General features: G+C 71.0%; 57 protein-coding genes and 3 pseudogenes (2 of these 60 cut by a window edge). 33 read left to right on the forward strand and 27 right to left on the reverse strand.

What is annotated here, in order from left to right; genetic code table 11:
- A protein-coding gene (locus OOK07_RS40040) for a hypothetical protein (RefSeq protein ID WP_266801504.1) crosses the window boundary here: on the reverse strand, nt 1–865 show its 5' portion. Its footprint begins 164 nt before the window's first position; only the first 865 of its 1,029 coding nucleotides appear in the window; the start codon lies at nt 863–865; its stop codon lies off the left edge, out of view.
- A 69-nt stretch (nt 866–934) separates the two neighbouring features.
- A complete protein-coding gene (locus OOK07_RS40045) occupies nt 935–2,206 on the reverse strand; it encodes an FUSC family protein (RefSeq protein WP_266801505.1) in 1,272 nt (423 codons plus the stop codon).
- Nucleotides 2,207–2,326: 120 nt separating this feature from the next.
- Here OOK07_RS40045 and OOK07_RS40050 point away from each other — a divergent pair, with 120 nt between their 5' ends.
- Both OOK07_RS40050 and OOK07_RS40055 read left to right on the forward strand, forming a co-directional pair.
- Nucleotides 2,327–2,932, forward strand: a complete 606-nt coding sequence (locus tag OOK07_RS40050) for a TIGR03086 family metal-binding protein (RefSeq protein ID WP_266801506.1) — start codon at nt 2,327–2,329, stop codon at nt 2,930–2,932.
- 467 nt (nt 2,933–3,399) lie between these two features.
- Complete coding sequence (locus OOK07_RS40055) at nt 3,400–4,302, forward strand: DUF3626 domain-containing protein (RefSeq protein ID WP_266801507.1); 903 nt, start codon at nt 3,400–3,402, stop codon at nt 4,300–4,302.
- Here OOK07_RS40055 and OOK07_RS40060 read toward each other — a convergent pair.
- Both OOK07_RS40060 and OOK07_RS40065 read right to left on the reverse strand, forming a co-directional pair.
- Complete coding sequence (locus OOK07_RS40060) at nt 4,254–4,832, reverse strand: PAS domain-containing protein (RefSeq protein WP_266802269.1); 579 nt, start codon at nt 4,830–4,832, stop codon at nt 4,254–4,256. The genes OOK07_RS40055 and OOK07_RS40060 overlap by 49 nt on opposite strands.
- Before the next feature lie 198 nt (nt 4,833–5,030).
- A complete protein-coding gene (locus OOK07_RS40065) occupies nt 5,031–6,674 on the reverse strand; it encodes a glycoside hydrolase family 13 protein (RefSeq protein ID WP_266801508.1) in 1,644 nt (547 codons plus the stop codon).
- A 337-nt stretch (nt 6,675–7,011) separates the two neighbouring features.
- On the opposite strand from OOK07_RS40065, the gene OOK07_RS40070 reads away from it, so the two are divergent.
- From OOK07_RS40070 to OOK07_RS40095, 6 genes and pseudogenes are all read left to right on the forward strand, one after another.
- Nucleotides 7,012–8,037, forward strand: coding sequence for a LacI family DNA-binding transcriptional regulator (locus OOK07_RS40070; protein ID WP_266802271.1), 1,026 nt, complete (start codon nt 7,012–7,014; stop codon nt 8,035–8,037).
- Between the two features lie 264 nt (nt 8,038–8,301).
- Nucleotides 8,302–8,643 carry a hypothetical protein gene (locus OOK07_RS40075; RefSeq protein WP_266801509.1) on the forward strand — a complete coding sequence of 114 codons (342 nt, stop codon included), beginning with the start codon at nt 8,302–8,304 and terminating at the stop codon, nt 8,641–8,643.
- Nucleotides 8,603–8,974: pseudogene (locus OOK07_RS40080) on the forward strand (reductase); the annotation flags it as partial. The gene OOK07_RS40075 and the pseudogene OOK07_RS40080, both read left to right, overlap by 41 nt.
- Nucleotides 8,975–8,997: 23 nt before the next feature.
- Entirely contained in the window at nt 8,998–9,972 is a 975-nt protein-coding gene (locus OOK07_RS40085; RefSeq protein ID WP_266801510.1) for a phosphotransferase family protein, read from the forward strand.
- Nucleotides 9,973–10,078: 106 nt separating this feature from the next.
- Nucleotides 10,079–11,365, forward strand: a complete 1,287-nt coding sequence (locus OOK07_RS40090; protein ID WP_266801511.1) for an ROK family transcriptional regulator — start codon at nt 10,079–10,081, stop codon at nt 11,363–11,365.
- Between the two features lie 174 nt (nt 11,366–11,539).
- On the forward strand, nt 11,540–11,773 hold the full coding sequence (locus tag OOK07_RS40095) for a hypothetical protein (protein ID WP_266801512.1): 234 nt from the start codon (nt 11,540–11,542) through the stop codon (nt 11,771–11,773).
- A gap of 109 nt (nt 11,774–11,882) precedes the next feature.
- Here OOK07_RS40095 and OOK07_RS40100 read toward each other — a convergent pair whose 3' ends face one another.
- Nucleotides 11,883–12,911, reverse strand: coding sequence for an SDR family oxidoreductase (locus OOK07_RS40100; protein ID WP_266801513.1), 1,029 nt, complete (start codon nt 12,909–12,911; stop codon nt 11,883–11,885).
- Between the two features lie 195 nt (nt 12,912–13,106).
- Between OOK07_RS40100 and OOK07_RS40105 the strand changes: the two genes are divergently transcribed.
- Both OOK07_RS40105 and OOK07_RS40110 read left to right on the forward strand, forming a co-directional pair.
- Entirely contained in the window at nt 13,107–13,937 is an 831-nt protein-coding gene (locus OOK07_RS40105; RefSeq protein WP_266801515.1) for an alpha/beta fold hydrolase, read from the forward strand.
- Nucleotides 13,938–14,004: 67 nt separating this feature from the next.
- Nucleotides 14,005–14,661 (forward strand): M15 family metallopeptidase, encoded by a 657-nt coding sequence (locus OOK07_RS40110; protein WP_266801516.1) that lies wholly within the window; start codon nt 14,005–14,007, stop codon nt 14,659–14,661.
- Here the strand turns inward: OOK07_RS40110 and OOK07_RS40115 are convergent.
- From OOK07_RS40115 to OOK07_RS40125, 3 genes are all read right to left on the reverse strand, one after another.
- Nucleotides 14,658–15,617, reverse strand: a complete 960-nt coding sequence (locus OOK07_RS40115; protein WP_266801517.1) for an SDR family NAD(P)-dependent oxidoreductase — start codon at nt 15,615–15,617, stop codon at nt 14,658–14,660. The genes OOK07_RS40110 and OOK07_RS40115 overlap by 4 nt on opposite strands.
- 289 nt (nt 15,618–15,906) lie before the next feature.
- Nucleotides 15,907–16,569, reverse strand: coding sequence for an HAD family hydrolase (locus tag OOK07_RS40120; RefSeq protein ID WP_266801518.1), 663 nt, complete (start codon nt 16,567–16,569; stop codon nt 15,907–15,909).
- 37 nt (nt 16,570–16,606) lie between these two features.
- Nucleotides 16,607–17,644, reverse strand: coding sequence for a PHP domain-containing protein (locus OOK07_RS40125; RefSeq protein WP_266801519.1), 1,038 nt, complete (start codon nt 17,642–17,644; stop codon nt 16,607–16,609).
- A gap of 108 nt (nt 17,645–17,752) precedes the next feature.
- Here OOK07_RS40125 and OOK07_RS40130 point away from each other — a divergent pair, with 108 nt between their 5' ends.
- Nucleotides 17,753–17,989, forward strand: coding sequence for a hypothetical protein (locus OOK07_RS40130; protein ID WP_266801520.1), 237 nt, complete (start codon nt 17,753–17,755; stop codon nt 17,987–17,989).
- A 12-nt stretch (nt 17,990–18,001) separates the two neighbouring features.
- Here OOK07_RS40130 and OOK07_RS40135 read toward each other — a convergent pair whose 3' ends face one another.
- Nucleotides 18,002–19,231 (reverse strand): RICIN domain-containing protein, encoded by a 1,230-nt coding sequence (locus OOK07_RS40135; protein WP_266801521.1) that lies wholly within the window; start codon nt 19,229–19,231, stop codon nt 18,002–18,004.
- A 133-nt stretch (nt 19,232–19,364) separates the two neighbouring features.
- A complete protein-coding gene (locus OOK07_RS40140) occupies nt 19,365–20,051 on the reverse strand; it encodes a VanZ family protein (RefSeq protein ID WP_406313120.1) in 687 nt (228 codons plus the stop codon).
- Nucleotides 20,052–20,296: 245 nt separating this feature from the next.
- On the opposite strand from OOK07_RS40140, the gene OOK07_RS40145 reads away from it, so the two are divergent.
- The 3 genes from OOK07_RS40145 to OOK07_RS40155 are packed head-to-tail and all read left to right on the forward strand — an operon-like array spanning nt 20,297 to nt 21,235.
- Nucleotides 20,297–20,479, forward strand: coding sequence for a hypothetical protein (locus OOK07_RS40145; protein WP_266801522.1), 183 nt, complete (start codon nt 20,297–20,299; stop codon nt 20,477–20,479).
- A complete protein-coding gene (locus OOK07_RS40150) occupies nt 20,476–20,928 on the forward strand; it encodes an MrpF/PhaF family protein (RefSeq protein ID WP_266801523.1) in 453 nt (150 codons plus the stop codon). The genes OOK07_RS40145 and OOK07_RS40150 overlap by 4 nt, the downstream gene beginning before the upstream one ends.
- Complete coding sequence (locus tag OOK07_RS40155; RefSeq protein ID WP_266801524.1) at nt 20,921–21,235, forward strand: Na(+)/H(+) antiporter subunit B; 315 nt, start codon at nt 20,921–20,923, stop codon at nt 21,233–21,235. The genes OOK07_RS40150 and OOK07_RS40155 overlap by 8 nt, the downstream gene beginning before the upstream one ends.
- Here the strand turns inward: OOK07_RS40155 and OOK07_RS40160 are convergent.
- Nucleotides 21,168–22,394 (reverse strand): IS110 family RNA-guided transposase, encoded by a 1,227-nt coding sequence (locus OOK07_RS40160; protein WP_266801861.1) that lies wholly within the window; start codon nt 22,392–22,394, stop codon nt 21,168–21,170. The genes OOK07_RS40155 and OOK07_RS40160 overlap by 68 nt on opposite strands.
- 273 nt (nt 22,395–22,667) lie before the next feature.
- Between OOK07_RS40160 and OOK07_RS40165 the strand changes: the two genes are divergently transcribed.
- Genes OOK07_RS40165 through OOK07_RS40175 form a run of 3 tightly spaced genes read left to right on the forward strand, consistent with a single transcriptional unit; the run spans nt 22,668 to nt 25,524 of the window.
- The gene (locus OOK07_RS40165) at nt 22,668–23,408 is read left to right on the forward strand and encodes an MnhB domain-containing protein (protein WP_266801525.1); all 741 of its coding nucleotides are present in this window, start codon (nt 22,668–22,670) and stop codon (nt 23,406–23,408) included.
- Between the two features lie 8 nt (nt 23,409–23,416).
- On the forward strand, nt 23,417–23,764 hold the full coding sequence (locus tag OOK07_RS40170; RefSeq protein WP_266802275.1) for a sodium:proton antiporter: 348 nt from the start codon (nt 23,417–23,419) through the stop codon (nt 23,762–23,764).
- A complete protein-coding gene (locus tag OOK07_RS40175) occupies nt 23,764–25,524 on the forward strand; it encodes a complex I subunit 5 family protein (protein ID WP_266801526.1) in 1,761 nt (586 codons plus the stop codon). The genes OOK07_RS40170 and OOK07_RS40175 overlap by 1 nt, the downstream gene beginning before the upstream one ends.
- Here OOK07_RS40175 and OOK07_RS40180 read toward each other — a convergent pair whose 3' ends face one another.
- Complete coding sequence (locus tag OOK07_RS40180; protein ID WP_266801527.1) at nt 25,525–26,187, reverse strand: DUF4230 domain-containing protein; 663 nt, start codon at nt 26,185–26,187, stop codon at nt 25,525–25,527.
- 575 nt (nt 26,188–26,762) lie between these two features.
- Between OOK07_RS40180 and OOK07_RS40185 the strand changes: the two genes are divergently transcribed.
- The gene (locus tag OOK07_RS40185) at nt 26,763–27,716 is read left to right on the forward strand and encodes a ribose-phosphate diphosphokinase (RefSeq protein WP_266801528.1); all 954 of its coding nucleotides are present in this window, start codon (nt 26,763–26,765) and stop codon (nt 27,714–27,716) included.
- 34 nt (nt 27,717–27,750) lie between these two features.
- On the opposite strand, the gene OOK07_RS40190 is transcribed toward OOK07_RS40185, so the two are convergent.
- Both OOK07_RS40190 and OOK07_RS40195 read right to left on the reverse strand, forming a co-directional pair.
- On the reverse strand, nt 27,751–28,131 hold the full coding sequence (locus OOK07_RS40190) for an anti-sigma factor antagonist (protein ID WP_266802277.1): 381 nt from the start codon (nt 28,129–28,131) through the stop codon (nt 27,751–27,753).
- A gap of 242 nt (nt 28,132–28,373) precedes the next feature.
- Nucleotides 28,374–28,811 (reverse strand): MarR family winged helix-turn-helix transcriptional regulator, encoded by a 438-nt coding sequence (locus OOK07_RS40195; RefSeq protein ID WP_266801529.1) that lies wholly within the window; start codon nt 28,809–28,811, stop codon nt 28,374–28,376.
- A 103-nt stretch (nt 28,812–28,914) separates the two neighbouring features.
- Here OOK07_RS40195 and OOK07_RS40200 point away from each other — a divergent pair, with 103 nt between their 5' ends.
- Together OOK07_RS40200 and OOK07_RS40205 are read left to right on the forward strand one after the other, a co-directional pair.
- Nucleotides 28,915–30,369, forward strand: a complete 1,455-nt coding sequence (locus OOK07_RS40200) for an aldehyde dehydrogenase family protein (RefSeq protein ID WP_266801530.1) — start codon at nt 28,915–28,917, stop codon at nt 30,367–30,369.
- 54 nt (nt 30,370–30,423) lie between these two features.
- Complete coding sequence (locus OOK07_RS40205; protein ID WP_266801531.1) at nt 30,424–31,530, forward strand: NAD(P)-dependent alcohol dehydrogenase; 1,107 nt, start codon at nt 30,424–30,426, stop codon at nt 31,528–31,530.
- 7 nt (nt 31,531–31,537) lie between these two features.
- On the opposite strand, the gene OOK07_RS40210 is transcribed toward OOK07_RS40205, so the two are convergent.
- Nucleotides 31,538–32,488 carry an NADP-dependent oxidoreductase gene (locus tag OOK07_RS40210; protein ID WP_266801532.1) on the reverse strand — a complete coding sequence of 317 codons (951 nt, stop codon included), beginning with the start codon at nt 32,486–32,488 and terminating at the stop codon, nt 31,538–31,540.
- A gap of 71 nt (nt 32,489–32,559) precedes the next feature.
- Here OOK07_RS40210 and OOK07_RS40215 point away from each other — a divergent pair, with 71 nt between their 5' ends.
- Both OOK07_RS40215 and OOK07_RS40220 read left to right on the forward strand, forming a co-directional pair.
- A complete protein-coding gene (locus OOK07_RS40215; protein ID WP_266801533.1) occupies nt 32,560–33,519 on the forward strand; it encodes a GlxA family transcriptional regulator in 960 nt (319 codons plus the stop codon).
- Between the two features lie 72 nt (nt 33,520–33,591).
- Nucleotides 33,592–34,446, forward strand: a complete 855-nt coding sequence (locus OOK07_RS40220; protein ID WP_266801534.1) for a hypothetical protein — start codon at nt 33,592–33,594, stop codon at nt 34,444–34,446.
- A 4-nt stretch (nt 34,447–34,450) separates the two neighbouring features.
- Here OOK07_RS40220 and OOK07_RS40225 read toward each other — a convergent pair whose 3' ends face one another.
- Both OOK07_RS40225 and OOK07_RS40230 read right to left on the reverse strand, forming a co-directional pair.
- Complete coding sequence (locus tag OOK07_RS40225) at nt 34,451–35,014, reverse strand: TetR/AcrR family transcriptional regulator (protein WP_266801535.1); 564 nt, start codon at nt 35,012–35,014, stop codon at nt 34,451–34,453.
- A complete protein-coding gene (locus OOK07_RS40230) occupies nt 35,011–35,373 on the reverse strand; it encodes a DUF1304 domain-containing protein (protein ID WP_266802279.1) in 363 nt (120 codons plus the stop codon). The genes OOK07_RS40225 and OOK07_RS40230 overlap by 4 nt, the downstream gene beginning before the upstream one ends.
- A gap of 383 nt (nt 35,374–35,756) precedes the next feature.
- On the opposite strand from OOK07_RS40230, the gene OOK07_RS40235 reads away from it, so the two are divergent.
- The 5 genes from OOK07_RS40235 to OOK07_RS40255 are packed head-to-tail and all read left to right on the forward strand — an operon-like array spanning nt 35,757 to nt 40,092.
- Nucleotides 35,757–37,484, forward strand: coding sequence for a sensor histidine kinase (locus tag OOK07_RS40235; protein ID WP_266801536.1), 1,728 nt, complete (start codon nt 35,757–35,759; stop codon nt 37,482–37,484).
- A gap of 5 nt (nt 37,485–37,489) precedes the next feature.
- Nucleotides 37,490–37,900, forward strand: a complete 411-nt coding sequence (locus OOK07_RS40240) for a roadblock/LC7 domain-containing protein (RefSeq protein WP_266801537.1) — start codon at nt 37,490–37,492, stop codon at nt 37,898–37,900.
- Nucleotides 37,897–38,268 (forward strand): DUF742 domain-containing protein, encoded by a 372-nt coding sequence (locus OOK07_RS40245; protein ID WP_266801538.1) that lies wholly within the window; start codon nt 37,897–37,899, stop codon nt 38,266–38,268. The genes OOK07_RS40240 and OOK07_RS40245 overlap by 4 nt, the downstream gene beginning before the upstream one ends.
- Complete coding sequence (locus OOK07_RS40250; RefSeq protein ID WP_266801539.1) at nt 38,249–38,854, forward strand: GTP-binding protein; 606 nt, start codon at nt 38,249–38,251, stop codon at nt 38,852–38,854. Before OOK07_RS40245 ends, OOK07_RS40250 begins: the two co-directional genes overlap by 20 nt.
- On the forward strand, nt 38,851–40,092 hold the full coding sequence (locus OOK07_RS40255) for a cytochrome P450 (RefSeq protein ID WP_266801540.1): 1,242 nt from the start codon (nt 38,851–38,853) through the stop codon (nt 40,090–40,092). Before OOK07_RS40250 ends, OOK07_RS40255 begins: the two co-directional genes overlap by 4 nt.
- Before the next feature lie 75 nt (nt 40,093–40,167).
- Here the strand turns inward: OOK07_RS40255 and OOK07_RS40260 are convergent, their stop codons facing one another.
- From OOK07_RS40260 to OOK07_RS40270, 3 genes and pseudogenes are all read right to left on the reverse strand, one after another.
- The gene (locus OOK07_RS40260) at nt 40,168–41,901 is read right to left on the reverse strand and encodes a hypothetical protein (protein ID WP_266801541.1); all 1,734 of its coding nucleotides are present in this window, start codon (nt 41,899–41,901) and stop codon (nt 40,168–40,170) included.
- 249 nt (nt 41,902–42,150) lie between these two features.
- Nucleotides 42,151–42,273 carry a hypothetical protein gene (locus OOK07_RS40265; protein ID WP_266801542.1) on the reverse strand — a complete coding sequence of 41 codons (123 nt, stop codon included), beginning with the start codon at nt 42,271–42,273 and terminating at the stop codon, nt 42,151–42,153.
- Between the two features lie 207 nt (nt 42,274–42,480).
- Nucleotides 42,481–43,593: pseudogene (locus OOK07_RS40270) on the reverse strand (amidohydrolase); the annotation flags it as partial.
- A 115-nt stretch (nt 43,594–43,708) separates the two neighbouring features.
- On the opposite strand from OOK07_RS40270, the gene OOK07_RS40275 reads away from it, so the two are divergent.
- Nucleotides 43,709–44,428, forward strand: coding sequence for a TetR/AcrR family transcriptional regulator (locus OOK07_RS40275; protein WP_266801543.1), 720 nt, complete (start codon nt 43,709–43,711; stop codon nt 44,426–44,428).
- Nucleotides 44,429–44,557: 129 nt separating this feature from the next.
- A complete protein-coding gene (locus tag OOK07_RS40280; RefSeq protein WP_266801544.1) occupies nt 44,558–44,950 on the forward strand; it encodes a VOC family protein in 393 nt (130 codons plus the stop codon).
- Nucleotides 44,951–44,977: 27 nt separating this feature from the next.
- Here OOK07_RS40280 and OOK07_RS40285 read toward each other — a convergent pair whose 3' ends face one another.
- Both OOK07_RS40285 and OOK07_RS40290 read right to left on the reverse strand, forming a co-directional pair.
- Complete coding sequence (locus OOK07_RS40285) at nt 44,978–45,262, reverse strand: DUF4235 domain-containing protein (protein WP_266802281.1); 285 nt, start codon at nt 45,260–45,262, stop codon at nt 44,978–44,980.
- 57 nt (nt 45,263–45,319) lie between these two features.
- Complete coding sequence (locus OOK07_RS40290) at nt 45,320–46,333, reverse strand: glutathione S-transferase family protein (protein WP_266801545.1); 1,014 nt, start codon at nt 46,331–46,333, stop codon at nt 45,320–45,322.
- A 96-nt stretch (nt 46,334–46,429) separates the two neighbouring features.
- On the opposite strand from OOK07_RS40290, the gene OOK07_RS40295 reads away from it, so the two are divergent.
- Nucleotides 46,430–47,398, forward strand: a complete 969-nt coding sequence (locus OOK07_RS40295) for a cation diffusion facilitator family transporter (protein ID WP_266801546.1) — start codon at nt 46,430–46,432, stop codon at nt 47,396–47,398.
- Between the two features lie 263 nt (nt 47,399–47,661).
- On the opposite strand, the gene OOK07_RS40300 is transcribed toward OOK07_RS40295, so the two are convergent.
- Complete coding sequence (locus tag OOK07_RS40300; protein WP_266801547.1) at nt 47,662–48,108, reverse strand: nitroreductase family deazaflavin-dependent oxidoreductase; 447 nt, start codon at nt 48,106–48,108, stop codon at nt 47,662–47,664.
- Nucleotides 48,109–48,218: 110 nt separating this feature from the next.
- Entirely contained in the window at nt 48,219–48,842 is a 624-nt protein-coding gene (locus tag OOK07_RS40305) for a LysE family transporter (RefSeq protein ID WP_266801548.1), read from the reverse strand.
- Nucleotides 48,843–49,121: 279 nt separating this feature from the next.
- On the opposite strand from OOK07_RS40305, the gene OOK07_RS40310 reads away from it, so the two are divergent.
- Together OOK07_RS40310 and OOK07_RS40315 are read left to right on the forward strand one after the other, a co-directional pair.
- A complete protein-coding gene (locus OOK07_RS40310) occupies nt 49,122–50,321 on the forward strand; it encodes a cytochrome P450 (protein WP_266801549.1) in 1,200 nt (399 codons plus the stop codon).
- Nucleotides 50,322–50,334: 13 nt separating this feature from the next.
- Entirely contained in the window at nt 50,335–50,541 is a 207-nt protein-coding gene (locus OOK07_RS40315) for a ferredoxin (RefSeq protein ID WP_266801550.1), read from the forward strand.
- Between the two features lie 3 nt (nt 50,542–50,544).
- On the opposite strand, the pseudogene OOK07_RS40320 reads toward OOK07_RS40315, so the two are convergent.
- Both OOK07_RS40320 and OOK07_RS40325 read right to left on the reverse strand, forming a co-directional pair.
- Nucleotides 50,545–50,906: pseudogene (locus tag OOK07_RS40320) on the reverse strand (TetR/AcrR family transcriptional regulator); the annotation flags it as partial.
- A 450-nt stretch (nt 50,907–51,356) separates the two neighbouring features.
- Nucleotides 51,357–52,199, reverse strand: a complete 843-nt coding sequence (locus OOK07_RS40325; RefSeq protein WP_266801551.1) for an endo alpha-1,4 polygalactosaminidase — start codon at nt 52,197–52,199, stop codon at nt 51,357–51,359.
- Nucleotides 52,200–52,442: 243 nt separating this feature from the next.
- Here OOK07_RS40325 and OOK07_RS40330 point away from each other — a divergent pair, with 243 nt between their 5' ends.
- Nucleotides 52,443–53,414 carry an aldo/keto reductase gene (locus OOK07_RS40330; RefSeq protein ID WP_266801552.1) on the forward strand — a complete coding sequence of 324 codons (972 nt, stop codon included), beginning with the start codon at nt 52,443–52,445 and terminating at the stop codon, nt 53,412–53,414.
- A 19-nt stretch (nt 53,415–53,433) separates the two neighbouring features.
- Here the strand turns inward: OOK07_RS40330 and OOK07_RS40335 are convergent, their stop codons facing one another.
- A protein-coding gene (locus OOK07_RS40335; protein WP_266801553.1) for a phytanoyl-CoA dioxygenase family protein crosses the window boundary here: on the reverse strand, nt 53,434–54,224 show its 3' portion. Its footprint extends 28 nt past the window's final position; the window shows 791 of its 819 coding nt (coding positions 29–819); its start codon lies beyond the right edge, outside the window; its stop codon occupies nt 53,434–53,436.

Raw genomic sequence — 54,224 nt, forward strand, 5'->3', positions numbered from 1 at the left:
CGTAGTAGTCGTACCAGGGCAGTCCGGCCCGCGTGTACGCCGCGCGGTCCACGGGCGACGGAGGGGGAGCCTCACCGGTGATGCGGCGCCACTCCGGAGGCGTCACCAGGTGCACGAACACCCGTCCGGCGGGCTGCTCGGCCCAGTCCTCGAACGGCCGGTCGTCCCGGTAGACCTCCTGGCGCATCGAACCGCCGACACCCAGACCCATGGCCGCGGCGGGCCGCGGACCACCCGCAAAAGCGGCTGTCGGCGCCGCCATCGGCATCGCTGCGCCGTAGCCCACGTCCGCGAAGCTCATCCGCTCTAGCTCCGAACGACGCCGCTCGGCCTCCCGCCACTCGGTCAGCCTCGGCCCGACGAGCGGGAAGGACTGCAGTTGCACGCCGCCCCAGGTCTCCTCGCCGGTGACCTGGCCCTCGACGGTCGCCCCGAGGCCCAGCGGCACCGCCACGAACTGGCGGACCGTGCCCTTTCCGGAATTGATGCCGTCCAGCCAGGGCTGGCGGGGCAGCACGAGGTAGTTCTGCGGCTCACGGGAGAGGCGCTCGCTCCACTTCCTGCCCGAGACCGCGCACACCTTGCCCACGCCGACCTGCAGGGCGGCCGGTTCCGCCGTGCCCCCGAAGCTCAGCCACATCGCCTCGCGCAGATACACCGGCAGCATCACGCCACCCCGCGCACGCCATTCCTCGGGCACCGTGTCCGGGTAGTCGGTGACCCGGCGCACCGGGAACTCGCCCAGGCCCGGCGGCAGCGGATGCGTGCCCGTCTCGGGCAGCCGCAGTGTGCGCACGAACCGCACCGCCACCCCGCCCGGCAGCCGCAGTGTGTTCCCGTCGATCCGCACAGTCGAGTCGGTCATCCCCGCGCCTTTCATCCAGCCCGCCCCATCGCCTCCGGTGCCGGAAACGTACGCCGCCCCGGCCCCTCGTCACTTGGAACGACGGGAGGTGTCGCTGCGGTTCCGGCGCAGCACGTCCGGAACACGCATCAGTCCGGAGTCGCGCAGCCCCTCCCGCAGCCTGGTCAGGCGCGGCATGCGCTCGCGCTGCTCGCGGGACGTGCGGTCCAGCTCCTCGAACAGGCGCCGCGAGCGGTGCTCGGTGTCCATCTCGTCGAGGATGCGGTTGACCTCGGTCAGCACGGCCCCGTACAGCTGCCAGGTACGGGCGTCCCGCTGTACGTCCTCCAGGAGCAGCTGCGCCAGTTTGTCGCGGGTGGCTGCGGCCTGCCGCAGCTCGGCGGCCAGCCGGGACTCCGCGGACTCGGCGCTCGCACTGACGTGGCTGGTGACCAGCACCGCGAAGCTGACCACGGCGTCGGCGATCTCGGACAGCAACCGTTCCACGGCGGCACCCGTCTGGGGCGCGAACAGCCGCTCGGGGTCACGTTCCTTGGCGAGGTCGGTGAAGGTCCGCGCCAGCACCCGCAGCACGACCGTGCAGATCTCCAGCGTGTCCAGACCCGTACGCAGCACCACCCGGTGCAGCAGGCCTTCACTCACGCGGGGATTGAGCCGAAGACTGTCCTCGGCCTGTCTGAGCGCCGCGTCCACCTCGACGATGTCGTGGTCGAGCCTGCGTGCCTCGTGCAGCCGCTCCGTCGCCCGCTCGACCGGCGTGCTGCCCGCCGCCTCCTCGCCCATGCGCAGCAACAGCTGCCGCACTCGGCGGGCCAGCCCCTCGATCGACTCGCCCGCCTCGTCCACCCAGACGGGCGGCGCGAGCAGCAGATTGCAGCCGAACCCGACGACCGCGCCGATCAGCGTCTCCACGATCCGCGCCCAGGCCGTGTCCCCGACGGTCGTGACCCCGAGCACCAGCATCGCGCTGATCGCCACCTCGGGCACGTACTCGTTGACCCGCACCAGACGCCCGACCACCAGCGAGGCCACGATGAGCAGGGCCAGACTCCACCAGGTCAGACCGACCAGCTGGCTGAAGGCGATGGCTACCAGGACGCCCGCAACGACGGCGTTCACCCGGCGGATCCCGTTGGTGAGCGTGGCGTACAGCGTGACCTGGACGACCAGCAGAGCGGTCAGCGGCGCCGTGAGCGGTGCGGATTCGGGGCTGAGACGGAGCGCGACGACGTAGGCAATGGTCGCGGCGACCGCCGACCGCAGCGTCTGCACGACCACCGGGTCCCGGCGCCGTTTCACCTGGAGCACCAGGAACGCCGTCCACTCACGTACCACTCGCATCTTCGGGCGTACTCCTTCCAGGGCGCATCCAGGTGTGGCCGAGCTGCCATTGAGGACCGTAACTGTCCGCAAGGAAGCCTAGATTGTTGGTGTCGGTCGAAGGGTGACAGGAGAGGAACAATGATGGAGAACACCCAGGGCATCGAGGTTCTCACGCGGGCGCACGACTATCTCGCCGAGGTGGTCGCCGCGGTGCCGCGCGCGGCGTGGGGAGCGCCGACGCCGTGCAGCGCGTGGACGGCCCGGCAGGTCCTCAACCACGCCCGGATCGACCAGCAGGCCTACGGCTTCGCGATCACCGGTGGCCGCCCGGCATCCGACCCCTTCGACCCAAAGGACGCCCTCGACGCGGATCCGGCGGCGGAACTCGACAAGGTGCTGCGCACGGTGGCGGACACGTATGCCGGCCTGCCCGCCGACGCCGAGCAGGTGCCGACGCCGCTCGGCCCGCTGCCCCTGCCGTTCGCGGCCGCGGCGGCCGCCATGGACGCGGCCGCGCACGCCTGGGACATCGCGGTCGCGACCGGCCAGGACCGGCCGCTGTCCGGGGAGCTGGCCGAGGGGATCTGGCCGGTGGCGGAGCGGCTCGTCGACCATCTCCGCGACTCCTACAAGGTGTTCGCGCCCGCGCTGGAGCCGGCGCAAGGCCACGACAGGGCTGAAGCGCTGCTCGCCTTCCTGGGCCGCGACCCGCACTGGGCGCCCGCGGGCGCCTCACGCATGTGAAGGTCCACAGTGCCGGCGCCTGAAGCTCGCGCGGCGCGGTGCGGCGATCAGGGCGGTCAGCGGACACGGCCACGACGAGCCCGGCGGCCGTCAGCACCCGCCCGCGAGCAGCCGACGCGTGCCCGGCCCACCGGCAGCATCGCCCACCGCCCACCCGGACGGTCCGGGCGATCCGGATGACGGTGTGCTCGCTCCCGCTCACGATGTCCCGATCCCTCGTCACCGGGTGGTGGCTGTACGCCAGGTCCCGGGCGGTGACGGGCACCGGCCCGTCGTCCGCGGTCAGCTCCGCCTCCGCGAACCAGCGGGCCGGGGTGGCCGGCCGACCTCTGATCCCGCGGCAGGCGTTCGCGCCGGCGACAAATGAGTTGCGGATGTCCTGCCTGGTGAGCGATCTCTTGGGGGGAGGCTCCGGCCCCAGGGGCTCGCGCCCGTCGGAAACCAAGAAACCCGTGGAGGGAAGCCCGGTGGATTTCGCACATGCCCGGACGCCGTGGGCCCGCGCGGCGCTGCGTCACGTAGCTGCCCGCTCCACGGGCCCGGCCGTCGGCCCGGACCTGCGGATCACGCTGAACTTCCACCCCGACCGGCTCATCGGCGGGCTGCCCATCCTCCGGGCACTGGCCCAGGACGGCGCCTACCACTCCCAGTTCGTCACCGGCACCAGCAACGGCGGCCTCACCGCACACCCCGGCGGCGACCGCCGGCGCTGGGAGACCCGGATCTTCGGCGGTGCCTACGACGCCGCGGACCCTCACGACCGGCCCGTGTACGGCGCGCTCGACTTCCGGCGCCAAGTGGTCGGCGCGGCACCGCGGTTCGGCTCCTCGCACTTCCGGCTCGGCGCGGACGCCGTGGCCCGCGCCACCTTCTGCTACCCGGACAGCGCGGCCGAACCCACCGACTTCGGGGTCGCCGCGAGCATGTCGCTCATCGCCCTCGCCGAGGCCGACGAGCAGGACGCCCTCAACGACTACATCGAGGCCCAGGTCCACGGGGGCGTCCTCCTCGCCGAGCACGTGGAGGCGCTCGTCCTGGACGAGAGCTACCGCGGGACGTCGGTCGAGGCCGTGGCGCGTCTCCTGCCCTGCACCGTCGAGTGGCACTCCGGCTACCGGCTCACCGTGCCGCAGCTGCGGCGCCACGCGGACTACCGGGGCCAGGAGTACGTGGAGCTGGGCGCCCGGATCGCCGAGGACGGGCACCTGGACCCGCGGATCATCGGGGACGCGGCCCGCACCGGCCGCCATGCGCCGCAGGACCTGAAGATGGTGTGGCACACGCTCGCCCGCTTCGGCGCACCCGAGGGAGCGGGCACCGCCTATCTGCCGGGCGGCCACACTCCGGGCGTGAGAACTCCCAGCGCGTAGGCCCGGGCGACCAGTTCGGTGCGGTTCGACGCGCCCCAGCGTGCCGACAGCCGCCGCAGGTGATACGTGACGCCGTCCGTGCTGAGGCCGGTCTCCTTGGCGGCCCTGGCCGTGGTGGCACCTGCGGCGAGCAGCGCCAGGATGCGGACCTCCACCGGTGCGACGGGCGCCGGTGCGTCCGGGAGCGGCTCGGCGCGTTCGCCCTGCACACGCAGCATCACCAGCAGGGCGGGCGTGTCCTCCACTGTGTCGCTCACCGGATCGGCCGTCAGCTCACCGAGCCGTTCGGTGCCGCCCGGCCCCTCCCACCGCACCGACACCTCATACCGCGACCGGTGTCGCAGCCGCAGCGCCTGCACGATCCGCTCCACCTGCGTCGTCTCCTGCGGCCGGAACAGCTCCAGCACGGCACGGCCGCGCAGCCGCCCCGGGGCCGTACCGCACTCGGCCGCCATCGCGGGATTGGCGAGCAGGACCACTCCGTACACATCGCACACGGCGACGGGCACGGAGACGCGGTCGAAGAGCATGAGGGCGCGATTGCGCCACACCACGGCTTCCCGGGCCGGCCTCTTCCACCCACACCTCCTGCCGTCCTGCGCGAGGGAACGCGCACTGCGTGCACCACACAATCATGCGGCGAGGGCCGGTGGTGAATTCCCGGACGGTGGTGGCGGGGAGGCCCGACCGGGCGGCAGACCGTCCTGACCTCCCCGTACGGCGAGCCGCTACACCGCGAGCCAGACCGCGTGGTCCGGTGCCAGCAGACCGTCCCGCACGGGTCCGGAGGCCAGCAGAACCGAGGAGTGCTGGGGCAGCCGATACGCCTCGGCCGACAGGTTCACCACGCACACGAAGCCGGGGTCGCGTCCGAAGGCGAGGATCGCGGCGGGGGAGTCGAGCCAGGTCAGGCTGCCGTCTCCGAGGGCGGGATGCTCGCGGCGCACACGCAGGGCGCTGCGGTACAGCTCCAGCGTCGAGTTCTCCGCGCCGGTCTGCTCGGCCACCCCGCAGCCGGCCCACTCGGCCGGCTGCGGCAGCCAGGGCGCGGCTTCGCTGCCCTCGGGGCTGAAGCCGTACGGCGCGCTCGTCCCCGACCACGGGATCGGCACCCGGCAGCCGTCGCGCCCGCGGTCGGTGTGCCCGGACCGCTCCCAGACCGGGTCCTGCAGCACCGCCTCGGGCAGGTCCTCGACCTCGGGCAGCCCGAGCTCCTCGCCCTGGTAGACATACGCGCCGCCGGGCAGGGCGAGCATCAGCAGGGCCGCCGCACGGGCCCGCCGCGTGCCCAGGTCCAGATCCAGGGGGCCTTCGGGCCGGTAGGTCTCGCCCGCCGTCCACCGCTTCACCACCTTGCGGCCGTACCGGCTGGGGTGGCGCATCACGTCGTGGTTGGACAGCACCCAGGTGGCCGGCGCGCCCACCGCGCCGAGCATGGCGAGGGAGTCGTCGATGACGGCACGCAGGTCCTTCGCCTCCCAACTGGACATCAGGAAGTCGAAGTTGAACGCCGTGTGCAGGCCGTCCGGGCGGACGTATGCGGCGAGTCGCTCCGGGGTGTCCGCCCAGGCCTCGGCGACGAACGAGCGGTCACCCGGGAACTCGTCCGCCACCCGGCGCCACGCGCGGTAGATGTCATGCACCTCGTCCCGGTCCCAGTGCGGATGGTCGACGTGCCTGCGGGGCCCCTCGGGCGCCACTTCCGGGCGGGGCGGCAGGTCCGGCAGCTCGGGGTGCTTGACGAGACCGTGCGCGACGTCGATACGGAATCCGTCCACGCCCCGGCTGAACCAGAAGCGCAGGACCGACTCGAACTCCGCCCGCACGTCCGGGTGTTCCCAGTCGAGGTCCGGCTGCTCGGGGGCGAAGAGATGCAGGTACCACTCGCCGTCGGGCAACCGTGTCCAGGCCGGCCCGCCGAAGCAGGACACCCAGTCGTTGGGCGGCTCGGCGCCGCCGGGCCCGCGGCCGGGCCGGAAGACGTAGCGCCCGCGCTCGGGGCTGCCGGGCCCGGCAGCCAGCGCGGCCCGGAACCAGGCGTGCCGGTCGGAGGTGTGGTTGGGCACGATGTCGGGGATGACACGGATCCCGTGCGCGTGCGCCTCCTCGATGAGCTGCTCCGCCTCGGCGACGGTGCCGAACAGCGGGTCGATCTCCCGGAAGTCGGCGACGTCGTAACCGTGGTCGGCCATCGGTGACCTGTACCAGGGGTTGATCCAGATCGCGTCCACGCCGAGCCACTTGAGATACGGCAGCCGGGAGCGGATGCCGGCGATGTCGCCGACGCCGTCCCCGTTCCCGTCGGCGAAACTGCGGATGTAGACCTGGTAGATGACGGCGTCGCGCCACCAAGGTGCGGTGCTGGTGGACATGGTGGTGTCTACTCCTCGTGTTTCAGTGGGAATACGCGGGACGAACGGGCTACTTCGCCGCGCCGGCGTGAGACCGGAGCCGAGGTCATGGCTGCGCTGTCATGATGCTTGCAATGGTGATTGCGCAGTTCAGAGCATTTGATGACTACCCTCGGGGGGAAACTTCAATGCATCTATCACCTCGGTGAGACAACGCTTGCAAACTAGGAGCAAGGCCGAGGGACCGTCAATGCGTTACGTGGCGGTAGTTCCCTGACAGCGCTGTCATCAGACCGGGTGGACGAGCGGACGCTTGTGCTAGCGTCCGCCCATGCCAGATGCTCAACGGCACCCCACGATGGCCGATGTCGCCGAACGGGCCGGGGTCTCCGCATCCACCGTCTCACGCACCCTGCGGGGGCTGTCGAACGTGTCGCCGGATGTCCGTGTGAGGGTCGAACAGGCCGCGCGCGAGCTGAACTTCGCGATCTCCCGGCACGCCTCCAGCCTGGTGACCGGCAGGACGGGCGTCGTCGCGGTGCTCGTACCCACGCTCAATTCGTGGTTCATGGGCTCGGCCCTGTCCAGCCTGGGCCCGCTGCTGCGGGCGGCGGGCCTGGAGCTGGCCGTCTACGTGGTACCCGACCTCGCCGAACGCGCCTCGTTCTTCGAGCAGTTGCCGGCCCGGCGCAACGCCGACGCGCTGCTGGTGTTCTCCTTCGACCTCACCGACGAGGAGAGCGCCCGCCTCGACGACCTCGGCATGCCCGTCATCTACGTCAGCCAGCACGCCGACGAGCGGCCGAGCGTGTACGTCGACGACGTGGCCGGAGCGCGCCACGGCACCCGGCACCTGCTGAACCTCGGACACCGCCGGATCGCCTTCGTCCAGACGGTCGGCGCCACCGGCTTCTCCTTCAGCTCGCACGAGCGGCTGCTCGGCTACCAGCAGGCACTCACCGAGGCGGACGTCCCCTTCGACGACTCCCTCGTCGTGGCCACTCCGTTCCCCTACAAGCGCGGTGTCACGGAAGCGCTCGGGAAACTGCTCAGCCTGCGCGAGCCGCCCACCGCGGTCTTCGCCGAGCAGGACGAACTCGCCGCCTCCGTCATCTGGACACTGCGCAAGTCCAGGGTCGAGGTCCCCGAGCGGATGTCCGTCCTCGGCTTCGACGACCAGCCGGTGGCCGAGTGGTTCGATCTGTCGACGGTCGCCCAGTCGCCCTCGGACATGGGCCGCGTGGTCGGCGAACTGGCCCTGGAACTGATCAACGACCCCGACGCCGACCCCAGGCGGCACGTCGTCCTGCCGACACATCTCATCCCGCGGGCCACCACCGCGCCGGCCCCCGGACAGGTCACCGACCTCGCGAACCGTGGGTGACTCTCAGGTCGGGGGCTTGCGCAAGCCCCCGCGGGCACTCTTGACTACACGATCGTGTAGTCCCGTGGCGCCGGTGGCCGGGCCCGCTCGACCACCCTTGATCGCAGTACTCCCGTACCGCGAAAGGCAGTTGTCGCGCCATGCCCCCCACCGCGCTGCACCCCCGCACCGCAGACACCCTCCCCGCCCTCCCCGTCGTCGACATCACCGACACCGGGCCCGGCCGCACCCCCATCCAGCAGGTGATGCGCCTCATGCGCGAGCATGGACCGGTTCACCCTGACGCTCGCTCCGCGCACGTCCGCCGACCGCGCACACGGCGTCCTCCCCGGCACTCCGCCCGCCCAGGCCGAGCAGAACCCCGACTCCCACACCCTCCCCGCCCGGGTCCGCCCCGGCACCGGCGTCCTCTTCCTGCACGGCAGCAACTACGGAACCTGCCGTGAGTTCGCCGCCCAACTCGCCGACGAGGCAGCCGAGTTCGGTTGCGCCACCGAGGTCGCACCGCTGGACGCGTACGTCGGAGGCCTGCCCACGGACCGGCCCGTCGTCATCACCGCCGCCTGGAGCCGAACTCGCCCCCGCACTCTGCTATTTCGGCTGTGACGCACCGGACGCCGACTTCCTGCACGCCGGGGAGCTGCGTGCCGCCGAGGCCGCCGGAGCCGTCTCGTTGCGCCCGGCGTTCAGCACCGCGGGCACGTTCGTCCAGCACCGCGTCGCCGCCGAGGCCGACGAGGTGTGGGCGCTGCTCGGCGCCGGGGCCCGGGTGTACGTCTGCGGCGACGGTTCGCGAATGGCGCCCGGAGTGCGGGACGCGTTTCGTACGCTGTACCGGGACCGTGCGCCGGACGCGGACGGCCCGGCGGCCGATGCCTGGCTGGACGGACTGATCGCGGACGGGCGTTACATCGAGGACGTGTACGCGGCCGGCTGACCGAGGTGAGGGGTAGGCGCACGGTGGTGGACTCCTGGGAACGAGCCCGACGCATCCTGGAGGGCTCGCAGATACCTCCCGACCGTCTCATGCACCTGCGCCCCCTCAGCGGCGGCACCTACAACGCCGTCGAGGAGCTGCGGCTCACCGACGGCAGCCGCTATGTGCTCAAGGTCGCGCCGGACGCCCCGGGGCTGCGCTACGAGAGCGGCCTGCTGCTTTCGGAGGCCGAGTTCTACCGTGGCGCCGCCGAGGCCGGCGTACCGGCCCCGCGGGTGGTGGCCGTCGGCGGCGACGGCGCGGCACGTCATCTGCTGATGACGGCCTGCCCGGGCGAACCGTGGGACGACTCGGTCACAGAGGCCCAACAGGTGCCCCTGCGTATGGAGTTGGGCCGCCAGGTGGCCCGCCTGCACCGTGTGAGAGGGCCGGGCTTCGGCTATCCGTCCGGGGCGCTCGGCCCGCTCGCCGACGACTGGCGCACCGCGTTCACCGCCATTCTGGACGCCGTGCTGGACGACGCGCGCGACCACCGGGCCCGCCTGCCCCGCCCCGCCGACGACGTGGCCCGCACCGTCCGGCACGCCTGCCCCGCGCTCGACGCCGTCACCGTCCCGAACCTCGTCCACTTCGACCTGTGGAGGGGCAACATCCTGGTGGACCGCGCGGCGGGGGAGCCCCGCATCGGCGGACTCATCGACGGCGAGCGCATGTTCTGGGGCGACCCGCTGGCCGACTTCGTCTCGCTCGCGCTGCTCGGGGACATCAAGAAGGACGAGGCGTTCCTGGCGGGCTACCGGGAGGCCGGCGGACGCGCCGTGTTCGACACTCCGGCCCTTCTCCGCCTCGCCCTCTACCGCACCTACCTCTACCTGATCATGCTCACCGAGACGATCCCGCGGGGGAGCGGCGCGGAACACGGCCGCTGGGTCCAGGAAGTCGTCGCCCCGGAACTGGTCGCAGCCCTCGACGAGATCGAGGAGCTGGCCGCGCCTTAGCTCACAGCGTCTTAGCTCATATCGTGAACTAAGGGTTGGAGGAATATCGCGCCAGGCCTGAACTCAGAGGTATGTTGCAGGTCGAACAGGGTGCGGAGGGAGCCACATGGCTACGGGGCGGAACGGGCGAACGGTACGCGACCTCAGGCGGGCCAACCGCACGGCCGTGCTGCAGCGGCTCTACTTCGACGGCCCCCTCAGCCGCTTCGAGCTCGGCCCGGCGACCGGGCTCAGCTCCGGCTCGGTGAGCAACGTCGTGGCGGACCTGGTCGCGGACGGCCTTCTCGAGGAGGCCGGCAGCGTCGACTCCGACGGTGGCCGCCCCCGCACCCTGCTGCGCATGGCGCCCGCCAGCGGCCACATGATCGGCGTCGACGTCGGCGAGACCCGGGTGCGGATCGAGCTGTTCGACCTGACCCTCACCGAACTCGCCCGCGCCGAGCGCCCGCTGGAGGCGCAGCGCTACGAGGTCGAGGTCATCGTCGGCCACATCCGCGACGGCATCGCAGAGGTGCTCACGGGCGCCGGTATCGCCCCCGAGCAGCTCCTCGGCGTCGGCATCGGCGTCCCGGGCATCGTGGAACGCACCTCGGACCGCGGCGCTGTCGTACACGGGCAGACCATCGGCTGGGACGCCGTCCCGCTGGAAGACCTGCTCCGTTCCACCTCCCAACTGCCGGACACCGTCGCGTACTTCATCGACAACGGCGCGAAGACCCTCGGTCAGGCCGAGATGTGGTTCGGCGGCGGCCGCGGCGCGCGCAACGCGGTCGTCGTCCTGTTCGGCTCCGGAGTGGGCGCCTGCCTCGTCACCCCCGAGGTGGAGCACGGCCGGGCCGTCGAGTGGGGACATCTGACCGTGAGGGTCAGAGGGCGCCGCTGCCGGTGCGGTGCGCTCGGCTGCCTGGAGGCGTACGCAGGGGCGGAGTCCCTGCTGGAGCGGTGGCGAGAGGAGGGCGGGCGCCCGCCCGAGGGCGTCGACGAGGAGACCGCGCTGACCGCGATGCTGGCCGCGGCGTATCCCTCCGGGGGCGGGGCGGCGGACGCGGGGGCGCTTGCCGTACTGGAGGAGACCGCCGAGTACCTGGGCGCCGGGCTGTCCGACCTGATCAATCTGTTCCAGCCCGAGCGGATTCTCATCGGGGGGTGGGCGGGGCTTCAGCTGGGGGCGCGGTTCCTGCCCGCCGTGCGTCGGCACGCGGCGTCGTACGCCCTGCGTCACCCGGCCGAGAAGGTCACCATCGACCTTGGTCGTCTCGGGCCGGACGCGGTCACGGTCGGTACGGCGATCTTGCCTCTGGCTGACTTCTTTGCGCGGGGCGGGCGGCGGCCCGAACCGGCGCCCGCGGGGCCGGCGCCCGCCTGGCAGACGGCGCTGGAGGAGCGACGCTGAGAGCGCCGCCGGGGCCGGCGGTCGTCCACGGCTGCGAGGGGGCTTGTCGTGCAGTTCCCCGCGCCCCTCACAAGCGTGGCGCTGCCGGACCGTGAGTCCACGGCGACCTCCAGGTTTCGGCCGTCGTCCCGGGAGGTACTCGCGTGTCGCTCGACAACGCGAAGGGAGTGCTCCGTGGCCGATCGGCGTCATACAGGCCAGGACGGTGAGCCCGTGCCGCGGGATCTGCCGGACCAGCAGGTCCGCAAGGGCGAGGATCCACTGGACATACCGCTCCCGGAGGCACGAGAGGACGAGGCCGGCACCGGCGTCCCGGACACGGACGAGGCCGGCACCGGCCGTGAGGGCGGCCCCCGCCCCGCCACCGTGCACCCCGAGCATCCCGATCCGGACGAGTCCTCCGCCTGACGGTGACAGCGAGCCATCACAGGAAGACCGACTCGCCGAGGCCGGGTAGCCGGCGGGGCGGGTCTCGCGCCGAGAGCGCCGAGAACGGCTTGCACGAGGGGCAGGGAGGTCAGCCCACCTTGTGCCCCTGCATCGGATCAGTGGCCGCTCCCTCGCCCCGCTGCATACCCTGAAGGAACTCCTCCAGCACGTTGTCGGCCGAGTGCTCCGGGTGCCAGTCCAGCTCGGTACGCGCGCGTGTGCAGTCCATCAGTGGTAGGCGCAGGACCGCGTCGAACAGATGCGGCGAGGCAGGCAGCAGATGCAGACCCCAGGCGGCGGCGATCGCCGAGCGGGCCGCGGCGCGGGGGAGCCGGACCGGGCGCGTGCCCAGCATCCGGCCGAGCAGTTCCGCGTCGACGGCGGGTTCCGCCGCCAGGTTGAACGCCCCACGGGCCTCGGAGCCCAGCGCGAGCACATAGGCCCTGGCCGCGTCGTCGGTGTGCAGCGCCTGTACCCGCAGACCGGGGATGTCGGGCAGGAAGGGCAGCAGCTCCGGACGTGCCAGCGGGCCCGGCAGGAAGCGGCCGCCGAAGATCCGGCGCTGTTCGCTCGCCGACTCCCGCTTGAAGAGGAACGCGGGCCGCATGCGCACCACCCGCACCTCGGGATGTTCGCGTTCGAACGTGTCCAGGGCACGCTCCAGATAGGCCTTCTCGCGGCAGTACGCGGCGTCCGGCCAGCCGTGCGTCGGCCATGACTCGTCCACCGCGCGATACTTCGGCCCCGGTGAGTAGGCGCCCACCGACGACGCGTGCACCAGCGTCGGCACCCCGGCCGCCGCCACCGCGTCGAAGACCCGGATGCCTCCGAGGACGTTCGTGCGCCAGGTGGCCGCCGGATCATGCGTCGGCTGGAACGCCCACGCCAGATGGATCACCGCGTCGGCATCCGCGAACTCCCCGGCCAGATCGGCCTGTTGGGACGCCAGGTCGACGGCGGACCACTCCGTCCCGGCGGGCGACCAGTCGGGGATCCGCCGGGCCAGCCCCAGCACGGAACCGACCTGCGAATCCTCCGAGAGAAGACGCACCACGCTGGTGCCGACATTGCCGGTCGCCCCGGTGACAACGATCCTGCTGCCCGTTGTGCTGTTCACTTTCGGCTCCTTCCGGTTCGGCTCCTTCCGGCCGCTCCACTGGAGAGGAGTGACCGGGTACCCGTCCCGCGCGGATTCACCTGCCGTCCACCGACGGCTTCGGACCTCCATGACGTCGGAGGTAATCGACCCCCGCGGCGGCTCCCGGAACCATGAAGGACAGCGCCATTCCACCGGATCGCAGGAGGACGTCCCATGCCTTGCTTCGCCAGCCCCGCCGACGGCACACAGCTGCACTACGTCGACTACGGCCCGGCCGACGGCCCGGTGGCCGTCTTCGTCAACAGCGCCTACTTGGGATCGGAGATGTGGGAGTTCCAGATGCCGCCGCTGGCGGCGCAGGGCTATCGCTGCGTGAGCCTGGACCGGCGGGGGCACGGGCGCTCCGAGGACGTGTGGAACGGCTTCGACCTCGACACCCTCGCGGACGACCTGCACGGACTTCTCGATCACCTGGACCTGCGCGAGGCCACCCTGGTCGGTCACTCGATGGGCACGGTGGAGATCACCCGCTGCCTCACCAGGCACGGCGCGGGGCGGGTGGCACGCGTCGCCTTCGTCGCCGGTATCGCCCCGGGAATGGTGCGCACCGCCGACAACCCGGGCGGCCTGGACCAGGCCGCGGTGCGGGCCGCCAACGAGGAGTGCCGACGCGACCGGGCGGAGTTCTTCCAGAACGGTGCCCCGGGCTTCTTCGCCGTGGACCGGCCCGGCAACGACGTGTCACCGGCGTATGTGCGGTACTTCGTCGAGCGCGCCCAGCTCTCCACACCGCACTCCACCGCCGCCGTACAGGAACTGGTCGCGGTCGTGGACGTCGCCCCCGAACTGCCGGGGCTCGATCTGCCGGCACTGGTCGTCCACGGCACGCACGACGCCTCGGCCCCTCTGGAGCTGACCGGACAGCGCGCGGCCCGGCTGATGCCGGACGCCACGCTGAAGGTCTACGAGAACGCAGGCCACGGTCTCTTCGTCACCCACGCCGACCAACTCAGCGCCGACCTGCGCGAGTTCATGAAACGCTGAGGGTCCTGTGCGGTGTCCTGAGGGCAGCCGGGAGATGATCAGGGCGTGATGAGGACATGATCAGGTCATGAGCGAGATCATCCTGATGTCCGACGCCCGGGTCGCCGCCGTCCCCGTGGAGGAGAGCGGTGAGCCCCTCGTCGACGTGCGACAGGCGCTGCTGGTCGACGACCGCAAGCACAAGGACTCCCACGGCGCGGAGGTCCACCTGCGCCAGGGCGTTCTGGACCGTCTCCTCGCCGCGCAGGCGCGGTTGCCCGACGGCCTGCGCCTGCTCTTCGTGGAGGGATACCGGCCACCGGCCCTGCAGCGCCACTACTTCGAGCGGTACGCCGCCGAACTGCGCGCCGCACACCCGCGGTGGCCGGCCGACAGCATCCTCACCGCCGCCAGCCGCTACGTCTCCCCGCCCGGGGTCGCCCCGCACAGCGCGGGCGCGGCGGTCGACCTCACCCTCGCCGACGCCGCCGGCCGCGAACTCGACCTGGGCACCCCGATGAACGCCGATCCGGAGCAGAGCGACGGCGCCTGTTGCACGGACGCCATCGGCATCACCGCCGAGGCCCGTGCGCACCGCGCGGTGCTGGGGGAGGCCCTCGGCGCGGCCGGTCTGGTCAACTACCCCACCGAGTGGTGGCACTGGTCGTACGGAGACCGGTACTGGGCCCTGGCGACGGGTGCTCCCGCCGCCGTGTACGGGCCCACGGGGCTCGACAACTCCTAGCCTGCGAAGGCGTTCACGCCCGTCAGCCGTGCGGACAGCTCCCACAGGCGGGCGGCCTGCTCCGGGTCGATCGCCCACTCCTTGACACCGGTCGACCCGCCGTCCACCGCGATGTCGGCGACGTCGCAGTCCTCCAGGTAGACGCCGCCGAGGCCGTCCAGCTGCGGCGAGGTCGCCGCCCACACCTGGGTGGCCGCGCCCTGCGGAGGGGTCTTGAAGCCCTCGGGGTTGAGCACGGTGCCGTCCTCGTCGATCCAGCCGCGCTCGATCATCTCCTGCTTGGGGATGTGCCGTTGGAGGGGCGTGATGATGCCGCCGGGGTGCAGCGAGAAGGCGCGGACACCCGCCTCGCGGGCGAGCTTGTCGAGGTGGACGGCGAAGAGGACGTTCGCGGTCTTGGCCTGGCCGTAGGCCTGCCACTTGTCGTAGCCCTGCCGCCAGTCGACGTCGTCCCAGCGCATGCCGGAGAAGTGGTGGGCGCGGGAGGACACGGCGACGACCCGGGCACCGCCGGGCGCGATCGCCGGCCACAGGCGGTTGACCAGGGCGAAGTGGCCGAGGTGGTTGGTGGCGAACTGCGCCTCCCAGCCGGGCCCCACCCGGGTCTCCGGGCACGCCATGATGCCGGCGTTGTCGATCACGATGTCGATGGTCCGCCCGGAGGCGAGGAACCGCTCGGCGAAGCCGCGCACACTCTCCAGGTCACCGAGGTCCAGCTCGTCCACCTCGACGCCGCCGAGGCCGGACAGCGCCTCCTCGGCGGTGGCCCGGCGCCGGGCGGGGACGACGACATGGGCGCCCGCCTTGGTGAGCGCGCGGGTGGTCTCCAGACCGAGGCCTGAGTAGCCGCCGGTCACGACGGCCAGCCGGCCGGTCAGGTCGATGCCGTGCAGGACGTCCTCGGCGGTGCTCTTGGCACCGAAGCCGGATCCGATGTTGTGCTGTGCAGTGATCATGCCGGGAACGCTACGTATTGGAGCGCTCTCGAAGTCAAGCGGACCCTGCGGCCGTGCGGGCGGAGAAGAGCCCCGACCGGACGGGGGAATCTCGGTCGGGGCAGTCAGGGTGTGGGCGCGGATGGCGGTCGCCTCTCGGCGAAAGGCTCCACAGGGCTTCAGCCGAACGATCGTCCCTGTGGGCAAAAGGTGAGGCCCGGGGACACTGTCCCATCCGCACCCACGTGTTGTTCAACGGACAACCTCTCGCGGGTGTTCCTCTTCCCGCCCGGTTACGGGGTGATGTGCGTCACCGCTGCCGCAGGGGACTGTCCGCCAGGTTCGCCAGGAGGTGCGCGGGGCCGTCGTACACGGTCCGAGCCCCGGCCTCCTCCAGGTCCGCGCGCGGAATCCCGCCGCACAGCACTCCCACGCAGTGCACCCCCGCCCGGCTGCCCGCCTGCATGTCCCACACCGTGTCGCCGACGAAGACCGCCCGGTCCGCGGGCACGCCGGCCAACTTCAGGGCGTGCTCGACGGGTTCGGGCGCCGGTTTGCCCTCCTCGACGTCGTCGGCGCTCGCGGTGGCGGTGATCGCGTCGTCGGCGGAGATGGCGCGGCGCAGCGCGGACAGCTCGGGGCCGCCGGCGGACGTGGCGAGAACCACCGTCCAGCCGTCGTGGTCGAGGCGCCGCAGCAGCCGCCCGGCGTCCTGCAACGCGGGCAGCCGCGCGAAGTACTGGCCGTACAACGCCTTGTGCGCGGCACTGAGTTCGGCGTCCTGGTCCGTGTCGCGGTCGTCGCCGAGCAGATGGGCGACGAGATCGTCGGAGCCGAGCCCGACGGCCCGGTGGATGGCGTGCATCGGCACTGTGTGGCCCGCCTGGCGGAATGCCTCCCACCAGGTCACCACGTGGAGGTGGTTGGTGTCGACGAGGGTCCCGTCGACATCGAACACGGCCGCCCGTTCCATACGTGCTCCCTTGCTCTTCGGCCGCACGAGTACCACGTCAGGGACGCGCCACTCCCGCCGGTGTACGCCGCTGTCGGGTCCAGGCCAGCAGGTCGTCCAGGGCCCAGGTGTTCACCACCCGTTCGGCGGGTACCCCGCACTCCTCCGCCCGGGCGCAGCCGAGGATCTGCCAGTCCAGCTGTCCGGGCGCGTGCGCGTCGGTGTCGACCGAGAACAGGACTCCCGCGTCCACTGCCCGGCGCAGCAGCCGCAGCGGCGGGTCGAGCCGCTCCGGGCGGCTGTTGATCTCCAGGGCCGTGCCGGTCTCGGCGCACGCGGCGAACACCGCGTCCGCGTCGAACTCCGACTCGGGCCGCCCCCGCCCGGTCACCAGCCGCCCGGTGCAGTGCCCGAGGACGTCCGAGTGCGGATCGCGTACGGCGGCCACCATGCGGCGGCTCATCGAGCGGGCGTCCATGCGCAGCTTGGAGTGCACGGACACCACCACGACGTCGAGCCGCTCCAGCAGCTCCGGCTCCTGGTCGAGGGAACCGTCGTCGAGGATGTCGCACTCGATGCCGGTGAGCAGCCGGAACGGCGCCCAGGCCGCGTTCAGCTCCGTCACCACGTCGAGCTGCTCGCGCAGCCGCTCGGGCGAGAGGCCGCGTGCGACGGCCAGCCGCGGTGAGTGGTCGGTCAGAGCCGCCCATTCGTGTCCGAGTGCCGCCGCGGCCCGGCCCATCTCCTCGATCGGACTGCCCCCGTCGGACCAGTCGGAGTGCAGATGGCAGTCCCCCCGCAACAGCGCCCGCAGGCCTTCACCGCCCCCGGTGTGCGGTGCCGCGGCCTCGCCCTCCAGCTTCTGCAGATAGCCCGGCACCTGCCCGGCCAGCGCCTCCCGCACCACCTGCGCCGTCTTCGGGCCGATGCCCTTGAGCGACTCCAGCGACCCGTCGGCCGCCCGCTCGCGCACCTCGTCCCCGGGCAGCGTCTTCAGGACGCGCGCCGCCGTGCGGAACGCGCGGACACGGTACGTCGGCGCCAGCGACCGCTCCAGGAGGAAGGCGATCCGGTCCAGTACGTCGAGGGGATCCATGGTGACCTCCACCTCCAGGGTTCACCAGCCGCGCGCGGGCCGCACGGTGTGCCGATCGATCGGCCGGTGACGAGTCGTGGGCCCGGAATGCGTCCTACGCTCTATTCCATGACCGAAATCGAGAGCCCGCGTGTCTCCCGTCCGCGGATCATGGTTCTCGGGGTGCACCCGGGCACACCGCCGTTCCGGATCGTGGAGATCGACGGAGAGGTGGTCGGCGAGGCCAAGTCCGTCACCGACGTCCTTGTGGCCGCCGCCGCGTTCGGCATCACGGTCCACGACCTCGACGATCCCGATGTGGTGCGCTGGGTGGGCGGAGACAAGTTCACCTGGAGACCGCGCTGAGAGGGGCGCGGCTCAGCCGAGCGTCCACTTCTGGTTGGCGCCGCCCGTGCAGGTCCACAGCTGCAGCCGAGTGCCGTTGGCCGCGCTGTTCCCGGTCGCGTCGAGGCACTTGTCGGCCTGCGGATTGACGATGTCGTGGGCCCCGGTGACCGTCCATTTCTGGTTCGGGCCACCCGTGCAGTCCCACAGCTGCGCGGTCGCCCCGTCCGCCGTGCCGTTGCCGGTGACGTCCAGGCACTTGCCGAGCGCGCGGAGTGTGCCGTCCGAGCCGGCGGTCCACTGCTGGGCCGCGCTGCCGTTGCAGTCGTAGAGCTGTACCGGTGTGCCGTTGGCCGGGTTCGCCCCGGCGACGTCGACGCACTTGCCGCCCGGGCCCCTGATCGCCGCGCCCGTGGCCGTGTCGCCGGTCGTCACCGAGACCGAGTCCACCACCAGCTGCTGCGGGAAGGCGGTGGAGCCGTCCGGGTCGCCGGGCCAGTAGCCGCCCACCGCCAGGTTCAGGATCAGGAAGAACGGCTTGTCGAAGACCCAGGTCCGCCCGCCCAGGTCGGCCGGTGTGCGCCGCTGGTAGACGTTGCCGTCCACCAGCCAGGTGATCGAGTCGGGCGCCCAGTCGACGGCGAAGGTGTGGAAGGCGTCGGCGAACGCCTGGCCGTTCGGCAGCGAGTACGCCGCGCCGATGCCGCCCGAGCCCGAGTAGCCGGGCCCGTGGATCGTGCCGTGCACGGTGGACGGCTCGAAGCCGACGTTCTCCATCACGTCGATCTCGCCGGAGTCCGGCCAGTTGACGGGTGTGCCCAGCATCCAGAACGCGGGCCACATGCCCTGCCCGCGCGGGATCTTCATCCGCGCCTCGACGTGCCCGTACTGGGCGTTGAACTTCCCCGAGGTGTTCAGGCGCGCCGAGGTGTACTGACAGGTGCCGTACCAGCACTGGTAGTTGGCCGGATTCTCGCGCCGGGCGGTGATCACCAGGTGGCCCTGGCCGTCCAGGGCCGCGTTCTTGTTGCCCGAGGTGTAGTACTGCCGCTCGTGGTTGTTGACGTTGTCGCCGGTCTCGGTCTGCCACTTCGAGGAGTCGACCGCGGCACCCGAGGGGCCGTCGAAACTGTCGGCGAACGTCACCGAGGCGGCAACTGGCGCCGGTGGACCGGCGTGCGCCGCACCGGTCGCGGCGGTCGCGACCAGTACGGCGGACAGGGTGGCGAGCAGACATCTGCGCAGCAGGCGTGGAGAGGCCACGGCACTTCCTTCCGTACGGCCGGCGCACGGGTGCGTCGGCCGGGGTGGGGGGTGAAGGCGTCGCCTCTTGATTTAAGGAGTGAGATAAGGACTCGTCAATACTTTGGTACGGACCAGAAGTCGAAGGGGTCGGCTACGCGCCCTTCGTCCGTTTGGCCGCCCCCCGCGGCAGCCGCTCCCGGGCGTGCACCGCCCGTCCCATCCGCCGGCCCAGCAGGACGTAACCGATCAGCGCACCGGTCGTGTTGAGGATGACGTCGTCGATGTCGAAGGCACGCCCGGTGATCAGGGCGCCCTGCGCGAACTCCACCAGCAGCATCACCACCGCGGTCAGTGTGAGCACCCGCAGCAGCCCGCGGGCCCGCGGTGCGAGCACCGGGACGAGGACACCGAAGGGCACCCCCAGCAGGATGTTGCCGCCGATCTGCTTCACCGCGTCCCGCAGCGCCGGCTGATCCAGATAGGCCTTGAGCGAGCGCCCCGGATGCAGGTTCGTGTGCGTCAGTGAGACCGACGCGGGGGACGGCTCCAGGGTGAGCCGGGCCAGTACCACGGCGAACGCCACCATGACCCCGAAGGCGCACAGCATCGCCAGCAGACGCAGTGGCAGGGGCAGGGCATGCCGTCCGAGGGGGGTCTGCCGCGTCCCGCGCCACGACGTCGACGACTTCGCCGGCTTTCCCGACTGCGTGCTGCGGGCCTTGCGCGGTTTGGATGTCGCCGTCTTGTCCGCCTTACCTGCCTTCTCCTTACCTGCCTTCTCCGCCTTGGCGGTACGCGGGCGCAGCAACGAGCGTGGGGTCAGGGCTGCACGGGACACATGGTCCTCCAGTCTTCAACTTCGTTGCGTTGTGAGGCGGTTACCCGCTCCGCGGCGGAGGATGCAGTCCGCTTTCGGCCCAGGTCCGGACACCGTGCGGTTTTTCTTCCTGCGGTAGGGGCACTCCGGGCTCAGACCCGCGCGCGCCGCCACCCGCGGCGCTCGCCGCGATGTTTGGATGCCCCGCAAGGACGTAACGGACATCTCGTGATGACGGTGCGTGAGCCGAGCCGAAGAGGTGACGCATGACTCCGCGTACGACGCTCGTCGCCGCGGCCGAGCTGCTCGCCTGGTGGGTCGCGCTCGCCGTGCTGTGGCTGTTCCTCATCAGCACGGTCGACACGCTCGAACGCGCGGTCGGCGCGGGCGCCGCCTGCGTGGGCGCGGTGGTGGCCCGGGCCGCCCGACGGGCGGTGACCGGGGCGTGAACGGCTGGACACTCGCCGCGACCGTCGGCCTCGGCGGCGGCCTGGGAACGGCCCTGTGGGGTGTGGCGACCGGGCCGCTGCGGCGCCGGGTCGTGGCCCAGAACCTGTCCACCGCCCTCGCCTCCTCGGGCATGCTGCTCCTCGCGCAGGGCTATCACCGCCCCTCCTACGTCGACCTCGGCCTCGTCCTCGCCCTGCTCGGCCCCGTCGGCACACTCGTCTTCGCCCGGCTGCTCGCCGACGAACTGGCCGAGGACCCGCCGCGCGCCTGGGGACCGACCTGGACGGTCGCCGGCCTCGGAGCGGTGACGGTGACCGCGCTGTGCGTGGCCACGGGCCCCAGCCGCGCCATGGCCAAGCTGCTGGTGATCGGCGCCTTGCTGATCAGCGGAAACCTCGTCGCCTCGCGCGCCCTGTCCGGCGGAGTCAGGGGGGTTCGCCGTGGCTGACGCGGTGATCGTCGTCGCGCTGCTGCTGGTCGCCTCCTGCGCGACCGTGGCCGTAGCGACCCGCGACCCCACCCGCCAGGCCCTCGTCCTGGCCGTCCTGGGCGTCGTCCTCGCCGTGCTGTTCACCGTGCTCCAGGCACCCGACGTGGGCCTGTCCCAGCTGGCCGTCGGCTCCGCGCTGACGCCGCTGCTGCTGATGCTCACCGTCCGCAAGGTCAGACACCCCATGTCGTTTGGTGTCAAGCGGCAGGGGTGTGGGCGTGGTGCGACCAGGCGGTCGCTTCGTCGTAGAGGGTTCGGGTCTTGAGGCATCCGTGGAGGATGCCGACGAGGCGGTTGCCGAGCTGCCGCAGGGCCGGGTTGTAACCGGCCTCGCGGGCGCGTTGTTTGTCGTAGTAGTGGCGGGCGCCGGGCGAGGCGCGCAGGGCGGAGAACGCCTGGGTCTGCAACGCATCGGCGAGCCGGTTGTTGCGGACGTATCGGGCCTGGACGGTATGGCTCTTGCCGGAGGCCCGGGTGATGGGGCTGGTGCCGGCGTAGTTCTTGCGGGCTTTGGCGGACGCGTAGCGGGTGGGGTCGTCCCCGAACTCGGCGAGCACCCGGGCGCCGGTGATCTCCGCGATGCCGGGCATCGAGAGGTAGATCTCAGCGTCTGGGTGCTTGAGAAAATGGGCCCTCACCTGCCCTTCCAGGTCGGCTATCTGCTCGTTCAGGGCGATCAGCAGCTTCGCGTGAGCGGTGACGGTGGCCGCGTAGGCGGTCGTGACCGGCTCGGGCAGGCCCAGCTGCCGTTCGCGCAGCGCGGCCTGGATCGTGGCCGCTTTCGCGTCCCGGTTGCGCCGGCGGGCACGGGCCAGAACGGCGGTGATCTGGGCACGGGTCAACTTCGCCCCGGCCGCCGGGGTAGGGGCCTTGATCAGCAGTTCCAGGGCGTCCGTGCTGGTCAGTGTGAGGTCCGCGTAGGCGGCCAGGGCGGCGGGGAAGTACTCGCGCAGCGTGCTGCGCAGCCGCTGGAACGTGCGAACGCGTTCCCAGATCAAGGTCTGGTGGGCGCGGGCGACGACCTTGACGGCCTGCGCCTGCTCGCTGTCCCCGGCCACCGGCCGCAGCTGGGCCCGGTCGATGCGGACCATGTCCGCCAGCGCGTGCGCGTCGCCCCTGTCGCTCTTGGCGCCGGAGGAGGCATAGCGTTCCTTGAACCGGGCGACCTGCCGCGGGTTGATGGCATAGACCTGGTAGCCGGAGGCGATCAGGGCCTGCACCCAGGAGCCGCGGTCGGTCTCGATCCCCACCACCACGTCGGCGGCATCCAGGCCCTCGCCGCCGTGCTTGGCCAGGAGCTCGTGCAGCTTCGCGATTCCCTCCACGCCCTCGGGCAGCCTCGCCGCGGCGAGTTTTCGGCCTGCCTCGTCCTGGACCTCGACGTCGTGGTGGTCTTCGGCCCAGTCATCGCCGATCAGCAGCAACTCGTCCTCCTGGTCAGGTGCTTTGCTCCATGCAGCCTGCGGAAGGCACGGCACGCGGCCTAATGGATCCAGTGCTCACGCCCCACTGCCCGGCGGGCACGCCACCCCATCAACGGTCTGGCCTCCCGGCCGACCAGCAGGGGCACGGTCTGACCTCAGAAGTCGAATGCTTCCGGCGTCGGTAGTGCTCACCTGCTGGCGGCTACGGACCCGAGCATTCCCCGGCTCCGTAGCTCCCATTAGGCGGCGGGGCCGGACCAAGGGACGCGAGCGGTGAGCCGGCGCACCCGGCTGTACGTCCTGCTGACCGGTGCCGCAGGTCTCGCCGTCCTGCTCGTCGCCGCCTGCCTGAAGCTGCCGTCCTTCGGGGGCGACCGGCACCCGTACGGCGACCGCGCCGTCCGCGCCTCCCTCGCCCGGCACACCGCCAACACCATCTCCTCCGTCAACTTCGACCAGCGCGCCTTCGACACCCTCGGCGAGATGTCCATCCTGTTCGCCGCCGTCCTCGGCTGCGTGGCGCTGCTGCGCCAGACCCGCGACGAACACCGCGCCCGGCCCGAACCCGCCGCAGTCGCCCTGCCCGTACGCCGCTACGCCCTCGTCGTCCTGCCCGTCGCCCTGCTCACCGGCCTGTACGTCGTCGCGCACGGGCAGCTCAGTCCCGGCGGCGGCTTCCAGGGCGGCGTCGTCGCCGCGACCGCCCTGCACCTGCTCTATCTGGGCGCCGACTACCGCGCCCTGGAACGCGTCCGGCCGGTCGGCGCGTACGAGATCGGCGACGCCGTCGCCACCTCCGCCTACCTCGTCACCGGCCTCGCAAGCCTGATCGGAGGCTCCGCCTTCCTCGCCAACACCCTGCTGCCGTACGGCACGTTCGACACGCTGTCCTCCGGCGGCACCGTCCCCCTGCTGAACGCGGCCATCGGCATGGAGGTCGCCTGCGCGGTCGTCGTGCTGCTTGCCGGCTTCCTGGACCAGGCCGTCGAGATCGAGGAGGAGAGCGGGAAGTGAACTCCCTGATGGATGTGCTGCCCTACCTGGTGGCGGTGTGGGTCTTCCTGGCCGGCTGCTACGGCCTGGCCACCAGCCGCAACCTGGTCCATGCCGTCGGCTGTCTGTCGGTCTGCCAGGCCGGCACCTATGTCCTGCTGCTGGCCGTCGGATACCGCGACGGCGCCACCGCACCCGTGTTCTCCGACATCAAGCCCGGTTCGCGGCCGGTCGTCGACCCGGTCGTGCAGGCGCTGACCCTCACCGACGTCGTTGTCGGCGCCACCGTCACCGCCCTGCTGCTCGCGCTCGTCGTGCAGATCTCCAAGCGGCACGGGACCGTCGACCCGGACGAACTCTCCGAGCTGCGCGGCTGATGAACGACCTGCTGCCGCTCCTCGTCGCCGTCCCGCTCCTCGGGGCCGCCCTGCTGGTCATCGCCAGCCGCCGCATGCCCAGAGTGGTCGCCGAGTCCGTGGCCTGCACCGTCTCGTGCGGCACCGCGGGACTCGCGATCGTGCTGCTGATCAACTCCTCCCCGCCCATGACCGAGTGGGTCGGCGGCTGGACGCCCGTCAACGGCGAAAGCGTCGGCATCGTCCTCGCCGGCGACGGACCCGGGCTCGGCATGGCCGCGCTCGCCTCGTTGCTGACCTTGGCGGCACTGGCGTACTCCTGGCGCTACTTCGACGAACCACCCCGCGGCCACGCGGGCTCCTTTCCGGCGCTGATGCTGCTCTTCCAGGGCGGTATGTGCGGATTCGCAATCGCGGGCGACCTCTTCGACGCGTTCGTGTTCTTCGAGCTGATGAGCGTCGTCGCGTACGCCCTGACCGGCACCCGCGTGGAGGAGGCCAGGGCCGTGCAGGGCGCGCTGACCTTCGCGGTCGTCACCTCGCTGGGCGCCTACGCGATGCTGATGGGCATCGGGCTGCTGTACGCCCGCACCGGCGAGCTGGCCATGACGCAGATCGGCCGCGGGCTCGACGCCCACGGCGGGCCCGACGCCCTGACCCTCGCGGCGTTCGTCCTCGTCCTGACCGGCCTGCTGGTCAAGTCCGCCGCCGTGCCCTTCCACTTCTGGCTCCCGGACGCGCACGCCGTCGCGCCCACCCCCGTGTGCATGCTGCTCTCCGGCGTCATGGTCGAGATGGGCGCGTACGGCGTGTGGCGCGTGTACGGGACGGTGTTCTCCGGGCCGGGCGGGGTGCCCACACGCGACCTGGAGCGGGCACTCGTGGTGCTCGGCGCGCTGACAGCCGTGATCGGCGCGGTCATGTGCTGGTACCAGCGGCACATCAAACGGCTGCTCGCGTACTCCACGGTCGCCCACACCGGGCTGTTCCTCATCGGCATCGGCGTCCTGACCCCCGAGGCCGACGACGGGATCGCGCTGTACATCCTCGGCCACGCCGGTGTGAAGGCCGCCCTGTTCGCCTGCACCGGCATCCTCCTCGACCGCTACGGCAGCGTCGACGAGCACGCCCTGCACGGACGGGCCCGGAAGCTGCGCTCCGTCGCCGTGATGTACCTCGTCGGCGCGCTCGGCCTCGCGGGCCTGCCGCCCTTCGGCACGGCCCTCGGCAAGTCGGTCACGGAGGAGGCCGTCGGAGGACCGCTCACGGTGCTGTACGTCGCGGCGAGCGCGGTGACCGGTGCGGCGGTGCTGCGGGTCGCGGCACGGGTGTTCCTCGGCCTCGGCCCAAGGCCCCGGGACGAGGGCGGGTACGAGACGACCGGCTCCGGCGAGCAGCCCGAGACCGGACAGCGGCTCAGCCGCGTCCCGGACACCATGACCGCGGTGCCCGCGGTGCTGCTCGCCGGAGCGCTGGCCGTGGGGGTGGCCCCCGGCTTCGCCGACGTCGTGGCGCACGCGGTGAACGAGGCCGGGTCCGGTGGCGTGATCACCTCCGTGCACTGGACCCGCGCGGGCGTGCTGCTCGGTCTGCTCTCGACCGTGCTCGCCGTGGGCCTCGCGGCCCTCGCCGTCACCCGCCCGAAGCTGCTCGCCGCCCCGGACTGGGCGCTGCCGCTGCGGCGCCTGCAGTCCGGGCACGTCGGGGACTACGTGGCATGGGTGCTGGTGGGCGCCGCGCTGCTCGGAGCACTGGCCCTGCCGGGGGTCGCAGGCATCTGATCAGCCGGCGTAGCTGACATGCACCTCCTTGAAGCCGAGCGAACGCAGCAGACCGTCGAGCATGCCCGTGGTGTTGGTCTCCGCCCGCTTGGTCAGCTCGCTGTCCTTGGCCGCGTCGCCGATGTGCCTGACCGCGAGCTTCTGCACGGCCTGTTCGCCGTTGGGGTTGTCCGAGAACAGGTCACCGAGGCGGTCCAGGAGACCGCGCTGCTTGGAGACGGCGTAGGAGCGGTCGGGGTCCAGGGCCGGCTTGCCGAGCGCCGCGTGCGGCAGCCGGAGCGTGGCGGACGTACGGTCGCCGTTGACCGTCACGTCGTCCTTGCCGACCTTGCCCAGGTCGACGTAGGCGTCGACGGTGCCCGCACCGATGTACAGCGTGCGGGAGCCGCGGATCGCGTCGGGCAGGAACTTGGTGTCCTTTTCCAGGTCGACGACGACCTGGAAGTTGCCGGAGGCGGCGTCGTAACGGCTCATGTCCTGGATGGACTGGAGCAGTGCGGGTCCCGAGCGGTCGTGCGTCTGAGTGCCGAACAGGTCCTTGAGGCCCGGGAGCACACTGAGCCGGATCCCGGCGAAGAACACCACGAGCACCAGCACGACGGCGCTCACCGCCTTCGCCCAGCCGGGCATGCGCCCGGACATGCGCCTGATGGGAGTCGTCATGGCGACGGCCCTCCTTCCTACTGTTGCGAATGCCCCCCAAAGCCCTTGGCAGACCGCCCCGTTGGCCGATGGGCGCTCCTGACGGAAGCAGCGCGGGCGCACAAGTGCCCTGGCAGGCAAGGTTTGCCCGTAAATGAGCGGCGTCGGGTGTGTGCTCTGGGGCCCGGCCGGAGGCTGGGGGAGTGCCGGGTGCGGGTACTGGACGTACTTGGGTCTGTGCCCGGTGCGGCTAGTGGGGGAACCTCCCACGCCCTTGAGGAAGTGGGGGAGCGTGCCGGGCGTCGCGACGGAGCGCACGCTGCTGCACTCGGGACTGGCGTGGAGAACTCTCCGTCGTCCGTACAGGTGTCGCCGCCGCCGGTCGCCGCCGAACCGGTCGATCGCTCCGTGGCAAAAGAGCAGCCGCTCGGTGCGGCTGGTCCTACCGGCGTCCGAGGAGTAGGAGCACGGGGTCTCCTGAGGTGAGGGAACTCGTACGCCGGCCTGGTGGCGCACGGCCGACGGCGCACCGCAGCCGATTTCTTCCGGTCAGTAGCATGAACCCGTCCCCGGAATGATCATGCGAGGAGCGGATTGTGCGAGACATCTCCGTGTTCAGCGGCAGTGCCCACCCCGACCTGGCGGCTGAAGTCTGTGCGCACCTCGGCGTGCCGCTCAGTCCGACCCGGGTCAGCCGCTTCGCCAACGACTGCCTGGAGGTGCAGCTCCAGGCCAACTGCCGTGAGCGGGACGTCTTCCTCATCCAGCCGCTGGTCAAACCGGTGCAGGAGCATCTCGTCGAGCTGCTGCTGATGTGCGACGCGGCCCGCGGCGCCTCGGCGGCACGGATCGCCGTCGTGATGCCGCACTACTCCTACGCCCGCTCCGACAAGAAGGACGCGCCCAGGATCTCCCTCGGCGGCCGGCTCGTCGCCGACCTGATGGTCGCCGCGGGCGCGAGCCGCGTCCTCACCATGACGCTGCACTCGCCGCAGGTGCACGGCTTCTTCTCGGTACCGGTCGACCACCTGCACGCCCTGCGTGAGCTGGCCGCCCACTTTCGGCAGTACGACCTGACCCGCACCACCGTCGTCTCGCCGGACCTCGGCAACGCCAAGGAGGCGGCCGCCTTCGCCCGGATGCTCGGCGCCCAGGTCGCCGCCGGCGCCAAGCAGCGGTACGCCGACGACCAGGTCTCCATCAGCACCGTGATCGGCGACGTCGCGGGCCGGGATGTCATCGTGCTGGACGACGAGATCGCCAAGGGCAGCACCGTCCTCGAACTCCTGGAGCGCCTGAGGGAGTTGGGGCCGCGGTCGATCCGGGTGGCCTGCACGCACGGTCTGTTCGCGGCCGGGGCTCTGAAGCGGATCGGCGAACAGCCCGACGTGCTGGAGATCGTGTGCACCAACACCGTGCCGGTGCCGGAGGAGGAGCGCACCGAGAAACTGCGGATCCTGTCCATCGCCCCGGCCCTCGCGGAGGCCGTACGCCGTATTCACAACGGCGAGTCGGTCAGCGCCCTGTTCGACGAGCCGCGAAGCGAATAGACATGAGGACGGGTTGCAGTGGCGAGTGCGGCCGTCATAACGACCCGGAGGTGGCCTCCGGCTGGCCCAGGGCCGCGTCCAGGGACGGATGCGCGGGCAGCAGGCGGGCCAGCCCGGTGACCCGCATGATGCGCAGCGTGAGCGGGTGGGTGCACACGAGCCGCAGCTCTCCGTCCTGGTCGAGCATGCGGGCCCGCGCCCGGTGGAGCAGCCGTAGCCCGGAGCAGTCGAAGAAGTCGACCCGCGTCAGGTCGATCACCAGGCGGGCGTCGGGATGCGCCGTCACGCGGTCCAGATAGGGAGCGACCTCCAGGGCCGCGGCGATGTCGATCTCGCCGCGGAGTTCGAGCACCGTGTGGCCCCGGTCCTGGTGGACACGGAGATGCCGGGTGAACGGCGCAGGTTCCTGGTGCACCACGACATCGCCTCCAACCTGCTCCGTCCGCTGCGGGGTTGCAGGTCACCGGGGGCCGGGGTGACAGCGTGCAGCGAGCGTACGAGTGCAGACGAGCCCCCAGGTCCCCAGTGAGCGCAAATCCGTTCTCCGCCCTGCAAGTTACCCTCGTTGGAGTGAATTTGAGCATGTTCGATTGACATATGTCTTCGAATTGCGACACAGCCGCTGGGCGGGGCCGCGCACTGAAGGGAGTTCCGAGGCTACGACAGGGCGTGCCAAGCCTTGGAAAGTGCCTGGCGGAACTGCTCGGCCTGGTGTGCGGTGAGCTCCCGGACCATGCGCTCCTCCAGCTCCCGAACCGGCGCCGCGTGCTGCGCGAGCAGCTCCCGGCCGGCATCGGTCAGCAGGATCAGCAGCTCCCGCCGATTGCGCGGATTGCGCTCCCGGCGCACCAGCCCGTGGTTCTCCAGGGATCGTACGAGGTCCGCGATGGACTGGGCGGTGACGAACGAGTCGCGGGCCAGCTGTGCGGCCGACAGTCCGTCGTGCCGCTCCAGGACGGTGAGCGCGGTGTACTGCAGCGCGGTGATCCCGGACGGCCTGACCAGCTCGTCCAGGTGTGAGCGCACCACGAGCTCCACCTGCTTGACCATGTAGAGCAGGGACGGAGATGTCTTCGTAGCCTGGGAGCGCAGCATGAGTTCAGCCTAGAGCATTGACAGGAAACCTGTCTGTAATGAAACTGCGAACCAACAGGAATCCTGTTTGTTGAAATCTTGGCGATGAGGCTGGGGAGTGGTGATGACCACGTTCGAGATCGAACCCGGACGGCTGTTTGTCGGAGGGCAGTGGCGAGAGGCCGCCGACGGAGCGCGCACCGAGGTGGTCGACCCGTCCCGGGGCGAGGTCGTCACCACCGTCGCGGAGGCGGGCGCCGCCGACGTGGACGCGGCCGTGCGCGCCGCACGGGAGGCCTTCGACGACGGCACCTGGTCCGGGCTGAGCGGACGCGAGCGGGGCCGGATCCTGCACCGCGTCGCCGAGCTGATCCGTGAGAACGCCGACGACCTCGCCCGCCTGGAGAGCCTGGACGTCGGCAAGCCCATCTCGCTGTGCCACGCCGTCGACATCACGAACGCGGCCAACGACTACGAGCACTTCGCCGCCCTCGCCCACTCCCTGGACGGGTCCATCCGCGACACACCCATGAACGCGCTCGCCTACACCAAGCGCGAGCCGCTCGGCGTGGTCGCCGCGATCACCCCCTTCAACTTCCCGCTGATCCTTGCCGGTTCGAAGATCGGCCCCGCGCTCGCCGCCGGCAACACGGTGGTGCACAAGCCGGCCGACGAGACACCGTTGAGCGCCCTCTACATGGCCCGGCTGTTCAAGGAGGCGGGTGTCCCGGACGGCGTCGTCAACGTGGTCACCGGCATCGGCCCGGTGGCGGGCGAGGCGCTGCTGCGCCACCGCGGGATCGACAAGGTCGCCTTCACCGGCTCCACCGCGGTCGGCCGCCACGTGGCGGCCACCGCCGGTGAGGCGCTCAAGCCCGTGACCATGGAACTCGGCGGCAACGCCGCCCACATCGTCTTCGAGGACGCCGACCTGGAGAAGGCCGTCGGCGCGATCATCAAGGCCTTCGTCTTCAACACCGGCCAGTTCTGCATGGGCGGCCCGCGTCTGCTGGTGGCGCGCCAGGTGCACAGCACCCTGCTCGGCATCCTCGCCGAGGCCGTGCCCGGAGTCCCGGTGGGCGACCCCCGGCAGCCGGAGACCGTCGTCGGACCGATGGCGGGGGAGAAGCACCTGAAGAAGGTCGAGGAGTACGTCGACCTGGCTCGCAAGGAGGGCGGCCGCATCGTCTGCGGCGGCGAGCGGATCGATCTCGACGGCGGCTACTACTACAAGCCCACGGTGATCGCCGACCTGCCCAATGACTCCCGGGTCGTCCAGGAGGAGATCTTCGGCCCGGTCCTCACGGTGCAGCCCTTCGACAGCGAGGACGAGGCGGTCGAACTCGCCAACTCCACTCCGTACGGCCTCGCTTCGGGCATCCAGACCCAGAGCCTCGCCCGCGCCCACCGTGTCGCCGGGCGGCTCCAGGCGGGCATCGTCTGGATCAACGACTGGGCCATGCTCGACCCCGCCGTCCCCTTCGGCGGCGTCAAGGACTCCGGCTTCGGCCGCGAGTACGGGCCCGAGGCCCTCGCCGCGTACACCACGGTCAAGTCGGTCGTCGTCTCGCTCGACTAGCTCGCGATCGACCAGCTCGGCTGAACACGCCTGAAAGCCAAGGGAGTTCGTACGATGTCCATCACCACCCGTGCCGCGGTCGTCGAGTCCGGCGGGGCACCCTTCACCCTCGCCGATGTCGAGCTCGACGAGCCCGGACCGCACGAGGCGATCGTCCGCATGGTGGCCACCGGCCTGTGCCACACTGACCTCGGAGTCGCCAGTGGCGGCCTGCCCTTCCCCCTGCCGGGCGTGCTCGGCCACGAAGGCGCCGGCGTCGTCGAGGCCGTCGGCCCGGCCGTCACCGGCATCACGCCTGGTGACCACGTCGTGCTGTCGTTCAGTTCCTGCGGCGAGTGCCGCAACTGCCACGGAGGCCACCCCGCGTACTGCGCGACCTGGCTGCCGCTGAACCTCATCGGCGGTGTCCGTGCCGACGGCACCAGCACCATCAGCCGGGACGGCACCCCGCTCGGCGGCCACTTCTTCGGCCAGTCCTCCTTCGCCGAGCGGGCGTTGGTGGACGAGCGCAGCCTCGTCAAGGTCGACGCGGACGTACCGCTGGAGTCGATCGCGCCGCTGGGCTGCGGAGTGCAGACCGGAGTGGGCGCCGTCTGGAACGTGCTGAAGCCGGTCACGGGCAGCACCGTCGTCGTCCTCGGCGCCGGCGCCGTCGGCCTGTCCGCCGTGATGGCCGCCGCCCTCACCCCGGCCACCCGGATCGTGGCCGTCGACAAGATCGGCGAACGACTGTCGCTGGCCAAGGAGTTGGGCGCCACCCATACCGTCAACGTCGGCGAGACCGACCTCGCCGAGGCGCTCGCGGAGATCACCGGCGGCCAGGGCGCCGACGGCGTCGTGGAGACCACCGGCAGCGTCGCGGTGCTGCGCCAGGGCGTCGACGCGCTCGCCGCCCGCGGCACCCTGGTCGTCGTCGGCGCCCCGCCGTTCGGCAGCGAAGTCGCCCTGGACGTCAACGGGTTGCTGGGCGGCAAGCAGGTCGTCGGCCTCACTCTCGGCGACGCCGAGACGCAGACCTTCATCCCGGCGCTGGTCCAGCTGGTCAAGGAAGGACGGCTGCCGCTGCACCGCCTGATCAGTACCTATCCGTTCGCGGACATCGACCAGGCGGTGCGGGACATGGGCGCAGGCAAGGCGATCAAGCCCGTGCTCACGTTCTGACAGGACGTCAGTCGACCGTCAGGACCAGCTTCCCCGTGGTCCGGCCGGTGTCACCGAGCGCGTGCGCCTCGGCGGCATCGGCCAGCGGGAAGGTGCCGGCGATCGCGGGGCGCAGCTTCTCCGCCTCCACCAGCTCCGCGATCGCCTTCAGGCCGCTGTGCGAGGCGTCCACGAGCATCCGCAGCGACCGGACCCCGAGCCGCTCGGCCTCCTCGTGGAAGTCGGCCGAGCCCACCGGCAGGATCGAGACGACGACTCCGCCGGGCCGCAGCACGCGCAGCGAGCGCGTGGAGGTCTCGCCGCCGATCGTGTCCAGGACGACGTCGACGTCCTTCACGGCCTTGGTGAAGTCCGTCTCCTGATAGTCGATCGCCTCGTCCACGCCGATGTCGCGCAGAAATCCGTGCTTGCCCGCGCTGGCGGTGCCGATCACGTACGCGCCCCGGGCCTTGGCGATCTGCACGGCCACATGGCCGACCCCGCCCGCGGCCGCATGGATCAGCACCCGCTGCCCCGGCTGCAGGTCGGCGTACTCGGTCAGGGCCTGCCAGGCGGTCAGCGAGACGAGTGGCAGCGCGCCCGCCTGCGTGTGGTCGAGCGAGGCCGGCTTGGGCGCGAACCAGCGAGCCGGAGCGGTGACGTACTCGGCGTGCGAGCCGTGGCCGTACGGGTAGGACAGCATGCCGAAGACCTCGTCGCCGGGCTGGAAGCGGACGACTCCGATGCCGACCGCCTCGACCACGCCGGAGACGTCCCAGCCCAGGACGAAGGGCGGCTCGCCCAGGAAACCGCCCGTCGCGCGGTGCTTCCAGTCGGTCGGGTTGACGCCGGCGGCGCGGACCCGGACCAGTACCTCGTTCGTACGCGGCTCGGGCCGCTCCAGCTCGACGACCTTCAGGACCTCGGGACCGCCGAGGGTGTCCTGGCTGATGGCTCGCATCGTGTTCACAGTGCTCATGGTGAACCAGCGTGCCTGGGGCCGCCCGCCAAGAAAATGGCACGAACGCCAAGCTTCGATAGGATCGTGCCATGACTGGTGAGCGGCAGGTGGAACGGGTCGTCGTGCTGGCCCTGGACGGCGTCTACCCCTTCGAGTTGGGCATCCCCAGCCGGATCTTCGGTGCGGCCGACGGCCGGTACGAGGTGCTGACCTGCACCGTCGACGGTCAACCGGTGCGTACCAGCGCGGACTTCACGATCGGTGTCGATCACGGACCTGAGATCCTGGACACGGCCGACACGGTCGTCGTCGCCTCCGTGACGCCCTCGCACATCCCCACCGAGCTGCCGGCCGAAGTCGCCGCCGCGCTCGCGCGGATCCGCCCGGACGCACGGATCGTCTCCATCTGCACCGCCGCCTTCGTTCTCGCCGCGGCGGGTCTCCTCGACGGTCGCAAGGCCACCACGCACTGGCACGTGGTCGACCTGTTCCGGCGCAGGTTCCCGAACATCGACCTTGATCCGGACGTCCTGTTCGTCCACGACGGCCGCGTCCTCACCTCGGCCGGAGCAGCCTCAGGCGTCGACGTCTGCCTGCATATCGTCCGCACCGACCACGGCAGCGAACTGGCCAACTTCGTGGCCCGCTGCTGCGTGGTGCCCCCCTTCCGGGACGGCGGCCAGGCCCAGTACATCGAGCAGCCGGTCCCCGAGAGCGGGGCCGCGAGCACCGCGGCCACCCGGGCCTGGGCTCTGGAGCACCTGGACGAACCGCTCACCCTGACCGGGCTGGCCGGCCACGCCCGGATGAGCCTGCGCACCTTCGCCCGCCGCTTCAACGACGAGGTCGGCCTCAGCCCCGGCCGCTGGATCGTGCAGCAGCGTGTCGCCCGCGCCCGGCACCTGCTGGAATCCAGTGACCTGTCCGTCGACCAGATCGCCACTCACGTCGGCTTCGCCACGGGCGCCTCGCTCCGCCAGCACCTGCACGCGGCGATCGGGGTCTCGCCACAGGCGTACCGGCGTACGTTCCAGGCGGCGGCACGTTAGCCGCCGACGAACGTTCCGTGCCGTCGCCGCGTCGAAGGACCGTAAGCGCAGTGGGGCGAACAGGGGTGGGGGATGCGCGGAAGACTCGCGGTGACGACGGTGCTGGTCGCGTCGGCGGCGGTGGCGTGCGGAGGTGAGAGGGGTCAGGACCTCGTCGTCGCCGGTACCGCGCCGCCCGTGCCCTACAGCGGGCCGCTGCACGTGCCGACGAGGAACCTCGACGAGGACGGCGCCCGAGCCACGAGGATCGAGTCGGGCTCCGCAGGACGGGCCCTGGAGTGCGACGGGGCGATCTACTCGGGCGGCGGCAGCGAGCCGTGGAGCGAGGGCGACGGCGGGACGACGCCCCAGGAGGGCCTCAAGGCGTACTTCGACATCGAGCAGCCCGACGTTCCGCGCCACGGCTACCGTGCGGAGCGCAGCGAGTCGGACCGTGTCCTGTACTCCTTCGATGTGGGTGGCAGGACCAAGGTCGCCGTCGTCGTCGCCAGGGACCGGAAGAACCGGCCCGGTTGGGGCCCGGAGACCAGCGCGTCCTGCGATCCGTCCGAACTCCCGGAGAGCTACACGGACAGGCAGTGGTACGAGATCTGGAAGGACCGGCAGGACAGGCGGGTGCCGATCACCAAGGTGAACAGCTCGGCCGGACCGGAACACTGCGACTGGGAGAAGGCGCATTTCCTGCAACTGGGGGAGGGGAAGAAGGGCATGCTGTACGCCCGCGATCCCGACCGGGTGCTCCCCGACGGCATGCTCACCTCCCCGTACGACGGAGACGTCCGTATGCCGGCTGGCGCCCGCGACACCGGATACCGCTTCCACGACCGGCAGCTGTGGCTGACGGACGATCCGGCGAAGGCCTACGTCCGTACGTCCGACGGCGTGGAGGCCTGGCCACTGGTGAAGGAGGGCATGGGCTGCGCGTGACCCGTCACCGACTGGCGTGCAACGCGACCAGCAACTGCCAGACCTCGTCGGCGATTCGAGGGGCGTCTGCGTCCAGGAGCCCGTGCAGCCAGTCGGCCAGGACACCGGCGAAGGTCGCCGCCACGGCCGACGCGACCAGGGGTGCGTCCGCCGCGCCCGCCCGTTCGCGCTCGCGCAGGCTGTAGGCGCGCAGGTCCCGGTGCAGCACCCGGCCGAGGGGCCCGCCGCCGCCCGGGGTCAGCAGCGCGCGGTAGAGGCCGGCGTGCGGGGCGAGCGAGCCGAAGAACTCGGCGAGCGCGGGCGGCGCGTGCACCGGGTCGGGCCGCCCCGTCCAGGAGTGCAGCGCCTGAACGGCCTCGCGGACGACATCCGCGCACGCGTCGACCGCCAGCGCCTCCAGGTCGGCGTAGTGGACGTAGAAGGTGGCCCGTCCGACCCCGGCCCGGCGCACCAGCGCGGCCACGCCGACCTCGGCGAGGGGCCGCTCGGCGCACTCCGCGAGCAGTGCCTCCCGCAGCCGCGCCCGGGTGCGCGCGGCCCGCGGGTCCTGCGGCGCGGAGCGGCTCACCGCGCGATCAGGACGGCGGCCAGGGCGAGCGCGCCGGGCAGTGCCTGCGCGAACAGGATGCGGCGGTTGGCCGTCACGCTGCCGTAGACGCCCGCGACCACGACGCAGCTCAGGAAGAACACCTGCGCCCGGAACCCGGTCGGGTCCGCAGCGATCAGACCCCAGACCAGGCCGGCCGCGAGAAAGCCGTTGTAGAGCCCCTGGTTGGCGGCCATCGGTGCGGTCGCCCGGGCCATCTCACGGTCGAACCCGTGCAGCGCCCGCCCGGGCTTCTTCTGCCACAGGAACATCTCCATCACCAGGATGTAGGCGTGCAGGGCGGCCACCAGACCGACCAGTACGTTCGCAACCGTCTCCATCATCGGGCTCCATTTCTTGGATAGGTGTCCACTATAGATGGACACCTGTCCAAGAAGCCAGTCACGGCCGCGATGATGCCCGTCGGTAATCCGTCAGGGTCCATCAACTGCGGACACGCAGGGGCGCGCGCACTGCCGCCCGGCGCCAAGCGCCGGGTCCGCAAAGGTATTTGTCGACGCGTGAGCTGCTGTCTGGGAGTGACGGAGCCCTCACTTCCGCGGGTGTGCGAGATTGATCCTTTCGGGTTCAAACCCGATAAGCTCCCGTTCGTCGCTGCGAGTTGACTTCTCCGTTGACGGTTGTCTCGTGGTGCGTATGCGTGCATCAGTGCAGCCCCCCTTGCACACCCCCCTGTTCGATCGTGTTGCTCGTAAGGATGCAGATGGAACTCGCCACCCCGCCGCCGGCGGCGCGGGCCCCTGTCGCCTGGTACAGCTGGTGGTTGATGCCGCTGGCCTTAGGAGGCGGGACGGTTGCCGCAACGTTCATGAGCTCCGAGCGGATAGCCGCCGGTGTCGCGGGCCTCGCCGCCACCGCGGCAAGCGCCGTGTGCGTACGGCTGCTGATTCGCACCCGCACACAGCTGAGCCGCACCGAGGGCTCCTTCCGAGCCACGCAGGCCGAGCACTCCCAGCAGTGGCAGCAGCACGTCGCGGGCCTGGAGCGGAATTTCGGCGCCGAGCGCAGCTCACTGGAGTCACAGCTCGCCGACCAGTCCGGTGCCTACGAGGCGCAGCTGGCCCAGCAGACCTCCTCGTACGACGCCCAACTCGCCGAACAGGTACGGGCCTTCGAGGCACGCCTCGCCGAGCAGGCCACGTCGTACGAGGCCCAGCTCGCCGACCAGGGCGAGGTCTGGCGGGAGCAGCTCGCCCACCAGTACGACGCGGTCGCCCGGCTCGCGAACGAGCAGCTGCCCGATGCGCTGCAGCAGCTGCGCGCCGGTGAGTCCATCGACGACCTGCTGCCTGCGGCCAACCAGTGCGCGAAGGTCAGCGCCGACCTGCAGGCCGAACTGCGCAAGGCGCTGCGCACCGCTTTGATCGGCGTGGAGGAGGAGTTCAACCGCTCGACCTCCGCCGAGCAGGCCGTCATCAGCATCGGCAACCGTATCCACGTGCTGACCAGCAAGCTCCGTGGCCGGCTGCACGAGATGCAGGGCGAGCACGGCCGGCTGCCCTCCGTGGCTCGCGGCCTGATGGAACTCGACCAGGAGCTCGGCCCCGCCGACTCGCTCGCCGCGAGCATCGGTGTGCTCGGCGGCTCGGACCGGCCGGGCCGGCAGTGGCAGGAGCCGCAGCGCCTGCTCAGCGTGGTGCGCGGCGGCATCGGCCGGATCAAGGACTTCCACCGCATCGAGGTCCGCCATCTGCCGGAACTCGGCGTGGACGGCGGCCTGGTGGACCACCTCACGCTGATCTTCGCGCAGCTGCTGGACAACGCGGCCCGCTACTCGCCGCCCAGCGAGCCCGTGCTCGTCTCCGGCAAGGAGGTGCCCAACGGCGTCGGCATCGAGATCCAGGACTCCGGCAAGGGCCTGAGCGAGGAGAAGAAGCGCGAGGCCCAGGAGGCTCTCACCGGCACCGCGGCCGGACCCGGCATCGGCGGCATCTCCGAGGACGCCAACATCGGTCTGCGCGTCGTGGGCGCACTCGCCCGCCGCTACGGCATCCGCGTCACCTTCGCGGACTCGCCCTGGCTCGGTACTTCGGTGGTGGTAGTGGTCCCGCACAAGTACTTCAGCCCGCTTCCCGCGGCCGCCGCCGGGGCCGCCCCCGCCACGGCGGCGGCCCCGGCCCCCCAGCCCGCCGCGGCCGTCCCCGCCCAGCCGGTGGCCGAGGAATCCGCGACGGTGGACACCACGCCCGGCGGACTGCCCCGGCGCCGCAGCAAGCGGCACGAGGGGGAGGACGCGGCACGGCACCAGCCGGTCGAGCGCACCGAGCGGACGGAGGAGACCGCCGTTCCCGCCGTCCCGCCGGACGCCTCGTTCACCGGCCTGGCAGCCTTCGCCACCGCCGGCCGTGAAGCAGGCGAGGAGTACACCACGGAGGACACGGCGCCCGTCGGCCGCCAGTCCACCGAGCACCGCACTGAAGAGAGCGACTAGTCCACATGACGCAACAGGGAACCGACGTGAGCTGGGCGCTGCGCGATCTGGTGGAATCCATCCCGGAGATCCGTTTCGCCCTCGTGGCCTCCAGCGACGGCAAGGCCATCACATCTTTTGGTGCCGAAGACCCCGACGACGTGGACCGGTTCGCCGCCGTGGTGGCCGGGCTGCAGGCCCTGGCCCAGCCGGTCGCCGAGCAGTTCCCCAAGTACGCGGGGCAGCTGCGGCTGGCGATGATCGAAGTCGACGGCGGCCATCTCTTCGTCGTACGTGCCGGTGTGGAGACGTATCTCGGCGTTCTCGCCCGGGAAGGCCTCGACCAGGGCCTGCTCGGCCACCAGATGAGGGATCTGGCCCGCAGGATGGGTGAGCTCCTCGGCACCACTCCGCGAGTGGAGGAGCACTCTGGATGAGTGCTCCCCGCCGGCCCACGGACCCGTCCGGTCTCGAGCGCTACTACGTCCTCACGGGGGGACGCAGCGGACCGGGCGGTTCGGCGTCGAGTCTCGACGTAGCGACCCTCATCGTCGCCCTGACCGCCCCCGTACCGGGCATGCAGCACGAACACGAGGACATCCTCCGGCGCTGCCGCGATCCGCTGTCGGTGGCCGAACTCGGCGCCCACCTCGGACTGCCCTTCAACATTCTCGCGGTGCTGCTGGCGGATCTGCTGGAAGCAGGCCGCGTCGAAGCCCGTGACCCTATCCCGGCACACGGCGCCGGCCGCGGGCCCGACCTCGCGCTCCTTGAGGAGGTACTCAGTGGACTTGAACGGCTTTGACCATCCCGGCCGCCCGGCGGCCGGCGGCACCCGCTCGGTGAAGGTGATGATCGCCGGCGGTTTCGGCACCGGGAAGACCACCATGGTCCGCTCGGTGAGCGACATCAAGCCGTTGACCACCGAGGAGACGCTCACCCAGGCCAGCGCCGACGTCGACCACCTCATCGGCGTCGCCGACAAGACGGAGACCACCGTCAGCCTGGACTTCGGCAAGATCAGCCTCAACGAGAGCCTGATGCTGTACCTGTTCGGCACGCCCGGGCAGGAGCGGTTCTGGTTCCTGTGGAACGGCCTGTTCAAGGGCGCGCTCGGCGCGGTGGTCCTGGTCGACACCCGGCGGCTGGCCTCCAGCTTCCGGGCGATCGAGGAGATGGAGCGGCAGAAAGTCCCGTTCGTCGTCGCCCTGAACCTCTTCCCCGACTCCAAGGTCTATCCGGTCGAGGAGATACGGGACGCACTGGACATACCCGAACACATCCCGGTCGTGGCCTGCGACGCCCGCGACCGGGCCTCCAGCCGTGACGTACTCGTCGCGCTGATCCGTCATCTTCAGGAACGCTCGGCCGTCGCACTGGAGTCACGATGAACGACCAGTCCCACGGTTCCGGTGTCACGGGCGGTTGTCCCGTCGCGCACGGTCAGGGCACCACCCGGCTGTACGGGCCGGAGTCCGCGACCGATCCGCACGGCATATACGAGCGGTTGCGCAAGGAGCACGGTTCCGTCGCGCCGGTGCTGCTGGAGGGCGACGTCCCGGCCTGGCTGGTGCTCGGCTACCGCGAGAGCCGCCGGGTGCTGGACAACCCGTTGCAGTTCGCGCGGGACTCGCGGAACTGGCGGGACTGGCGGGAGGGCCGGATCGGGGAGACCTCTCCGCTGGTGCCGCTGCTGGGCTGGCGCCCCGACTGCGTGTCCCTGGACGGCGAGGCGCACCGCAGGCTGCGCAGCGCCGTCAACGATGTGCTGCACGCTGCTGCCGGCCGCGGTATCCGGCGCCACGCCAAGCACTTCGCCAACAAGCTGATCGACGGGTTCGCGGACAGCGGCCACGCCGATCTGGTGGCGGACTACGCCGATCTACTGCCGATGCTCGTCATGTCCCGCATTCTGGGGCTTGCCGAAGCGGAGGGGCGCCGACTGGTCGAATGCTGTGCCCAGGTGTTCAAGGGCGGCGAGGACGCCGTAGTGCTCGACGGCACGATCATGGAGATCTTCGGTGAACTCGCCGAGCGCAGGCGGTCCGAGCCCAGCTCCGACCTCGCCACCGGCCTGCTGGAGCACAGCGCGGGTCTCGACCAGGACGAGGTCGTCCACCACCTGCGCGTGGTGCTGATCGCCGCGCACGTGACGACCAACCTGCTGGCCCGGGTGCTGCAGCTGGTTCTGACCGACGCCTCCCGGCTCTCCGGGCTGATCAGCGGTCAGCTGAACATCTCGGCAGTGGTGGAGGAGGTCATGTGGAACTCTCCACCGTTGGCCGTCCTGCCGGGGCGCTTCGCCGCCAGCGATGTCGAACTGGGCGGGCACCGCATCGAGGAGGGCGACCTGCTCGTCGTCGGTCTCGCCCCGGGCAACCTCGACCCCGAGGCCCGGCCCGATCCGGGCGTCTCGGTGCAGGGCAACCAGGCGCACCTGGCGTTCGGCGCGGGCCCGCACGAGTGCCCCGGACAGGGCATCGGGCAGTCCATGATCGAGGTTGCGGTGGACGTCCTGCTGCACCGGCTGCCGGGCCTGCAGCTGGCCGTGCCGGCGGATGAACTCACCACGACCGCCTCCACCTGGGATTCCCGGCTGGACAGACTGCCGGTCGAGTTCCCCGTGTGAGCAGACTGCTGCCCGGTCGGAATCCCGACCGGGCAGCGCTGTCTTCCCGGTGAAAAAAACGGGCCGCGGGAGGCGTCAGCCGTCGAGCCAGTCGCCTGTGACGGTCGTGGGGCGGTATCCCGTGGCGTTCCAGAGGAAATGCGGGTGAGCGCAGCCGAACATGTAGGCGAGCAGCGCGGTGTCTTCCCTCCCGGTCTCAGGGTCGTACAGGGTGTAGAAATTTTCACTTCCGACCGCGCCGGCGTCCTCTTGGACATGACGAGCGCGGTCCGGGGACGGTGCGGCGCTGGATGCCTCCACGGCGGCGATGTAGGTGCGACGCAGGATCTCCCACGTCCTGTCGATGTTGCCGTACCAGGGGCCGTGCAGTGCTTCGAAGGCGTGGAGTTCGGCGTCGAGGAGGGGCCATGTCCCGGGGTACTGGGATCGGCAGCGTGCGGACAGCTCGGCGGTCCGGGTGCTCAGTGCCGCTGCGGTGGGCCGCGGGGCGATGGTGAGGGTGGTGCCGTGGGTGAGGATGCCGGTGCACGCATTGGGCTGCAGGTCGCAGAGCGGGCACCCCTCGGCCGGGGGGAGGCCCTCGGTGATGCCGTCGAACCACAGGGCGTGACGGCCCGTCAGCCCCATCCAGACGATGGTGTTGGGCATCAGCCAGGTGTTCCACATCGAGGTGTGCGCCTCGGGCATGCAGCCGTACTTGACGAGGGCGATGGCGCAGGCAGCGTAGAGGGCCTTGGTGTGGGTGGGTATGTCGGCGAGCCAGAAGTTGCTGATCTCGCCGGTGAGGGCGTCGACCCGTACGTCGGTCATGTCGTCGATGACGCGGCACAGCAGCAGGGAGGCGAGGTGTTCTTCCTGCCAGAGTTCGGTGTCGGGTGAGACGTGCCAGAACAGGCAGTCCATCATCTGCAGGAGTGAGTAGGTGCTCTGGCCGAGCGGGTTGGTCTGGGGGAGCGTGACCTTGCCCGCTTGGTGCTGCTGGAGCCAGTACTCGTCGACGGATCGTTTGTGGGCTGCGAAGAGCCCGCAGACCAGGGCCCGTGCGCTGTTGGTGCTGAAATTCTCGGCCAGGCGGCCTTCGATGAGCTGGGTGAGGTGCGCGGTATCGATGGTGTCGATCACGCGTTTGTATTCGTGGAAGAGGAGGATGTCGTCCTCGAAGCCGTGGCGGAGGCCAAGGTCTTTGTCGAGGTCGTTCATCTGCCGGACGAGGACCCATCCACCGGTCAAAACGCTGTTGAGTTCCTCGCGGTAGGGCCAGGTCTCGACGGTGAGGGGACGACCGGCGCTCTGCCGCCAACGGTAGTCGTCCAGGGTGCGAGCGGGGGGCGCGGGCAGCCGAAGGCACAGCGGGCAGCTGCAGCAGACGTCTGTCTGCTCCTCCTCGCGCGGCGGGGTGAGCGCCCGGGTCCGCCAGGCCTCTTCCAGCATCGTGCAGGTCAGTCGGCAGACCTCGATATCGGTGCTGACCTGGGGGAAGGCCGCTTCGATCACGCGCAGGCCGGCGTCCAGGTGCCTCAACCTGGCGGAACCCTCCTCGTCGGGCGGGAGGAACGCGGGCCGCGCCAGGTGGAGGGCTCCCTCCACCCTCAGGGTGGTGCTGTAGTGGGGGGATCCGAATGCCTCCAGCCGCTGCTGAGCGGCGTTTTCGGACCTCCGGGTCCGCTCCGTGCTCCCCTTGGCGTGTTCTCCGAAGAGGCGGGCCAGGGCGTTCCCCGCCGCCGTGGGCGGCAGGTGGGCGCTTGGCTGCGCCGGGAGCAGGCTGTCGGCGGAGGCCTTGGGGACAGCACCTCTGACTCGAAATTTCACACCGGTTTCCCATCAAGCTGTGGTCATGACAACAAAATCGACCGACCGGGGCTTTCGGCCGGTTGTGTCCGGGAAGGTTTGTGCTTCGGCGATGGCCTCGCCGAACAGGCGGACGCACGCGACCGGCTCGTGCGCCTGCTGCGAACGACCGCGAGGGGCACGACTGCTGCGTCGACGGCCGGGGAAGTGGGGTGGATCGCCCACCCGCGGGCCTACCGTGCACGGCCCGCCCTTGTCGAAGTGCTCCTGTTACAGGGCGCGCATGTGCATCGCCGCTTCAACTGGGCTGATCAGGAAGCATTCCTGGACGTACTCCGGATGTCTGCTGACGGGGGTGTCGAAGGCGAGGTCGAACGTGACGTCCTGAGGCATGCGCTTCCTTTCGGTAGACGGCGTCGCAGAGTCCCCCCACCCTGAGAACGGGTGGCCGAAGCGGCCACCCGTGTACTCGAACTCAGCTACTCGAACTCAGCTACTCGAACTCAGCTTCCATGGCCGAAAGTTGAACCGAGAAGCGATACGAGGCTGCCCAGAGCCTAAATGATCTACGCGTGACCTCACCGTGATGTCCGTTACTGCTTACGCCTCTTGAGCTGCGTACACTGCCTCCCCTCCCACATGCGTCAGGGTCACCACCGTCTTCGCGATCGCCTCGGTCGGCCCGTCGAACGGGTCGCGGTCCAGGACCACCAGATCGGCCAACGCGCCGACCTCCACCCGGCCGGTGTCGTCGAGGTGGTTCACATACGCCGATCCCGCGGTGTACGCGGTCAGGGCCTCGGCCAGGCCGATGCGCTCGCCGGGCAGGAACACCGGGGCGTCGTCACCGTCGGGCGCCAGGCGGTTGACCGCGACATGGATCCCCTGCAGCGGATCGGGGCTGCTGACCGGCCAGTCGCTGCCCGCCGCGAGCCGGGCCCCCGAGCCCAGCAGCATCCTGAACGGGTACTGCCGCGCAGCCCGTTCGGACCCCAGGAACGGAATGGTCAGCTGGTCCATCTGCGGCTCGTGCGCCGCCCACAGCGGCTGGATGTTGGCCGTGGCGTCGAGCCGGGCGAAGCGCGCCACGTCGTCGGGGTGCACGACCTGAAGGTGCGCCAGATGCGGCCGGGTGTCGCTCGGCCCGTTCGACTCACGCGCGGCCTCGATCGCGTCCAGGGCGTCCCGTACGGCCCGGTCGCCCAGCGCGTGGAAGTGGCACTGGAAACCGAGACCGTCCAACTCCGTGACGTACATGAGGAGTTGGTCGCTGTCGATGAAGCTGGTGCCCCGATTGGCGGTGGCGCAGCCGCGCTTGACGAGATACGGATCGAGCAGCGCCGCCGTGCCGGTCTCGGCCACCCCGTCCAGCATCAGCTTGACGCTGCCCGCGCGGAAGAGGCCGTGGCTCAACGCGGCCCGCTTCTCGACGAGTTCGGGGATCTGCTCGGCCCCGCGCTCACGGTCCCACCACAGGGCGCCGGCCACGCGAGCGGTCAGCGAGCCGTCGCGCGCGGCGGTCAGATACGCCTGCGACGGGTCGTCCATGCCGAGGAAGTCCCCGACGAGAGCGTCCTGCCAGGCCGTGATGCCGAGCGCGTGCAGATGGCGCTGCGCGTGCAGCAGGGCCGCGAGCCGGTCCGCCGGGGTGACCGGCGGGGTCAGACGCCCGACGAGCTGCATCGCGCCCTCCTGCAGCGTGCCGCTCGGTTCGCACCGTGGGGCCTGGTCGGCCCCGGTGACCGCACATGAAACTGCCCGGGGGCTTAACACGTCAACGGTGTTGTCATGAGGTGCGGGCACGGCACCGGCACCAGGGAGGCGGTCCATGAGCGAGCGCGTCGTCCCGCCCGATGCCCGGCGCCGCAGACGCCCCACCAAGCAGGGCGTCGTCCTCTCAGAGGAGCTGATCGTCGCCACCGCCCTGCGCCTGATCGAGGAACACGGCGCGGAGGCCCTGTCCGTCCGGCGCCTGGGCCGCGCCCTCGGTGCCGACCCGAGCTCGCTGTACCGCTATTTCCGCCACACCGACGACCTGATGCTCGCCGTCACCGACGAACTCATCGGCAGCACCCTGCGTAGCTGGCGCCCCACCGGCGACTGGCGCGCAGACCTCGGGGACCTCGGTCTGCGCATGCACGCGGGCGCCCTCGCCCACCCCCGCGCGGCCGTCCTCAGCTCCTACCGCGTGACCGGGCGGGCGTACGAGATCCAGGCCGTGGAGACCATCCTCGGCGTGTTGCGCGACGCCGGCTTCCACGACGTCGAGGCGGTGCGCATCTATCACGCCTTCGTCGACCAGTCCCTCGCCTTCGGCGCCCTCGACTCGGCGAGCGTCGCCCTGCCGAAGGCCGCCCGGGAGGCGGAGACGGCCGTGTGGTGGTCCACCTACGCGCGGCTCCCCGCCGACACGCACCCCCACATCGCCGCCACCGCCCGCCACCTCGTCGCCGACATGCCCCACAGCTCCTACCCGGCCGCACTGGACCTGTTCCTGAGCGCGGCGGCCGCGCGACTGGCGGAGACCCGAGCGGGAAAGGAGACCTGACGCCCACCAACTCGACACGCTCGTAAGGGAATTGGCTGGTCGCCGACTGAAAGGGCCGGACCGGGATATCCGTGAGGTATGGGAGCGGCGGGACACGACGCCCCGCGCCCCCGACCGTTCGGAGGAGACATGCCACTGGTGGAAGCGGGTTACGTGGTGCTCGACTGCGCCGAGCCCGAGAAACTCGCCGTGTTCTACAAGGAGCTGCTGGAGGCCGAGGAGACGGATGCGACCGCCAACCGCGTGGAGATCAAGGGCGCCGATGGCTTCCGGCTGGCCTTCCGCCGCGATGTGAACGCGGTGCCGCCGAGCTGGCCGCGCCCCGAGAACTCCCTCCAGGCCCACCTGGACTTCGTCGTGGCGGACCTGGACGAGGCGGAGCGCAAGGTCGTGGAGCTGGGCGGGCGCCCGCTGGAGACGAAGGACGCCTCCGGGCCGTTCGAGCAACGCGGGTACGCCGACCCGGCCGGCCACTCCTTCACCCTGCGCCGCGTCACGCCGACGGCACCCAAGCAGGGCTGAGTCACCCCACCGGCGGCCCCACCGGCGTCAGTCCCGGCCGCCCTTCTCGGCGACCGGCCAGACGCCGGTGGAGCGTTCGATGGCCTTCGCGCCCGTGCGGTCCACCGCGCTGCGCACCACGGCGAACAGGGCACCCTGGACCGCGGCGGCGAGCAGGATCTCGCCCCAGCCACGCTCCTGGTCCAGGGCGTCGGGCGCGTCCTCCTCGTGCCGCATCGCCATCCACGTCTTGCGGAACGCGAGCCCGGCGAGGGAGCCGCTGACCCAGCCCAGCGCGAACCCCAGGGGCTTGTAGGCGAGGGGCAGCTTCATCTTCTTCTTGTTCTTCGCCACGTCTGTCTCCTTCGTCGGTCGGGGCCGGTGCGTCGGTCAGGGCCGGCTCTGCGGCGCGATCTGCTCGGCCGCGGGCGCGGGCCCCGGTGGCGTCCCGGCGCCGAACGGCCGCCCGCCGAGTTCTTCGCGGTGATGGGGCGTGAGCCACCCGGACGGATCCGGCCCAAGAGGCACGATCCGGGTCGGGTTGATGCCGGTGTGGACCTGGTAGTAGTGCCGTTTGATGTGGTCGAAGTCGACGGTGTCACCGAAGCCGGGCGTCTGGTAGAGGTCACGAACATACGCCCACAGCACCGGGTTCTCGGCCAGCTTCCAGCGGTTGCACTTGAAGTGTCCGTGGTAGACGGCGTCGAAGCGGACCAGGGTGGTGAACAGGCGGATGTCGGCCTCGGTGATGGTGTCGCCGACCAGATAGCGCTGCCGCGCAAGCCGCGGCGTGAGCAGCTCCAGACGGCGGAACACGCCGGTGTACGCGGCCTCGTACTCCTCCTGGTCCGTGGCGAAACCCGCCCGGTACACACCGTTGTTGACGTCCTCGTATATGTCCGCCATCACCGTGTCGATCTCGTCGCGCAGGGCGTGCGGGTACAGGTCGGGCGCCCCGTCGCGGTGCAGGGCGGTCCACTCGGTGGCGAGGTCGAGGGTGAGCTGCCGGTAGTCGTTGGTGACCAGCTTCCCGCTGGGGATGTCGACGATCGCGGGCACGCTCACGCCTCCCGGGTAGCCGGTCTCCCGCCGCTCGTAGGCCTCGCTGAGGAAGCGGATGCCCAGGACCGGGTCACGGCCCCGAGGGTCCAGGGTGAAGCGCCAGCTGCGGTCGTCCTGGACCGGGTCGGCGACGGCGAGGGACAGGGCGTTCTCGAGTCCGAGCAGTCGGCGGGAGACCAGCGCCCGGCTCGCCCACGGACAGGCACGGCTGACCACCAGCCGGTAGCGGTCCGCCTCCACCGGCCACCCGTCCCGGCCGTCCGCCGTGATCCGGTCCGTGAAGTGGCTCTTGGACCGCTTGAACGACTTCTTCCCGTACGTGCTGTTGCCCCCGCCGCCCATGTTTCCTCCCTGCGGTGCGTGTCCCTCAGGGGACGCGTTCCCCGAATTCGGCCGCCCGCACGGTGTGAGCCGCCACGAGAGGGGCAGTCGGCGAAGGTGAGCGGGACATCTTCGCACGACAGGACAGACCGCAGGACTCGCGTCACCGTGCTGGTGGCGCTCGCGGCAAATCTCGTGATCGCGGTGGCGAAGGCCGTCGGCGGCCTGCTGGCCGGATCACCGGCTCTGCTCTCGGAGGCCGCGCACTCCGTGGCCGACAGCCTCAACGAGGTGTTCCTGCTGGCCGCGCTGCGCCGCAGCCGCCGCCCCGCCGACATGCGGCATCCCTTCGGCTACGGCAAGGAGCGCTTCTTCTGGTCGCTCCTCGCGGCCGTCGGAATCTTCGTCATGGGTGGCTGTTTCTCCTTCTTCCAGGGCGTCGAGGCCCTCAGAAACGGCGCCGAGGAGAAGTTCAGCGGCTATGTGGCGGGCCTGATCGTGCTCGGCGTCGCCTTCGTCGCGGAGGGTGCGTCACTGCTGAGGGCGCTGCATCAGGTGCGCCGGCAGGGCGGCAGGAGCGGTATGCAGGACCCCGCACTGCGCACGGTGGTCGCCGAGGACGGCACCGCGGTGCTCGGTGTGACGCTGGCCGCCGCGGGCATGGCGCTGCACATGGTCACCGGACAGGTGGTGTGGGAGGCGTCGGCGTCGCTGGCGATCGGCGTGCTGCTCGTTTTCGTCGCCTACCGCCTGGGCAGCGAGGCGCGCGACCAGCTCATCGGGGAGTCCGCCGACCCGGAGACGGCGGCCCGGATCCGCGAGCTGCTCGACGCGCAGCCCGAGATCGACAGCGTGGAGGCACTGTTCACGATGAAGACGGGCCTCGACACGGCCCTGGTGGCCGCCCGTATCGACCTGATGCCCGGGCTGGACAGCGAGCTGGTCGAGGAGGTCGCCGTACGGATCAAGCGGTCCCTGGCGGACGCCGTGCCCGAGGCCGACCAGATCTTCCTCGACATCACCGACCGGCCGGCCCAGGAGGCGCTGGAAAGCCCCGCCGCGACGGGGGAACGCGGCGGGGCCTGACACACGCGTGCCCTGCGCCATTCACTTCATGCGTACTCGAACGAAGACTTTTTCCGGGCCCGGTTCAGGGACAGGTCCCGGCCCGGTTCAGGGACAGGTCCCGGCCCGGTTCAGGGACAGGTCCCGGCCCGGTTCAGGGACGGGTCCCGGCCCGGTTCAGGGACGGGTCCCGGCCCGGTTCAGGGACGGGTCCCGGCCCGGTTCAGGTGCAGGCCCCGGCCCGGGTCAGGGCTCGGTGATCCGGCCCCCGGCCCGGGCCAGGATCACTTCTCTCCGGGTTCGAGGACGAAGACCGGGATCTGCCGGTCCGTCTTCTTCTGGTAATCGGCATATGGCGGGTAGGCCTCAACGGCACGCTCCCACCACTCGTCCCGCTCGGCGCCGCTGATCTCACGGGCGACGTAGGCCCGCTTCTCCGGTCCGTCCTGGAGCTCCACCTGGGGGTCGGCCTTGAGGTTGTGGTACCAGACCGGGTGCTCGGGGGCGCCGCCCTGCGAGGCGACCACGGCGTACCGGCCGTCGTGCTCGACACGCATCAGCGGCGTCTTGCGGATCTTGCCGCTCTTGACGCCGCGGTTCGTGAGCACGATCACGGGCAGCCCGGTGTCCCGCAGGGTCGTCCCCTTCGTGCCACCGGAGCTCTCGTACAGCTCCACCTGATCCCGCACCCACTGCGCCGGACTCGGTTCGTACTCGCCCTCGAGAGGCATGGCATCCGTCCCATCGTCGTGTCGTACGGCTGACTGGCACCCCGCGTCAACACCGGTGCGCGCAGGATTCATCCATACCGCACCGGCCTTCGGCCACGCAGCCGTGAAGATCAAGCCACCATCCGTACCGCGAGCGCTGTGATCACGCCACTCGACAGCAGCGCCGTCACCAGCCTCCCCCGCCGGCCCGTCAGCGCCCGGCCGAGCAGAGCCCCGCCCCCGGCGAGCAGCAACTGCCAGCTCGCGGACGCGGCGAAGGCGGCCGCGACGAACACCCCCTGCTCCAGGGGCGGCGCCGCCTGTGCGGTGCGGGTGCCGAGGACCAGCGCGGCGAAATAGATCACCGTGGTGGGGTTGAGCAGCGTGACCCCCAGCAGGCTCAGGTACGCCCGTACGGCACTCGGGGGAGGCGGGGCAAACCGGGCGGTGAGCCGGTGACCGCGGTACAGCCGCAGCGCCGCGACCGCGCCCCGCACCGCCAGGGCGGCCAGCACGACGGCCGAGGCCCAGCGCAGCGGCCCCAGTACGGGCCGCAGAGCGGCCGCTAGCGCGGAGCCGCCGAGCGTGGCCAGCAGGGCGTAGAGCCCGTCCGCGGTGGCGACGCCGAGCGCCGCGCAGGCACCGGTCCGCAGCGACGTACGGGCGGTCAGGGACACGAGGTAGGTCGCGACCGCGCCTACGGGAACGGCGATGCCGTAGCCCGCGACCAGGCCCGCGACGAGCGCGGCGGTCACGACGCGGGAAGCGTCGGCCTCCGGTGCCGGCCGGACTGCTGCTGGAACCGCACCGGCATGGCAGTGGCGGTCAGCGGCAGCAGGGTGAACGTCGCAGGCATGACCGGATTCTGGTCGCGGCCGCGGCCGGCCCACAACCGAATTCCGATGCGTGAGCGAGCATCCCCGGCCAGATTGCCCGGACCACCGATCTGGCCGAACTTCACGTCGCCCTATAGGTGCCCCGGGCATCTAATGAAGATCTGCACGACGCACGCTCTTCGTCTGCGAGGTCTTTCCATGATGGAAACGGAACCCGTCGCGTTCCCCCAGGACCGGACCTGTCCCTACCACCCGCCCACCGCCTACGAGCCCCTTCGCGCCACCCGCCCGCTGTCCCGGATCACCCTCTACGACGGCCGTCCGGCCTGGCTCGTCACCGGTCATGCCCTGGCCCGCGATCTGCTGGCCGACCAGCGGCTGTCGACCGACCGCACCCACCCCGACTTCCCGGCACCCACCGAACGCTTCTCGGCGGTGAAGAACCGGAGGGTCGCGCTGCTCGGTGTCGACGACCCGAAACACCGCACTCAGCGGCGGATGATGGTCCCCAGTTTCACTCTCCGGCGGGCCGTCGAACTGCGCCCCGAGATCCAGCGGATCGTGGACGAGCGGATCGACGCGATGGTGGCCCAGGGGCCGCCCGCCGAGCTGGTGAGTGCCTTCGCGCTGCCCGTGCCGTCGATGGTGATCTGCGCACTGCTCGGCGTCCCCTACGCCGACCACGAGTTCTTCGAAGGACAGTCACGCCGGCTGCTGCGCGGCCCCACGGTCGAGGACGTGCAGGACGCTCGCGACCAACTCGACGCGTACTTCGAGGAGTTGATCGACCACAAGCAGAAACAGCCCGAGCCGGGCGACGGCGTGCTGGACGAACTCGTCCACCAGCAGCTGCGCGAGGGAGTGCTCGACCGCCAGGAAGTCATCTCGTTCGCGACCATCCTGCTGGTCGCCGGTCACGAGACGACCGCCAACATGATCTCCCTCGGAACCTTCACGCTCCTCCAACACCCCCAGCGGCTGGCCGAGTTGCGCGGCGACAAGGAGCTGGTGCCTGCGGCGGTGGAGGAGCTGATGCGGATGCTGTCCATCGCGGACGGGCTGCTGCGCCGGGCCACCGAGGACATCGAGGCGGGCGACACGACGATCCGGGCGGGCGACGGCGTCATCTTCGCGACCTCGGTCATCAACCGAGACGAGGACGTCTACCCCGCACCCGACACCCTCGACTGGCATCGCTCCGCCCGCCACCACGTCGCGTTCGGCTTCGGCATCCACCAGTGCCTCGGCCAGAACCTGGCCCGCGCCGAGTTGGAGATCGCCCTGCGCACCCTCTTCGACCGGCTGCCCACGCTGCGCCTCGCCGCTCCGGCGGACGAGATCCCCTTCAAGCCCGGCGACACGATCCAGGGGATGCTGGAACTCCCCGTGACCTGGTAAGAGGCTGCAGGCCATGCACATCGACAGGGACATCGACATCGACAGGGACGTCTGCATCGGGGCCGGCCAGTGCGCGATGGCCGCCCCGGGCGTCTTCTCCCAGGACGACGACGGATTCAGCACGCTGCTGCCGGGCCGCGAGGACGGCGGCGGCGATCCGATGGTGCGGGAGGCCGCCCGGGCCTGTCCGGTGGGCGCCATCACCGTGTCCGAGAGCTGAGGTTCAGCGGGACATCAGCAGCCGCGCCGCCTCACGCGCCCCCCGCGCGGGCTCGGTGCTCCCGGTGATTCCGGCGCTGACCATGGCGCTTCGGCCAGCAGGAACAGCTGCCCGCCAGGGCGCCGGGCAGCCTCGCCGAGGCCACCAGTGCGACGAGGTAGTCCCGGAACGCCCGCTTGTGAGCCCGCACCTGGGCCACCACGCGGGCCGACGTGGCGCCCAGCTCGCCGTAGGAATATCCAGCCACACCCACGGAAACCGTCTTCGCCGAACCGTCGCTCCAGCCAGTCGAAGACGGCCAGGATCCGTTCCCGGGGATCCTGCTGACGCTCCACGAACTCGGCGAGCCGGCCGCGCCGGCGCACTGATACGCCTGCGCGGGATGGGTGTCCGGTTCGGTGAGCCGCACTCCGGTGAGGTGGGGGAGGACGGTGTGCGACCTGAGTTCGGGTGGGAGTGCGCGCTGGACCGACTGGGCGTGGGCCGATACGCGCTCAGGGCCTGTCGGCGACGGTGAAGGAAGTACGGGTGCGTGAGCGGGCGCTCTCGACGACCCGCGGTGTGGAGAGCGCGATCGGGGCCCTGGCGAGGTCTCCGACGAGGCGGGTGCCGCGCCGAGGAGGACCGGTACGAGGTCGACGTGGATCTCGTCCAGGAGCCCGACGCAGAGGGCCTGACGGGCCGGCTCGCCCGCGGCCACCCCCAGGCACGTTCCCCGGCGGCGGCCATGGCCTGGCGTACAGCGCTGTGCAGCCCGTCGGTGACGAACGTGCCGAGCGGCGGCCGACGACGTGACATCCCCTCGGTCGTCGCCCTCACCGGACCTTGCGGACGTAGTCGTCGCTGCCGGGCGTCGAAACCATCACGTCCCGTCGGACGATGCTCAGCCGGTCGCCGAACCCCGTAAGGGCCTTGTGCAGCCCGCTGTCCGAGTACTCGATCACGAGCACCCGGTCGTCGAACGCCTTCGCGTACGCCCCGCACTCGTCGTGCTCCGCGCACTCCTCGGCCACCGCGAAGTCGAGCCCCGTCCGCTTCCTCAGCCCGGCCAGCTCCACCGTGTTCTTCTGCGCGATCGCCAGGTGGCGGGCGTGCGCGTGCCGGGACAGGAGCCTGACGAAGGCGGTTGCGTCGTTCGCCGTCAGCAGGTGCCGGGAGCGGGTGTAGCTGTCGTAGTTGTCCGGCTCGACCGCGTCGAAGCCCTTGGCGGCGCAGCCGTCGATCCAACGGCCGATCCGGGCCGCCACGCGCTGCCGCTTGGCCGGTGTCCGGATGTCGAGCAGTGCCTCTCCCCAGTCCCCGTCGACGACCACCTTGCCCCGCTCGTCCCGCAGCAGGAGGTCGGAGGGCCAGGAGGTGCGCTCGTCCGGCTGGGACTGGAAGGCGTTGACGTAGCAGATGTTGTACAGGCCGGTCGCAGGGGAGGCCGTACGGTCACGACTGACGACGCGGGTGCCTGGCGGCGGGGGATAGGCGCCGCCGATCTGGTAGTCGAAGCCGGCGTGGCGGGGCGGGAGTTGCAGCTCCGCGGACGGCTTCGACGTGCCGGCCGACTCCTTGCCGGAGGAACCGCACGCCGACAACGCGGCGGCGAGCAGAAGACAGGCGCCGACGGCCGTCCCGAGGCCTCCGACGCGAGAGACACCCTTGGCGGGCATGTCCGCTCCATCAATCGCGGGTACGGCCCCGCCTCGGACCGGGTGTCTGAGCGATCCTGGCGACTTTGGCCGGACTTGGAACTCGTCCGCTACCGGCTGGGCGCACCTCTGCGTGCCGCTGAGCGGCCGCGCAAATGATCAAAGCGCCGACGCGGGCACTGCGTCAAGAGGGCGTGGTGCTGGAAGTGCGGGTGAAGTCGTACGCTCCCCTTCGTACCCATCCCGAAGGCAGGAGCAGCAACGATGCAGTACGTGAAGCTCGGTTCGACGGGCCTGGACGTGTCGCGGGTCTGTCTCGGCTGTATGACCTACGGCCTGCCCGACCGCGGCGTGCACGAGTGGACCCTCGACGAGGAGGCCTCGCGTCCCCTGATCCGGCAGGCACTGGAATCCGGGATCAACTTCTTCGACACGGCCAACGTCTACTCCGACGGCACCAGTGAGGAGATCGTCGGCAGGGCGCTGCGGGACTTCGCGAACCGCGACGACATCGTCCTCGCGACGAAGGTGCACGGCCGGATGCGGCCCGGGCCCAACGGCGGCGGCCTGTCCCGCAAGGCGATCATGGCCGAGATCGACCACAGTCTGAGCCGCCTCGGCACCGACTACGCCGACCTCTACCAGATTCACCGCTTCGACCCGCACACCCCCGTCGAGGAGACGATGGAGGCCCTGCGCGATGTGGTGCAGGCGGGCAAGGTGCGCTACATCGGGGCCAGTTCGATGTTCGCCTGGCAGTTCTCCAAGATGCAGTACACCGCCGAGCGGCACGGCTGGACCAAATTCGTGTCCATGCAGAACCACTACAACCTCCTCTACCGCGAGGAGGAGCGCGAGATGCTGCCCCTCTGCGCCGACCAGGGCGTCGGCGTTCTGCCCTGGAGCCCGCTCGCCCGCGGCCGGCTCACCCGGGACTGGGGCACCGTGACGGAGCGCAGCGAGAACGACAACTTCGGCAGCCGCCTCTACCCGGACAGCGACCGCACCATCGTCGAGGCCGTCACCCGCATCGCGGGCGATCGAGGCGTGCCGCGCGCCCGGATCGCCCTCTCCTGGCTGCTGCACCAGGACACGGTGGCGGCGCCGATCGTCGGCGCCGCCAAGCCGCACCACATCGATGACGCGGTGGCCGCCGTCGAACTCGAGCTCAGCGAGAAGGAGATCGAGGAGCTGGAGCAGCCGTACGCGCCGCACGCCATCGTCGGTCACGGCTGACGAGCGCCCCGGCAAGCCCTTAGTGGGGCCCGTGCGGTTCGAACTCCGTGCCGCAGGGACCCGCCCCCTCGCTCTCCGCCAGCAGCACCCGCTCACCGTCCATCGTCACCGTGCGGTAGTAGCGCCCGATGCGCTCCACCGACCGCCCCACGTAGTGACCGATGAACGAGCGGCGGAAACGGTCCGGCGTGCCGTTGGGCTGCGATCCGTGCACCAGGCTGCCGTTGAAGAACAGGACGTCTCCCGGCGCCATGTCGACCGGCACGGCCGCGAGGCCCGGCGGCGGGGGAACGTACTCCCGCGCGAACGACACCTCGGCATCCGCCTCCTCGGGGCAGAACAGGTCCATCCGGTGCGTACCGGGGACGACCTCCAGACCGCCGTTGTCCCGGTCGATCACGTCGCAGGCCACCCACGCCGCCACACATGTGCCCGGCTCGACCCGCAGATAGAAGTTGTCCTGGTGCAACGCCTGCCCCCGGGCTCCCGGCGGCTTGAAGTAGAACATGCTCTGGGCGGCCAGGACCTCTTCGCCGAGCAGAGCCTCCAGCACCGTGCGCAGCCGGGCGTCGAGCAGGAGGCGCCGGGCGGGCTCGCTGATCTCGTGCGGGTGCATCACCCTCGGGTACGCGGCCAGCGGATCCTCGGACGTGCGCGGCTGGAAGTGCCCTGGCACCGGCCCGGCCGCGTGCAGTGCCGCGAAGTGGGCGCAGAGCCGGTCGATCTCGTCGTGGCCGAACAGCCCGCGCACGACGGTGAACCCGTCCTCCTCGAACCGCCTCAGCCCGTCCTGGGTCAGGATGGAGGCGC

This window comes from Streptomyces sp. NBC_00078 (assembly GCF_026343335.1).
Taxonomy (GTDB): Bacteria; Actinomycetota; Actinomycetes; order Streptomycetales; family Streptomycetaceae; genus Streptomyces.

What these genes read in the sequence shown, in the direction of transcription:
- OOK07_RS40285 (WP_266802281.1), bottom strand. Translation starts at nt 45,262, where the DNA reads ATGAAGCTGCCCCTCGCCTACAAGCCCCTGGGGTTCGCGCTGGGCTGG.
- OOK07_RS40120 (WP_266801518.1), bottom strand. Translation starts at nt 16,569, where the DNA reads ATGGAACGGGCGGCCGTGTTCGATGTCGACGGGACCCTCGTCGACACC.
- OOK07_RS40195 (WP_266801529.1), bottom strand. Translation starts at nt 28,811, where the DNA reads ATGCTGCGCTCCCAGGCTACGAAGACATCTCCGTCCCTGCTCTACATG.
- OOK07_RS40315 (WP_266801550.1), top strand. Translation starts at nt 50,335, where the DNA reads ATGCACATCGACAGGGACATCGACATCGACAGGGACGTCTGCATCGGG.
- OOK07_RS40205 (WP_266801531.1), top strand. Translation starts at nt 30,424, where the DNA reads ATGTCCATCACCACCCGTGCCGCGGTCGTCGAGTCCGGCGGGGCACCC.
- OOK07_RS40235 (WP_266801536.1), top strand. Translation starts at nt 35,757, where the DNA reads ATGGAACTCGCCACCCCGCCGCCGGCGGCGCGGGCCCCTGTCGCCTGG.
- OOK07_RS40125 (WP_266801519.1), bottom strand. Translation starts at nt 17,644, where the DNA reads ATGGATCCCCTCGACGTACTGGACCGGATCGCCTTCCTCCTGGAGCGG.
- OOK07_RS40060 (WP_266802269.1), bottom strand. Translation starts at nt 4,832, where the DNA reads ATGCTCTTCGACCGCGTCTCCGTGCCCGTCGCCGTGTGCGATGTGTAC.
- OOK07_RS40310 (WP_266801549.1), top strand. Translation starts at nt 49,122, where the DNA reads ATGATGGAAACGGAACCCGTCGCGTTCCCCCAGGACCGGACCTGTCCC.
- OOK07_RS40065 (WP_266801508.1), bottom strand. Translation starts at nt 6,674, where the DNA reads ATGTCCACCAGCACCGCACCTTGGTGGCGCGACGCCGTCATCTACCAG.
- OOK07_RS40245 (WP_266801538.1), top strand. Translation starts at nt 37,897, where the DNA reads ATGAGTGCTCCCCGCCGGCCCACGGACCCGTCCGGTCTCGAGCGCTAC.
- OOK07_RS40210 (WP_266801532.1), bottom strand. Translation starts at nt 32,488, where the DNA reads ATGAGCACTGTGAACACGATGCGAGCCATCAGCCAGGACACCCTCGGC.
- OOK07_RS40300 (WP_266801547.1), bottom strand. Translation starts at nt 48,108, where the DNA reads ATGCCTCTCGAGGGCGAGTACGAACCGAGTCCGGCGCAGTGGGTGCGG.
- OOK07_RS40105 (WP_266801515.1), top strand. Translation starts at nt 13,107, where the DNA reads ATGCCTTGCTTCGCCAGCCCCGCCGACGGCACACAGCTGCACTACGTC.
- OOK07_RS40045 (WP_266801505.1), bottom strand. Translation starts at nt 2,206, where the DNA reads ATGCGAGTGGTACGTGAGTGGACGGCGTTCCTGGTGCTCCAGGTGAAA.
- OOK07_RS40290 (WP_266801545.1), bottom strand. Translation starts at nt 46,333, where the DNA reads ATGGGCGGCGGGGGCAACAGCACGTACGGGAAGAAGTCGTTCAAGCGG.
- OOK07_RS40275 (WP_266801543.1), top strand. Translation starts at nt 43,709, where the DNA reads ATGAGCGAGCGCGTCGTCCCGCCCGATGCCCGGCGCCGCAGACGCCCC.
- OOK07_RS40070 (WP_266802271.1), top strand. Translation starts at nt 7,012, where the DNA reads ATGGCCGATGTCGCCGAACGGGCCGGGGTCTCCGCATCCACCGTCTCA.
- OOK07_RS40130 (WP_266801520.1), top strand. Translation starts at nt 17,753, where the DNA reads ATGACCGAAATCGAGAGCCCGCGTGTCTCCCGTCCGCGGATCATGGTT.
- OOK07_RS40090 (WP_266801511.1), top strand. Translation starts at nt 10,079, where the DNA reads ATGGCTACGGGGCGGAACGGGCGAACGGTACGCGACCTCAGGCGGGCC.
- OOK07_RS40255 (WP_266801540.1), top strand. Translation starts at nt 38,851, where the DNA reads ATGAACGACCAGTCCCACGGTTCCGGTGTCACGGGCGGTTGTCCCGTC.
- OOK07_RS40215 (WP_266801533.1), top strand. Translation starts at nt 32,560, where the DNA reads ATGACTGGTGAGCGGCAGGTGGAACGGGTCGTCGTGCTGGCCCTGGAC.
- OOK07_RS40200 (WP_266801530.1), top strand. Translation starts at nt 28,915, where the DNA reads ATGACCACGTTCGAGATCGAACCCGGACGGCTGTTTGTCGGAGGGCAG.
- OOK07_RS40325 (WP_266801551.1), bottom strand. Translation starts at nt 52,199, where the DNA reads ATGCCCGCCAAGGGTGTCTCTCGCGTCGGAGGCCTCGGGACGGCCGTC.
- OOK07_RS40115 (WP_266801517.1), bottom strand. Translation starts at nt 15,617, where the DNA reads ATGATCACTGCACAGCACAACATCGGATCCGGCTTCGGTGCCAAGAGC.
- OOK07_RS40050 (WP_266801506.1), top strand. Translation starts at nt 2,327, where the DNA reads ATGATGGAGAACACCCAGGGCATCGAGGTTCTCACGCGGGCGCACGAC.
- OOK07_RS40265 (WP_266801542.1), bottom strand. Translation starts at nt 42,273, where the DNA reads ATGCCTCAGGACGTCACGTTCGACCTCGCCTTCGACACCCCCGTCAGC.
- OOK07_RS40230 (WP_266802279.1), bottom strand. Translation starts at nt 35,373, where the DNA reads ATGGAGACGGTTGCGAACGTACTGGTCGGTCTGGTGGCCGCCCTGCAC.
- OOK07_RS40180 (WP_266801527.1), bottom strand. Translation starts at nt 26,187, where the DNA reads ATGACGACTCCCATCAGGCGCATGTCCGGGCGCATGCCCGGCTGGGCG.
- OOK07_RS40175 (WP_266801526.1), top strand. Translation starts at nt 23,764, where the DNA reads ATGAACGACCTGCTGCCGCTCCTCGTCGCCGTCCCGCTCCTCGGGGCC.
- OOK07_RS40075 (WP_266801509.1), top strand. Translation starts at nt 8,302, where the DNA reads ATGGACCGGTTCACCCTGACGCTCGCTCCGCGCACGTCCGCCGACCGC.
- OOK07_RS40170 (WP_266802275.1), top strand. Translation starts at nt 23,417, where the DNA reads ATGGATGTGCTGCCCTACCTGGTGGCGGTGTGGGTCTTCCTGGCCGGC.
- OOK07_RS40145 (WP_266801522.1), top strand. Translation starts at nt 20,297, where the DNA reads ATGACTCCGCGTACGACGCTCGTCGCCGCGGCCGAGCTGCTCGCCTGG.
- OOK07_RS40280 (WP_266801544.1), top strand. Translation starts at nt 44,558, where the DNA reads ATGCCACTGGTGGAAGCGGGTTACGTGGTGCTCGACTGCGCCGAGCCC.
- OOK07_RS40240 (WP_266801537.1), top strand. Translation starts at nt 37,490, where the DNA reads ATGACGCAACAGGGAACCGACGTGAGCTGGGCGCTGCGCGATCTGGTG.
- OOK07_RS40220 (WP_266801534.1), top strand. Translation starts at nt 33,592, where the DNA reads ATGCGCGGAAGACTCGCGGTGACGACGGTGCTGGTCGCGTCGGCGGCG.
- OOK07_RS40110 (WP_266801516.1), top strand. Translation starts at nt 14,005, where the DNA reads ATGAGCGAGATCATCCTGATGTCCGACGCCCGGGTCGCCGCCGTCCCC.
- OOK07_RS40330 (WP_266801552.1), top strand. Translation starts at nt 52,443, where the DNA reads ATGCAGTACGTGAAGCTCGGTTCGACGGGCCTGGACGTGTCGCGGGTC.